This window comes from Methylomonas paludis, assembly GCF_018734325.1.
Lineage (GTDB): Bacteria > Pseudomonadota > Gammaproteobacteria > Methylococcales > Methylomonadaceae > Methylomonas > Methylomonas paludis.
In genome coordinates this window covers 2,420,858-2,478,528 of record NZ_CP073754.1, presented here as the reverse complement: position 1 = coordinate 2,478,528, position 57,671 = coordinate 2,420,858, and the positions used below count along the sequence as shown (strand labels likewise).

General features: G+C 49.6%; 49 protein-coding genes, 2 tRNA genes and 2 pseudogenes (1 of these 53 cut by a window edge). 35 read left to right on the top strand and 18 right to left on the bottom strand.

From position 1 onward, the window contains the following. The 7 genes from KEF85_RS11155 to KEF85_RS11130 all read left to right on the top strand — a co-directional run. On the top strand, positions 1-873 hold the 3' portion of the coding sequence (locus KEF85_RS11155; RefSeq protein WP_215580522.1) for an L-lactate MFS transporter. The gene continues 516 nt to the left of window position 1, outside the view; the window shows 873 of its 1,389 coding nt (coding positions 517-1,389); the start codon falls outside the window, past its left edge; the stop codon is at positions 871-873. 20 nt (positions 874-893) lie between these two features. Continuing rightward, positions 894-1,022, top strand: coding sequence for an MFS transporter small subunit (locus KEF85_RS16950; RefSeq protein ID WP_281413635.1), 129 nt, complete (start codon positions 894-896; stop codon positions 1,020-1,022). 129 nt (positions 1,023-1,151) lie between these two features. Continuing rightward, complete coding sequence (locus KEF85_RS11150; RefSeq protein WP_246534887.1) at positions 1,152-3,344, top strand: glycoside hydrolase family 3 N-terminal domain-containing protein; 2,193 nt, start codon at positions 1,152-1,154, stop codon at positions 3,342-3,344. An 8-nt stretch (positions 3,345-3,352) separates the two neighbouring features. Continuing rightward, positions 3,353-4,630, top strand: coding sequence for a sugar MFS transporter (locus tag KEF85_RS11145; protein ID WP_215580518.1), 1,278 nt, complete (start codon positions 3,353-3,355; stop codon positions 4,628-4,630). A gap of 217 nt (positions 4,631-4,847) precedes the next feature. Further along, the gene (locus KEF85_RS11140; protein WP_215580516.1) at positions 4,848-5,852 is read left to right on the top strand and encodes a cytochrome-c peroxidase; all 1,005 of its coding nucleotides are present in this window, start codon (positions 4,848-4,850) and stop codon (positions 5,850-5,852) included. Between the two features lie 270 nt (positions 5,853-6,122). Beyond that, positions 6,123-7,079, top strand: a complete 957-nt coding sequence (locus KEF85_RS11135) for a beta-ribofuranosylaminobenzene 5'-phosphate synthase family protein (protein ID WP_215580514.1) — start codon at positions 6,123-6,125, stop codon at positions 7,077-7,079. 335 nt (positions 7,080-7,414) lie between these two features. Beyond that, positions 7,415-11,563 (top strand): PAS domain S-box protein, encoded by a 4,149-nt coding sequence (locus KEF85_RS11130; RefSeq protein ID WP_215580512.1) that lies wholly within the window; start codon positions 7,415-7,417, stop codon positions 11,561-11,563. 662 nt (positions 11,564-12,225) lie between these two features. Here the strand turns inward: KEF85_RS11130 and soxZ are convergent. Both soxZ and KEF85_RS11120 read right to left on the bottom strand, forming a co-directional pair. Then, positions 12,226-12,540, bottom strand: a complete 315-nt coding sequence (gene soxZ / locus KEF85_RS11125; protein ID WP_215580510.1) for a thiosulfate oxidation carrier complex protein SoxZ — start codon at positions 12,538-12,540, stop codon at positions 12,226-12,228. A 1-nt stretch (position 12,541) separates the two neighbouring features. After that, positions 12,542-12,994, bottom strand: coding sequence for a thiosulfate oxidation carrier protein SoxY (locus KEF85_RS11120; protein ID WP_215580508.1), 453 nt, complete (start codon positions 12,992-12,994; stop codon positions 12,542-12,544). 116 nt (positions 12,995-13,110) lie between these two features. Between KEF85_RS11120 and KEF85_RS11115 the strand changes: the two genes are divergently transcribed. After that, the gene (locus KEF85_RS11115; RefSeq protein WP_215580506.1) at positions 13,111-13,308 is read left to right on the top strand and encodes a hypothetical protein; all 198 of its coding nucleotides are present in this window, start codon (positions 13,111-13,113) and stop codon (positions 13,306-13,308) included. 299 nt (positions 13,309-13,607) lie between these two features. Here KEF85_RS11115 and KEF85_RS11110 read toward each other — a convergent pair whose 3' ends face one another. From KEF85_RS11110 to nagZ, 3 genes are read right to left on the bottom strand one after another with little or no spacing between them, the layout of a single operon-like run. After that, positions 13,608-14,348, bottom strand: coding sequence for an S-methyl-5'-thioinosine phosphorylase (locus KEF85_RS11110; protein WP_215580504.1), 741 nt, complete (start codon positions 14,346-14,348; stop codon positions 13,608-13,610). Beyond that, complete coding sequence (locus tag KEF85_RS11105) at positions 14,345-14,890, bottom strand: hypoxanthine-guanine phosphoribosyltransferase (protein ID WP_215585148.1); 546 nt, start codon at positions 14,888-14,890, stop codon at positions 14,345-14,347. Before KEF85_RS11105 ends, KEF85_RS11110 begins: the two co-directional genes overlap by 4 nt. After that, positions 14,880-15,899 carry a beta-N-acetylhexosaminidase gene (nagZ, locus tag KEF85_RS11100; RefSeq protein WP_246534883.1) on the bottom strand — a complete coding sequence of 340 codons (1,020 nt, stop codon included), beginning with the start codon at positions 15,897-15,899 and terminating at the stop codon, positions 14,880-14,882. The genes KEF85_RS11105 and nagZ overlap by 11 nt, the downstream gene beginning before the upstream one ends. A 248-nt stretch (positions 15,900-16,147) precedes the next feature. Between nagZ and KEF85_RS11095 the strand changes: the two genes are divergently transcribed. The 12 genes and pseudogenes from KEF85_RS11095 (at position 16,148) to KEF85_RS11040 (ending at position 26,777) form a co-directional block, all read left to right on the top strand. Further along, positions 16,148-16,224 (top strand) — tRNA-Val (locus KEF85_RS11095). Between the two features lie 52 nt (positions 16,225-16,276). Continuing rightward, entirely contained in the window at positions 16,277-18,184 is a 1,908-nt protein-coding gene (gene thrS, locus KEF85_RS11090) for a threonine--tRNA ligase (protein ID WP_215580502.1), read from the top strand. A 22-nt stretch (positions 18,185-18,206) separates the two neighbouring features. Continuing rightward, positions 18,207-18,731, top strand: a complete 525-nt coding sequence (gene infC / locus KEF85_RS11085; RefSeq protein WP_215585144.1) for a translation initiation factor IF-3 — start codon at positions 18,207-18,209, stop codon at positions 18,729-18,731. Between the two features lie 192 nt (positions 18,732-18,923). Continuing rightward, positions 18,924-19,217, top strand: a complete 294-nt coding sequence (gene rpmI / locus KEF85_RS11080; protein WP_425515601.1) for a 50S ribosomal protein L35 — start codon at positions 18,924-18,926, stop codon at positions 19,215-19,217. Between the two features lie 29 nt (positions 19,218-19,246). After that, on the top strand, positions 19,247-19,609 hold the full coding sequence (rplT, locus tag KEF85_RS11075; protein WP_215580500.1) for a 50S ribosomal protein L20: 363 nt from the start codon (positions 19,247-19,249) through the stop codon (positions 19,607-19,609). 280 nt (positions 19,610-19,889) lie between these two features. Further along, entirely contained in the window at positions 19,890-20,909 is a 1,020-nt protein-coding gene (gene pheS, locus KEF85_RS11070; protein WP_215580498.1) for a phenylalanine--tRNA ligase subunit alpha, read from the top strand. Between the two features lie 14 nt (positions 20,910-20,923). Continuing rightward, positions 20,924-23,299, top strand: coding sequence for a phenylalanine--tRNA ligase subunit beta (gene pheT / locus KEF85_RS11065; protein WP_215580497.1), 2,376 nt, complete (start codon positions 20,924-20,926; stop codon positions 23,297-23,299). A 2-nt stretch (positions 23,300-23,301) separates the two neighbouring features. Continuing rightward, on the top strand, positions 23,302-23,607 hold the full coding sequence (gene ihfA, locus KEF85_RS11060; RefSeq protein ID WP_425515561.1) for an integration host factor subunit alpha: 306 nt from the start codon (positions 23,302-23,304) through the stop codon (positions 23,605-23,607). Then, complete coding sequence (locus KEF85_RS11055; protein WP_215580495.1) at positions 23,582-23,935, top strand: MerR family transcriptional regulator; 354 nt, start codon at positions 23,582-23,584, stop codon at positions 23,933-23,935. The genes ihfA and KEF85_RS11055 overlap by 26 nt, the downstream gene beginning before the upstream one ends. 206 nt (positions 23,936-24,141) lie before the next feature. Continuing rightward, positions 24,142-24,218 (top strand) — tRNA-Pro (locus KEF85_RS11050). A 122-nt stretch (positions 24,219-24,340) separates the two neighbouring features. Continuing rightward, a pseudogene (locus KEF85_RS11045) lies at positions 24,341-24,574 on the top strand (integrase core domain-containing protein); the annotation flags it as partial. 229 nt (positions 24,575-24,803) lie between these two features. Further along, positions 24,804-26,777, top strand: coding sequence for a hypothetical protein (locus KEF85_RS11040; RefSeq protein ID WP_215580493.1), 1,974 nt, complete (start codon positions 24,804-24,806; stop codon positions 26,775-26,777). A gap of 58 nt (positions 26,778-26,835) precedes the next feature. Here KEF85_RS11040 and KEF85_RS16835 read toward each other — a convergent pair. Further along, positions 26,836-26,958: pseudogene (locus KEF85_RS16835) on the bottom strand (ISAs1 family transposase); the annotation flags it as partial. A gap of 201 nt (positions 26,959-27,159) precedes the next feature. Further along, a complete protein-coding gene (gene ilvD / locus KEF85_RS11035; RefSeq protein ID WP_215580491.1) occupies positions 27,160-29,013 on the bottom strand; it encodes a dihydroxy-acid dehydratase in 1,854 nt (617 codons plus the stop codon). Positions 29,014-29,296: 283 nt separating this feature from the next. On the opposite strand from ilvD, the gene KEF85_RS11030 reads away from it, so the two are divergent. Further along, positions 29,297-30,280 (top strand): L,D-transpeptidase family protein, encoded by a 984-nt coding sequence (locus KEF85_RS11030; RefSeq protein WP_215580489.1) that lies wholly within the window; start codon positions 29,297-29,299, stop codon positions 30,278-30,280. A 24-nt stretch (positions 30,281-30,304) separates the two neighbouring features. On the opposite strand, the gene KEF85_RS11025 is transcribed toward KEF85_RS11030, so the two are convergent. From KEF85_RS11025 to KEF85_RS11015, 3 genes are all read right to left on the bottom strand, one after another. Further along, positions 30,305-30,961 carry a ribonuclease T2 family protein gene (locus KEF85_RS11025; RefSeq protein WP_215580487.1) on the bottom strand — a complete coding sequence of 219 codons (657 nt, stop codon included), beginning with the start codon at positions 30,959-30,961 and terminating at the stop codon, positions 30,305-30,307. A gap of 300 nt (positions 30,962-31,261) precedes the next feature. Further along, complete coding sequence (murI, locus tag KEF85_RS11020) at positions 31,262-32,080, bottom strand: glutamate racemase (protein WP_215580485.1); 819 nt, start codon at positions 32,078-32,080, stop codon at positions 31,262-31,264. 352 nt (positions 32,081-32,432) lie between these two features. Further along, positions 32,433-33,284, bottom strand: a complete 852-nt coding sequence (locus KEF85_RS11015; RefSeq protein ID WP_215580483.1) for an SDR family oxidoreductase — start codon at positions 33,282-33,284, stop codon at positions 32,433-32,435. 88 nt (positions 33,285-33,372) lie between these two features. Here KEF85_RS11015 and KEF85_RS11010 point away from each other — a divergent pair, with 88 nt between their 5' ends. Beyond that, a complete protein-coding gene (locus KEF85_RS11010) occupies positions 33,373-33,780 on the top strand; it encodes a winged helix-turn-helix transcriptional regulator (protein ID WP_215580482.1) in 408 nt (135 codons plus the stop codon). A gap of 112 nt (positions 33,781-33,892) precedes the next feature. Next, positions 33,893-34,225 carry a hypothetical protein gene (locus tag KEF85_RS11005; protein ID WP_215580480.1) on the top strand — a complete coding sequence of 111 codons (333 nt, stop codon included), beginning with the start codon at positions 33,893-33,895 and terminating at the stop codon, positions 34,223-34,225. A gap of 24 nt (positions 34,226-34,249) precedes the next feature. Here KEF85_RS11005 and KEF85_RS11000 read toward each other — a convergent pair whose 3' ends face one another. Further along, on the bottom strand, positions 34,250-36,058 hold the full coding sequence (locus KEF85_RS11000) for a monovalent cation:proton antiporter-2 (CPA2) family protein (protein ID WP_215580478.1): 1,809 nt from the start codon (positions 36,056-36,058) through the stop codon (positions 34,250-34,252). A gap of 389 nt (positions 36,059-36,447) precedes the next feature. On the opposite strand from KEF85_RS11000, the gene KEF85_RS10995 reads away from it, so the two are divergent. The 3 genes from KEF85_RS10995 (at position 36,448) to KEF85_RS10985 (ending at position 39,747) form a co-directional block, all read left to right on the top strand. Continuing rightward, positions 36,448-36,957: a hypothetical protein gene (locus tag KEF85_RS10995; RefSeq protein ID WP_215580475.1), complete on the top strand. Its 510-nt coding sequence runs from the start codon at positions 36,448-36,450 to the stop codon at positions 36,955-36,957. A gap of 527 nt (positions 36,958-37,484) precedes the next feature. Continuing rightward, positions 37,485-38,822 carry an IS701 family transposase gene (locus KEF85_RS10990; RefSeq protein ID WP_215580473.1) on the top strand — a complete coding sequence of 446 codons (1,338 nt, stop codon included), beginning with the start codon at positions 37,485-37,487 and terminating at the stop codon, positions 38,820-38,822. 82 nt (positions 38,823-38,904) lie between these two features. After that, positions 38,905-39,747, top strand: a complete 843-nt coding sequence (locus KEF85_RS10985; protein WP_215580471.1) for a sugar phosphate isomerase/epimerase family protein — start codon at positions 38,905-38,907, stop codon at positions 39,745-39,747. A gap of 30 nt (positions 39,748-39,777) precedes the next feature. Here the strand turns inward: KEF85_RS10985 and KEF85_RS10980 are convergent, their stop codons facing one another. After that, entirely contained in the window at positions 39,778-40,737 is a 960-nt protein-coding gene (locus KEF85_RS10980) for a DUF4124 domain-containing protein (protein WP_215580469.1), read from the bottom strand. A gap of 347 nt (positions 40,738-41,084) precedes the next feature. On the opposite strand from KEF85_RS10980, the gene KEF85_RS10975 reads away from it, so the two are divergent. From KEF85_RS10975 to KEF85_RS10955, 5 genes are all read left to right on the top strand, one after another. Then, on the top strand, positions 41,085-42,620 hold the full coding sequence (locus tag KEF85_RS10975) for an NCS2 family permease (protein ID WP_215580467.1): 1,536 nt from the start codon (positions 41,085-41,087) through the stop codon (positions 42,618-42,620). A gap of 177 nt (positions 42,621-42,797) precedes the next feature. Continuing rightward, the gene (locus KEF85_RS10970; RefSeq protein WP_215580465.1) at positions 42,798-43,463 is read left to right on the top strand and encodes a TetR/AcrR family transcriptional regulator; all 666 of its coding nucleotides are present in this window, start codon (positions 42,798-42,800) and stop codon (positions 43,461-43,463) included. After that, positions 43,460-44,491 (top strand): HlyD family secretion protein, encoded by a 1,032-nt coding sequence (locus KEF85_RS10965; RefSeq protein ID WP_215580463.1) that lies wholly within the window; start codon positions 43,460-43,462, stop codon positions 44,489-44,491. The genes KEF85_RS10970 and KEF85_RS10965 overlap by 4 nt, the downstream gene beginning before the upstream one ends. Position 44,492: 1 nt before the next feature. Then, the gene (locus KEF85_RS10960; RefSeq protein WP_215580461.1) at positions 44,493-46,046 is read left to right on the top strand and encodes a DHA2 family efflux MFS transporter permease subunit; all 1,554 of its coding nucleotides are present in this window, start codon (positions 44,493-44,495) and stop codon (positions 46,044-46,046) included. Between the two features lie 9 nt (positions 46,047-46,055). Beyond that, positions 46,056-47,477 (top strand): efflux transporter outer membrane subunit, encoded by a 1,422-nt coding sequence (locus tag KEF85_RS10955; protein WP_215580459.1) that lies wholly within the window; start codon positions 46,056-46,058, stop codon positions 47,475-47,477. 52 nt (positions 47,478-47,529) lie between these two features. Here KEF85_RS10955 and KEF85_RS10950 read toward each other — a convergent pair whose 3' ends face one another. From KEF85_RS10950 to KEF85_RS10935, 4 genes are read right to left on the bottom strand one after another with little or no spacing between them, the layout of a single operon-like run. Then, on the bottom strand, positions 47,530-47,994 hold the full coding sequence (locus tag KEF85_RS10950) for a hypothetical protein (RefSeq protein WP_215580456.1): 465 nt from the start codon (positions 47,992-47,994) through the stop codon (positions 47,530-47,532). A gap of 24 nt (positions 47,995-48,018) precedes the next feature. Continuing rightward, entirely contained in the window at positions 48,019-49,680 is a 1,662-nt protein-coding gene (locus tag KEF85_RS10945; RefSeq protein ID WP_215580454.1) for a ShlB/FhaC/HecB family hemolysin secretion/activation protein, read from the bottom strand. After that, positions 49,665-50,339: a FecR family protein gene (locus tag KEF85_RS10940; protein ID WP_215580452.1), complete on the bottom strand. Its 675-nt coding sequence runs from the start codon at positions 50,337-50,339 to the stop codon at positions 49,665-49,667. The genes KEF85_RS10945 and KEF85_RS10940 overlap by 16 nt, the downstream gene beginning before the upstream one ends. 37 nt (positions 50,340-50,376) lie before the next feature. Then, positions 50,377-51,288 carry a hypothetical protein gene (locus KEF85_RS10935; RefSeq protein ID WP_215580450.1) on the bottom strand — a complete coding sequence of 304 codons (912 nt, stop codon included), beginning with the start codon at positions 51,286-51,288 and terminating at the stop codon, positions 50,377-50,379. A gap of 443 nt (positions 51,289-51,731) precedes the next feature. Here KEF85_RS10935 and KEF85_RS10930 point away from each other — a divergent pair, with 443 nt between their 5' ends. Then, positions 51,732-51,968 (top strand): sulfurtransferase TusA family protein, encoded by a 237-nt coding sequence (locus tag KEF85_RS10930; protein WP_215580448.1) that lies wholly within the window; start codon positions 51,732-51,734, stop codon positions 51,966-51,968. Between the two features lie 102 nt (positions 51,969-52,070). Here KEF85_RS10930 and KEF85_RS10925 read toward each other — a convergent pair whose 3' ends face one another. Beyond that, positions 52,071-52,904, bottom strand: coding sequence for a DUF1566 domain-containing protein (locus KEF85_RS10925; RefSeq protein ID WP_215580446.1), 834 nt, complete (start codon positions 52,902-52,904; stop codon positions 52,071-52,073). Between the two features lie 687 nt (positions 52,905-53,591). Here KEF85_RS10925 and KEF85_RS10920 point away from each other — a divergent pair. The 3 genes from KEF85_RS10920 (at position 53,592) to KEF85_RS10910 (ending at position 56,795) form a co-directional block, all read left to right on the top strand. Beyond that, a complete protein-coding gene (locus KEF85_RS10920) occupies positions 53,592-54,884 on the top strand; it encodes a YadA family autotransporter adhesin (protein ID WP_215580444.1) in 1,293 nt (430 codons plus the stop codon). Positions 54,885-55,056: 172 nt separating this feature from the next. After that, a complete protein-coding gene (locus KEF85_RS10915) occupies positions 55,057-56,250 on the top strand; it encodes a tetratricopeptide repeat protein (RefSeq protein ID WP_215580442.1) in 1,194 nt (397 codons plus the stop codon). Continuing rightward, complete coding sequence (locus tag KEF85_RS10910; protein ID WP_215580440.1) at positions 56,247-56,795, top strand: hypothetical protein; 549 nt, start codon at positions 56,247-56,249, stop codon at positions 56,793-56,795. Before KEF85_RS10915 ends, KEF85_RS10910 begins: the two co-directional genes overlap by 4 nt. A 102-nt stretch (positions 56,796-56,897) precedes the next feature. Here KEF85_RS10910 and KEF85_RS10905 read toward each other — a convergent pair whose 3' ends face one another. Beyond that, a complete protein-coding gene (locus KEF85_RS10905) occupies positions 56,898-57,554 on the bottom strand; it encodes a histidinol-phosphatase (RefSeq protein ID WP_215580439.1) in 657 nt (218 codons plus the stop codon). Between the last annotated feature and the right edge of the window lie 117 nt (positions 57,555-57,671).

Genomic DNA, 57,671 nt, shown 5'->3' with positions numbered 1-57,671 from the left:
CTTTCGGTATTGTTAATGGATCATTTCAAGTCTGCCGAATCAGTTGGGGTTCAGGAAAGCTTTTTGGTGATGGGCAGCCTCTACATGGTTTCCATGCTGATTGGGGCATTTACCATCAGGATTCCCGAGCCGGACTGGCAGCCGGAGGGCTGGCAGGCACCGCAAATTCGCAACAAAATGATTTCCAGCCAGCATGTGCATATCGATCAGGCTCTGAAAACACCGCAGTTTTATCTGTTGTGGCTGGTCTTGTGCCTGAATGTAACGGCAGGAATAGGTGTGCTGGGGCAGGCTTCGGTGATGATACAGGAAATGTTCAAGGGCAGCGTGACACCGGCTGCGGCGGCGGGTTTTGTGGGGCTGTTGAGCCTTTTTAATATGGGCGGACGTTTCTTCTGGTCATCAAGCTCGGATTATTTGGGACGCAAGAATACTTATTTCGTGTTTTTTGTATTAGGTGCTTTGCTGTATGCCAGTGTGCCCACGCTAGGTATGCATGGTAATATGCCGCTGTTTGTGTTGTTCTATGCGCTGATCATGAGCATGTACGGCGGCGGTTTTGCTACCATACCGGCGTATTTGGCGGATATTTTCGGTACCCGTTTTGTCGGCGGCATCCATGGTCGTCTGCTCACTGCCTGGTCAACAGCAGGCGTATTTGGTCCGGTGTTGGTGAATTATATTCGCGAATATCAGTTGGCTCAGGGCGTAGCCAAAGCAGATGCTTATAATGTCACCATGTACATTATGGCCGGTTTGTTGGTGCTGGGTTTCATTGCCAATTTGCTGATCAGGCCGGTACATGAAAAACATCATATCCAACACCAGGAATTCGATGAACTGGATGGCAACTTTCCACGTAAAACTTCTTGAATAATCCCTTAAGCTGAATTATGCCAAATTCCAAACCTGTATATCCAGCCCAACTCATCAAGCTGGCGCTATTCTGGCTGTATGTGTCTATACCCTTAACTTGGGGCGTGTGGTCAACTGTAAAAAAAGCCCTGGCTTTATTTCAGTAACCGGCTGTTGTAATGCTTAAGGCCTGCCGCTGCCGTCTATACTCTAAATTTATCTTTTACCAAGCTTATCCTGTGAACTTAAGAATATACCTGCTTACATCTTTTTTGTTTGTCCTCATGGAGTCTGCCGTGGTAGCTCAACAAAATGACCAAATTATTGAACACAAAGTTCAGACTTTGCTGTCGCAAATGACGCTCGAAGAAAAAATTGGTCAAATGACCCAAATCGATTTTAGTGTGGTTGCCGCTGCCGATGGACAGACCCTGGATAATCCGGTCGATGTGGCCAAGCTGGAAAATGCCGTCTTAAAATACCATGTGGGTTCTATATTGAATACCACAAATACACCGGACTACAAACCGCCTTACATTGAAAAATGGCGCTTAATTACCCAGACTATCCGTAATACTGCGGCTAAAACCCGCTTAAAAATTCCGATTATCTATGGCATAGACGCCATACACGGTGCTAACTATACCTATAATGCCACCCTGTTTCCGCAAGCCATCAATATGGCTGCCAGTTTTAATCCCGAACTGTCCTTCAAGGAAGGTGAGATTACTGCCCGTGAAGTGAAAGCTTCCGGTCTGGACTGGAATTTCTATCCGGTAATGGATATAGGCCGTCAACCCTTATGGCCGCGATTATGGGAAACCTATGGTGAGGATGTTTATCTGACCAGTGTCATGGGTAGTGAATACATCAAAGGTCACCAGGGTGATGATTTTGGTCAGCCGACCAAAGCGCCGACCTGTTTAAAACATTATGTGGGTTACAGTTATCCGCTGAACGGTAAAGATCGTACCCCGGCCTGGATCGGGGAGCGGGCATTACGTGAATATTTCCTGCCCAGCTTTGCGGCAGGTGTTAAGGCCGGCGCCCCCACCGTCATGGTTAATTCCGGTGAAGTGGATGGTATTCCCGGCCATGCCAATTATCAGTATTTGACCACTATTCTGCGCGGCGAACTGGGTTTTAAAGGTTTTACCATTTCCGATTGGGAAGACATTATCCGCCTGTATACCCGCGATAAAGTGGCCGCATCGCCTAAGGAGGCAGTGAAAATTGCGGTGCTGGCCGGCGTCGATATGAGTATGGTGCCATTTGATTTTTCATTTTATCAGCTGTTGTTGGAGCTGGCACAAAGCGGCGAAGTGCCGTTGGCCAGAATTGATGAAGCGGTAGCGCGTATCCTTAAAGTCAAACTGCAATCCGGTTTGTTTGATCCACCGCCTGAGCCATTGGCAGTTGCCGGAAATTTTGCCACAGCAGACGCTCAGGCTGTCAGCCGTCAGGCGGCAGCCGAATCTGTGATTCTGGCCAAGAATGCCGGCGCAACCCTGCCCTTGGCCAAACACAGCAGTGTACTGGTGACCGGGCCGACTGCTAATTTATTAAGCGTGCTGAACGGTGGCTGGACGTTGACCTGGCAAGGCGATAATGAGCGGCTTTATCCGCAGGACAAACAAACATTGTTGGCGGCTATTCGCCAGAAAAGTAGCGGTAAAGTCAGTTTTGTCGGCGGTCAGGCTTTTAACGATGAGATTGATGTCGATGCTGCCGTAGCCGCTGCTGCTGAACACGATTATATTATTCTGGCTATCGGCGAAAAGCCTTACACAGAGACCTACGGCAATATTGACAGCCTGGAACTGGACAAAAATCAGCTAAAGTTGGGACAGGCTTTGCTGGCTACCGGCAAGCCGGTGATACTGGTGTACTTCGGCGGACGGCCACGGATTATTACTGAACTGGCTGAGCAGGCCTCTGCGGTAGTGCTGGGTTTCCTGCCGGGTATGGAAGCCGGCCCGGCTTTGGCGGATATTTTATATGGTGATGTCAACCCCAGCGGTAAATTACCCATTACCTATCCACGCCACACCAACGATATCGTTAATTATGACCATAAACCCATCGAAAAATTTGATGTCAATGATTACCGGCCTTTGTATCCATTTGGGCATGGTCTGAGTTATACCAGCTTTAAAACCAGTGGCTTGCACTTAAGCAAAGCCAGTTATGCCCAGGGTGAAACCATCGAATTGGCCGTGTATGTCAAAAATACCGGCACTCGCACCGGAAAAGAAGCAGTACTGGTTTATCTGAATGATGTGGCAGCCTCGGTTACCCGGCCCAATAAGCAACTCAAAGCCTTTAAAAAGCTGGAATTACAACCCGGTGAAGAGCAATTGTTAAACTTCAAACTGGAGCCGGAAGCCTTATCATTTATCGGTCTGGATATGAAACGAATTATTGAACCAGGTGATTTTAAAATCATGGTCGGTGATGAAGTAGCACAGTTTAATCTGCGCCAAAACTGAAGCCGGACATGAAGCAGCAAACTCCAGCCCAACCGGCATATACAGGCTCCCTGGTGATACTGACCTCCTTGTTTTTTATGTGGGGGTTTATCACTTGTTTGAACGACATTTTAATCCCGCATTTAAAAGCGGTATTTACCCTGTCTTACTCAGAAGCGATGCTGATTCAGTTCTGCTTTTTTACCGCTTATTTTTTGGTTTCCGTCCCCAGCGGTTATTTAGTAGAAAAAATTGGGTATAAAAACGGCATCATCCTCGGCTTATTAATAGCAGGCTGCGGATGTTTATTGTTTTATCCGGCCGCCGGCTACAGATGCTACGCTTTATTCTTAATGGCTTTTTTTATTCTGGCGGCAGGAATTACCTTATTACAGGTATCTGCCAATCCCTATGTCACGGCATTGGGTAAGGCTGATAGTGCGGCCAGCCGCTTAACCTTAACTCAGGCGTTTAATGCCTTGGGTACCACTATTGCACCTTATTTCGGTGCCTTGTTCATCCTGAGTGGTGCGGTAAAAACCGCCGATGATATCAATTTGTTGAATGCTGAAGAATTATTGGCCTATCAAACGGCTGAAGCGGCCACAGTGCAAATTCCGTATCTTGGCCTAATGGCCTTGCTGTTGCTCATGGCCGCAGTATTCGCCCGGCTGAAGTTGCCGGTGATAGCCAGTCAGGGACTCAAATCTGGATCAACGGCATCTGATAGCCAGCCGAGCGCCTGGCATTATCCGCATCTGGTGCTGGGGGCATTGGCCATCTTTGTTTATGTGGGCGGCGAAGTGGCAATCGGCAGCTTTTTGGTGAGCTTTCTTGGTGAGCCGAGCATAGCCGATCTGCCGCCCGCTCAAGCCGGTAAATATGTAACGTTTTATTGGGGTGGCGCCATGCTGGGCCGATTTGCCGGCGCGGCCATCATGCAGAAAGTTTCGGCGGTCAAAGTATTAAGATTTAATGCTATTGCCGCCGCAAGTCTGGTGATATTAAGTTTATGCAGCGAGGGGCCAATAGCCATGTGGAGTTTATTGGCGGTAGGTTTGTGTAATTCCATTATGTTTCCAGGCATTTTCTCCCTGGCAGTAAGCGGATTGGGTGTACATGCCGGGCAGGGTTCGGGCATACTGTGTTCAGCCATCGTTGGTGGCGCACTGATTCCATTATTGCAAGGCGTATTGGCGGATCAGATCGGCATCCATCAAGCTTTTTGGCTGCCGGTACTTTGCTACAGTTATATCGGCTATTATGCTTGGCGTTACCCTGCGCTATTGGCAGCGGGTAAGGCCTGAAAACCCGGCTGCATAATTAAATTTACCTGAAAGCTCACTATAACTTACAATTTACCAGCTACTTGGTGTTGACACTGGCTGCTGCTAATATTGCCGGAACTTGGCTTTGTTTATTACGCTGCAGCGGAGCTGAGCGTAGCCCGGCCCGATTTGGGATAGGGAAAATAGTTACCGATAGACAAGTAAAAAACCAACAAAAATAACTCAGGAGGATCGCATGTTTAAACTACGTTTACTGTTAACGGCCCTGGCATTAAGCAGTTCGCTTTCAGCTATGGCCCTGGAGCCTTTACCAACTACCGCACCTGCGCCGGCCGACAACCCGACTACACCGGAAAAAGTCGAATTGGGCAAATTGCTATATCACGATCCACGGCTGTCTTCCAGCGGAACGGTAGCCTGTGCTTCCTGCCACAACACTTCCTTGGGTGGCGAAGACAACCGGCCCAACTCAGTGGGTATCAATGGTCAAACTGGTGGCCGCAGTGCACCTACCGTGTGGAATGCCGCCTTCAATGCGGTACAGTTCTGGGATGGCCGAGCGGCGAGTCTGGAAGAACAGGCTGCCGGCCCGGTTACCAATCCGATCGAAATGGGTATGAAAAGCTGGGATGATGTCGTGGCACGCCTGAAAACCATTAAAGGCTATCAAGTGGCGTTTGCCAAAGCCTTTGGTGACGACAATGCCATCACCAAAGCTAATGCCACCAAAGCAATTGCTGCTTATGAGCGGACTTTGATTACCCCAAATAGTGCTTACGATAAATTTGTCGCCGGCAATAAAGCCGCGCTGACCGTGCAACAACAACATGGTCTGGAAAAAATTCAGGCTCTGGGTTGCACCGGTTGCCATAGTGGCCCCGCTTTTAATGGACCAGGCGGCTTCCAGAAATTTCCGGTATTCAGCAACGGCTATTTCGAAGCCCAATACCATATCAGCAAAGACCTGGGGCGTGCTGAGGTAACTAAAAACGACAATGACAAACACTTGTGGAAAGTACCGACTTTGCGCAACGTGGCGATTACCGCACCTTATTTCCATAATGGTTCAGTAAAAACCTTGGATGCAGCGGTTAAATTAATGGCAAAACTGCAATTAAATCAGGATCTTTCTGATGCTGATACCGCTGATATCGTGGCATTTCTGAATGCTTTGACCGGCGAGTTTCCACATCAAACTTTGCCAAGTTTGCCGGCAACACCGGGTAGCACTTTTAATTAAGCGCAGCATATCCACAGAAGGGGGCATTAGCCCCCTTTTTTGTGGCGTATCGCTTTAAAAAACATATAGTTATAGGATGTGCTAAACGCAGTGCTGCGCATCATTCGCAGCTAACTTACTGTTTAAAAAGATGATACAGAATTAACGCCCAATGATGACTATTTATATAACCAATTTAAGTACCTTTAAGGAAGCTAGGGTTTTCCTGCCGGGAAAGCCGACAACTTCCGGTATAATAAAGCTATTTTTATTTTCAGCGGAACCCAGCTTGTGAAAGCGCAGTACAAAAATGTTACGGTTTTAGCGCCGGCCCGGTTGCATATGGGCTTTATTGATCTCAGCCGAGCGCTGGGGCGTGACTTTGGCAGTATTGGTATTGGACTTAAGGAAATTAATACCCAGGTTTCAATTAGTCAGGCAGAAATTTTACAAGTAAGCGGGCCGGTTGCCGAACGGGCTAAACAGCTCACCCAGCAATTATGTCAAGTTATGCAGGTGTCTGATAATCTCCGGATTGAGCTGATATCGGCGATCCCCGAACATGTCGGCCTGGGATCTGGAACCCAGATGTGTCTGGCAATAGGGATGGGCCTCAGCGAGTTTTACGGCTTGGGCTTGACAGCTCGTGATGTTGCGCGTTTGACTGAGCGGGGCGCCCGCTCCGGGATAGGCATAGCCGTGTTTGAGAAAGGCGGTCTAGTGGTCGATGGTGGTCGGGGCCCGACTACACAGACCCCGCCATTATTGGCGCATCTGCCAGTTCCGGCAGATTGGCGCTTTATTTTGGTATTTGACCAGCGCGGTCAGGGTTTGCATGGCCAGCAGGAAATAAATGCGTTTAAACAATTGCCGGCTTTTTCGCGCAGCGATGCCGAAAAACTCAGCTATTTATTACTGATGCAGGCGCTTCCGGCGGTGGCTGAAAATGATTTGACCAGTTTTGGGGCAGTGATCAGCGCCTTGCAGGCTGCAGTGGGTGAGCATTTTGCCGCAGTCCAAGGTGGAATTTTTACCAGTCCGGAAGTGGCAGCGGCCATGCAGATGCTGGAACAACTTGGGGCGGTCGCGATTGGTCAAACCTCATGGGGGCCGACCGGATTCTGTGCCGTTAAAGCAGTAGCAGCGCAAGCAATGTTGCAGCAAGCCGAACAAGCATTTGCCGGCACCCATCTGGTCTTTATGTTGGTAACGGCCAGTAATCAGGGCGCAGAAATAACTCATAGCTGAACAGGGCAATCTCTGCAATAGCGCCTAAAATTTCTCCAGCAGCTAAGTTCGCCAAGCCGGTATGGTTGTCGCTGATAACGTGGCGCTATTGCCTGTCCTTGAAACGATTATTATCAATGCTCAGGTTTTTAGTTGACCGGTAATTTTATTTCGGTAAACTTTAACCTAAAAACAGAATAGTATTTCTAATATTGAAATGTCCGCCACTTTGTTCTATCTGTCTTATTGCGTTAATGTGCTTAACAGGTGTCAATAAATGGCATTACGCCATTAGCATTTAGTCGTAGTTATTTAGCCGTAACCCATGTACCAGCAGCACTCTGCATACCTATTTAATGTTTAAAATCTTGATCTTGCAGATTGTAATGGTATTAATGACCATGCAAACTGCAGCGGCGGTAGATGTTAAGCCGGAAAAAATTCGATTGCAACTGAAATGGTTTCATCAATTTCAGTTTGCCGGTTATTACATGGCGCTGGAAAAAGGCTTTTACCGGGACGCGGGTCTGGACGTGGAGATTCTGGAAGGCCGGCCCTACCTACAAAATTCTGCAGAAAATTCCCACGATCAAATTCTGGTAGACAATATGCTGGCCGGGCATGCTGATTATACTATAGTCAGCAGTGGCGTAATTCTGGAATACATCGCCGGCAAACCGGTAGTGGCTTTGGCCGCTGTGGTCCAGAACTCACCGGGAGTATTACTGGTGCGTGGTGACTCAGAGATACATACCCCCCTGGATTTTGCCGGCAAGCGCCTGATGTTACAAGGCAGTGCCGAGTCGCTGGCACTGTTGCACAAAGAGGGCATTGATTTAAGCAAAGTTAATATTCAGCCCGAACACAGCGGCATTAATATCGATGACTTGATCAATGGCCGCTCCGATGTTTATTTTGGCTATGTCAGCAATGAAGTCTATCAACTGCAAAAAGCCGGAGTGGATTATCGGCAAATCATTCCGCGTGATTATGGTGTTAATTTTTACAATGATGTTTTAATTACCAGTCAGTATAAATTGCACAAACATCCCGCACAGGTGGCAAGTTTTGTGCGCGCCAGTATGCTCGGCTGGGAATATGCCTTGACACATATCGATGAAACCTGCCAATTAATTCAGCAGCGCTATGCGCCGGGCAAAACCCTGGATGCGCTACGTTTCGAAGCCGCTAGCCTGCATAAATTAATCATGCCGGAACTGGTGCAGATAGGCCATATGAACCCGGAGCGCTGGTGGCGCATCGGGGAAACCTATGCCGAGCTGGGCATGATGCCGGCCCAATTTAATCTTGAAGGCTTGCTGTATCAGCCCAATCCGCCGGCCAAAAGTCTTTTTTGGCTGTATTTGGGGTTGGCGGGTGTTTTGGCGATAATTGTGGTGATCGGCACCGTCTGTGTTTATATCTTCACTATCAATCGCCGTCTGACCAAATCCCTATCTTTGCTGGAAGCAACCCTGGAATCCACTACCGATGCGATATTAGTGGTTGATTTGTCGGATAAGCTAGCCTTATATAACCAGCAGTTTTTGGTTTTGTGGCAAATAGATTTCCCTATCGCCATCAATATGTATGATAGTGAGATATTAGCCAGGGCTGTCGATCGGGTAGTGGATGCCGAACGTTTTTTAGCTAGAGTGGATGAAATTTATGCCGCTGCTGAGCTAAGTTCTTTTGACGTGATTCATTTTAAAGATGGCCGGATCATTGAACGTTATTCCATGCCGCAACGAATTGGTGATGATGTGGTCGGTCGGGTCTGGAGTTTTCGCGATATCAGCGCCCGCATAGCCAGTGAGCGCCTGCTGATCGAAAGTCAACGTCGTTTTGCCGATATTGTCGAATCGGCGATGGATGCCATTATTACCATTAATGTCGCACAAAAGATTGTACTGTTTAATCCGGGTGCTGAAAAAATGTTTGGCTGTCCTGCAGAAGCAGCCATCGGCGCTACTTTGGATCGTTTTATTCCAGAGCATTATCGGCATGCACACTCTGACTATATTCAGGGTTTCGGCATTAGTGAAATACCCAGCGCCAAAATGGCGGGGGTACGCATTGTCATTGGTTTACGCGCAAACGGCGAAGAGTTTCCGTTGGAAGTCACCATTTCCCAGAGCGGCAAAAATGCCGAAAAAATTTATACCGCCATCATTCGCGATATTTCGGAACGCATCAGAGTTCAGCAAACTCTGAAGGCAAGTCAACAGGAAAATCAATTACTGGCTGAGCTGATTTGTAATTCCACCCAACCTATTGGCGTTGGTGGGGCGGACGGAAGTGTCGCTCTGGTCAATAACGCATTTGAGACACTCACCGGCTATTCAGCAGCAGAATTGTATGCCATCAACTGGGCTACAGAGCTAACCCCGCCGGAATGGTTTGAATTCGAGCAAGCCAAGCTGGCAGAATTGCATAATAGTGGTCAGGCGGTGCGTTATGAAAAAGAATATATTTGCAAGAACGGCAACCGCGTGCCGGTCGAACTGTTAGTCAATTATAAGGCCGGTAGCGAGGATCAGCCGGAATTATATTATGCTTTTGTTACCGACATCAGTGAACGCAAGCGAGTTGAAGCAGCGACTCGGGAAAGCGAACAGCGTATGTTGTTGGCAACCGAAGCTACGGGCGTAGGCATCTGGGAATGGGAGCTGGAATCCAATCTGTTGCGTTGGGATGCACAAATGTTTCGGATTTATGGTATTACCCCCACCCCGGATGGTATTGTCCCCTATACCACCTGGAGTGAGGCGGTGCTGGCGGAAGATTTGCCAGATCAGGAAGCAATTATCCAGAACACGATTCGTCAGTTGGGCTTAAGCAGTCGGGAATTCCGCATATTGCGTGGTGATGACGGCCAGTGCCGTTATATTCGGGCCGTGGAAACGGTGCGGCGAAATAAAGCAGGTGAAGCGATCGCCGTGGTGGGCACCAATCTGGATGTTACCGAAGCTACGCTGGCGGCTACCGGTTTGCGGGAAAGTGAACAGCGTTGGCGCTTTTGTCTGGAAGTAGCGAGTATGGGAGCCTGGGAGCTTAATTGTGCAGATAAGTCCCATTGGCGTTCGCTAGGACATGCGCAGATTTTTGGTTACCAGGAACTGCCAACCGAATGGTCTTACGAAATCATTCTGCAGCATGTACTGGATGAAGATCGAGCCAGAGTGGATCAGTGTATTCGGCAAGCCAGAGCTGAATATCAGGGTTGGAGTATCGAATGCCGTATTCGTCGTGTCGATGGTGAAATACGCTGGCTTTGGGTTAGGGCTGAGTACCTGATTCAGCAAGATGATAGAGGCTATAGGGAGTTCGGCCTGATGAGCGATGTTACCGAACGCAAGAGAGCTGAGCAGGACTTGCTGGATGCCGACCAGCATAAAGATAATTTTCTGGCCATGCTGGCGCACGAATTGCGTAACCCGCTGGCGCCGATCAGCAACGCTTTGGAAATCCAGAAAATGGCGCCTGCCGATCCGGCTCGGGTGCTTTGGTCTGCAGATATCATCGATCGGCAGATCAAGCATCTGACCGTGCTGGTCGACGACTTGCTGGATGTCTCGCGCATTAACCGGGATTTGATTGAATTAAAGCAAGTCAGGCTGGAAATGCGCGAATTCATTAATACCGCAGTGGAAACCTGTCAGCCCTTGCTGGAGGCGCGTCAACAAAAATTTGTCTTGAACTTGCCGGCGGAGCCGGTGTGGCTGCAAGGGGATTCGGTACGGCTTGCCCAGGTGGTGGCCAATTTACTCAATAACGCGATTAAATTTACCCAGGAAGGCGGAAATATCGAGCTCAAGGTTGAAGCGAGTGCTGATGACATTTGTATCCGGGTTATCGACAATGGTTATGGCGTAGATGGCGCTGATCTGCCCAAGCTGTTTCAATTGTTTTATCAAGTGGATCGCAGCCTGCATCGTACCCAGGGTGGTTTAGGCATCGGTTTGTCTTTAGTCCAACGTCTGGTGGAAAAACATGGTGGTACCGTGCAGGCATTTAGTGCCGGTAGCGGGCAGGGCAGCGAATTTGTGGTACACCTACCCCGATTGATGGTTGCGGATGTACCGGCCATAGTGAGTCCGGTCAAAAAAGCACCGACTCACGACAAGTTGCGCATACTATTGGTGGATGACAATCGCGATGTCGCCGACAGTATGGCCATGCTGATGCGCCTGGACCGGCATCAGGTGACTATTGCCAATGATGGTCAAGTCGGGCTTGAAACAGCCCGCGCCGAGCGTCCTGATGTGATTGTGCTGGATATCGGTTTGCCGGTCATGGATGGCTATGCAGTGGCGCAGGCTATTCGTCAGGAGCCGGAACTGGCAAATGCATTACTGATTGCCCTGACCGGTTATGGTCGGGCCGAAGATCGGGAAAAAGCCAAAATTGCCGGCTTTGATGAATTTATGGTTAAACCGCCGGATATTAAACAATTGCGCAAATTGCTGACAGACCAACAAGAAAAACTCAGCCTGGCCCGCTAAATTAAGCGCCGATCACTCAGTCTCGCGTTTAGCCATGTAGGGTGGCTTCGCCGCCAGGCAAGCCACCAAGACTTCTAAAATACTATAGCCAGTGTCATCGCGACCCGTAGCCTCGATGCAACGTAGTGGAATCGAGGGCTTTCGCAGCGCAGCCTTAATCAAAGCAGGGTTAAAGCCCACCACTCAAAGCCCAAATCAACGATTAACGCACCCATAGCTTCTTTAAAAGCCATGTAGGGTGGCTTCGCCGCCAGGCAAGCCACCAAGACTTCTAAAATACCATAGCCAGTGTCATCGCGACCCGTAGCCTCGATGCAACGCAGTGGAATCGAGGGCTTTCGCAGCGCAGCCTTAATCAAAGCAGGGTTAGGGAAGCCCACCACTCAAAGCCCAAATCAACTATAAACGCACCCATAGCTTCTTTAAAAGCCATGTAGGGTGGCTTCACCGCCAGGCAAGCCACCAAGACTTCTAAAATAACTATAGCCAGTGTCATCGCGACCCGTAGCCTCGATGCAACGCAGTGGAATCGAGGGCTTTCGCAGCGCAGCCTTAATCAAAGCAGGATTAGGGAAGCCCACCACTCAAAGCCCAAATCAACCATAAACGCACCCATAGCTTCTTTAAAAGCATCCTTTGCTGCTGAGTACAAACATTAAAAATTAATATTCGAGCCTATATTCGCTACTGTCAGTTTGATTAAGATTGTCGCGCCAGCTGACTTGCAACATGTCACCCCGCTGTAAATCCTTTAGGCGCAAGGCAAAATAAGGGTTTTTGGCAATACTGCCGGCCATATTCACCGTCATCAGCGCTACGCCGTTAAGCTTTAATTGCAATTCCTCAATAAAATGGGCAGGAATCAGCCTGCCGCTCAGCGGGTCGCGGTTACGGCCATTTTGCATAGGGTGCGTAAGCAGAATTCTGATTTCGGTCATATTGCCGGCTTGCTGGCTGCGAATCTTGATGCTGGACATATTAACCGGTACCGCAGCCGCCTTGCATGACTTTCACCCATTGCTGATTCATCAGCAGCAGTGCAGGGGTTTTAACCACAACTACCACCGCACAGCTTTCCGCCATTTTAATTCTAGTCGTCATAAAAGCCAGAGCCGGGCTGGTCAAAACCAGCTCTGCAGCCAACGGCGTCGGGTTTTTTTCAACCAGTATCCAAATATGTTCAATATTGTCCAGATCACTACTGATAGTGATAGGCACCACGGCACCATCTTCAGCTATTGCCGGTAATTGCAGTTTGACTAGATCGCTGACAGCAACGGTTTGCTCACCAAATAAACTATACAGCGTAGCCTGATAAGAGCCGGTGCTAAAAGCCCCGGCAGACCGAGCAATTTGCCAGGGCCGGAATAATGCGCCGGCCAGGCCGGTGTAAAAGCTGAATTTCAGAAAAAATCGACGATTTATCAACATATTATAAAAACAGTGCTGTTTATTGATGTAGATCAAAAATATTTTAACCTGATTTGATATCTTAATAACCGTTGAAACCTTTTCAGCACCATCAATAACTATAAGGTAGGTACAAAATGAGTGAAGTCCAACAAGAAAAAGACAATTTCTGGCTCTACATCGGTATCGCAGTCATCGCTTTTGCCGGCGTGATTTATCTGGTGAAAAGCGCTGAACATGATAAATATGCTTCTGCATCTAAAGCAATTGCAGAAGATTCCAGCAACTCTGCATATCGCAACGATGTGCTGCATAGTTCTGGTAATACCAAATAAGTAAAAATTGGCTGCCAACCGGACATTCCCAGGCGGCTAATGTTTTGATTGATCGACAGCGCTGGTGCTGAACTTAATATCGTAAATGCAATATTTGCGGTATTAATCGGCAAATATTAACAATAAATTAAGTATGGCGTGCGGCATTCAAGCCAGTATCAAGCAATTGTGCTGGTTTTAAGCCCGATGATAGCTCTCTACTCCTAAGAGCAGCAGTGTGATGATGGATTCCGGCCGGCTAGTCCGGGATCCATTTTTTTGCCTTATTCCGCCTGGTCTCCTTAAGCTAAACCCTGGGTTTATGCACTCAACGAAATGGTTGCAGTAAGCAACTTGATAGCCTTATTCATACCGGTTTCCAGATTGCGCTCGATTTCCGCCATGGTAATTTCGCCGCTTACAATTCCTGCTCCCCAGTTAGCCACTACCGAAATATTGGCGTATGCCAATTCCAATTCTTTGGCTAAAGCCGCTTCCGGCATGCCCGTCATACCTACCAAATCACAACCATCCTGAGCCAGACGCTTAATTTCTGCGCTGGTTTCCAGTCTGGGGCCTTGGGTGCAGCCATAAGTGGCGTTGTGACTGATTTCGATGCCGGATTGCTCTGCGGCCAGAATGATGCGTTCTCGTAAATGCGTCGCATAGGGCAGGGTAAAGTCGATATGTGTAACATGCTCCAGATCATCAGCAAAGAAAGTATGGTCGCGGCCATAGCTGTAATCGATGATCTGATCGGGAATGGCGATATGGGCCGGACCCATCGCGGCGCTAATGCCACCGACCGCAGCAACCGCAATAATTTCACGAACCCCTAACTGCTTTAAGCCCCAAATATTAGCCCGATAATTTATCTTATGGGGTGGAATGCGATGTGGATTACCATGCCTGGCCAAAAATACAATGGTTTGACCGTTGAGTTCAGCAATTTGAAAAGGAGCGGACGGCGTACCATAAGGGGTATGCAGATTTTGCTGGTCTACGATATTCAAATCGTCGATTTTGGTAAGTCCGGTGCCGCCGATGATGGCCAATGTCATAAAATTTCCTTGCAGGCATAAATACCCGCTGCATTTCTCAGATAAGCTTTGTAATCCATACCATAGCCAAACAAATAAAGATTGGCAACTTCCAGGCCGATGAAGTCAGCCTGGATAGGTTTGCTGTGGCCGATGTTTTTATCCAGCAAAACCGCACTATAGACAGTGTTTGCACCTTGCTGGCGGCAGTATGCGGCGATAGCCTGTAAAGTGTGGCCTTCATCAAGAATGTCATCAATAATTAAAACATTGCGCCCGGTTAAAGGTGTGGTAGGTAGGTATAGCCACTGGATATCGGTGCCGGCGGTGCTGTTACAGTAGCGACTGGCGTAAATACTGTCCAGTGTCAGCGGAAATTTCAGGCGCGGTAATAATTTGCCGGTGGTGACGATGCCGCCGTTAATCACACACAGTACCAACGGGTTTTGGTCGTGCAGTTTACTGGTGATGACGGTAGCCAAATCATCCAGGGCAGCCTCCACTTCCTGCTCGGTATACAGGCAAATCGCGTTTTGTTCAATTTGTTTGATTTCATCCAGCATGGGCATGACTCAGTAATGTAATTTTTGCGGAAAGCTGTTGCCATTCAGTGGTCAGCATTAAGTCTTCACGGGACAACGCGGTACCGCCCCGCATGGTCAGCAGGCGCCGTTCCCGGGCCGGGTGCCGGCCAATCTTCAGGCTGTCCAGTACTCGTTCAGCCGCGGAGGAATTATTGCACACCAGCAGCATATCACAGCCGGCTTCCTGGGCCAGTTTGGCCCGATCGGGATAATCGCCGGCGATAGCGGCGCCGGCCATGCTCAGATCATCGCTGAAAATTACGCCCTCAAAGCCCAGTTCCCGGCGCAGAATATCTTGCAACCAGATTCCGGAAAATCCGGCCGGCCAGACATCTACCTGCGGATAAACCACATGGGCAGGCATAATCCCTTCCAGTCCAGCCTTGATCAGGCGTTGGAACGGCATTAAATCCTGTTGGCGAATCTGCTCAAGACTGCGCTCATCAACAGGTAACGTTAAATGCGAATCCAAAGCCACAGCGCCGTGACCGGGGAAATGTTTGCCGATAGCCGCCATACCGGCCTTATTCATACCCAGGCGAAACTTGGCAGCCAGCTGTGCGGCCAGTTCCGGATCGGCGGAAAATGAACGATTGCCGATAATTTCGCTAATCCCGCAATCCACATCCAGCACCGGGGCAAAGCTGAAATCCACCCCTACCGCCAGCAATTCAGCAGCCATCAACCATCCCGCATCCTCGGTCAAATCCGCTTGCTCGGCATACACAGCAGCGGCAGGCAGTGGCGTAAAGTCGTCCTGAAAACGCTGCACCCGGCCACCTTCCTGATCTACCGCGATTAATATCGGCGCCCGCCGCGCCTGGCGTATGGCTTCGATAAGTTCGGTGATTTGGGCCGGAGACTCGTAATTGCGACTAAACAAAATCAAGCCGCCGGTATTGGGGTGGGCAATTTTTTCTTTGTCGAGCGCAGTGAGGCTTTGGCCTTCGATATCTATCATTACCGGGCCGATAGCGGTGTGTGTCATGGATGTTGGTAGTATGGTGAAATGAAAAACAGTAATTTCGACATTATACCTTTAGCATGACCGGTTTAGGGATGATTGACAGCCGCTATTAGCGGCTGCGGCCAGTATGGTGCCGGTTTAGTGCAGCCCGATATGGGGTTGGGCTTAATTCATAAGGCTTTAAATTTGGGCGAATGGCTTTGGTATAGAGAAAAAGCTTGCACAGGAATTCGGATTCGCTATAATGCACGGCTCGAACGAGAGATTTTAGGCGCGTAGCTCAGTTGGTTAGAGCACCACCTTGACATGGTGGGGGTCGGTGGTTCGAGTCCACTCGTGCCTACCAAAACAAAAGTAAAGCACCGCCCGTCGGTGCTTTTTTTATTGCGGAATCTAAAATGCCTGTTATTACACTCCCAGACGGTTCTCAGCGTCAATTCGAGCATGCGGTTAGCGTAATGGATGTCGCTAAATCCATAGGTGCAGGCCTGGCAAAGGCCACCCTGGCCGGTAAGGTTGATGATAAGCTGGTGGATGCATCAACCCTTATCGAGACAGATGCCCGCTTACAGATTATTACCGCTAAAGATGCCGAGGGAGTCGAAGTCATTCGCCACTCCACCGCCCATTTATTGGCGCAGGCAGTCAAACAATTATTCCCAGCCGCACAAGTCACCATAGGGCCGATCATCGAAAACGGCTTTTATTACGATTTTGCCTATGAACGTTCTTTTACCCCGGAAGATTTGGCGGCTATCGAACAAAAAATGCAGGAACTGGCAACCGCGGATATTGCTATAAACCGCTCATTGTTATCGCGTGATGCGGCGGTCAATTTTTTCACTGGTCTGGGCGAGCATTATAAAGCCGAAATTATTGCCTCAATTCCGGCCAATGAAGATTTATCCTTGTATGAACAAGGTGGATTTACCGATTTGTGCCGGGGGCCGCATGTACCCAGTACCGGCAAACTAAAAGCGTTTAAATTAATGAAAATAGCCGGCGCCTATTGGCGCGGCGATGCCAAAAATGAAATGCTGCAGCGTATCTATGGTACAGCCTGGGCTGATGCCAAAGAATTGGCTGCCTATCTGCACCGCCTGGAAGAGGCCGAAAAACGCGATCATCGCAAAATAGGCAAGGCGCTGGATTTATTCCATTCCCAGGAAGAAGCGCCGGGTATGGTGTTTTGGCACGAGAAAGGTTGGGCCATTTATCAGCAGGTTGAGCAATATATTCGCCAAAAACTGCGCCTGAATGGTTATAGCGAAGTTAAAACGCCGCAGATAGTGGATCGCAGCCTGTGGGAAAAGTCCGGACATTGGGACAAGTTCGGCGATATGATTTTTACCACCCATTCGGAAAACCGCGATTACGCGATAAAGCCGATGAACTGCCCCTGCCATATCCAGATTTATAATCAGGGTATTAAAAGTTACCGGGATTTACCGGTGCGGCTGGCCGAGTTTGGTTCCTGTCATCGTAACGAACCATCAGGTACACTGCATGGCCTGATGCGGGTGAGAAATTTTGTTCAGGATGACGCGCATATATTTTGTACCGAAGACCAGATTCAGTCTGAAGTCTCGGCTTTTATTGATTTGCTGTTCGAAGTCTATAAAGATTTTGGATTTAGCGAAGTTATTATTAAACTTTCCACGCGTCCGCTCAACCGGGTCGGCGACGATGCAGTCTGGGATAAAGCCGAACAGGCTTTAGAGCTGGCTTTAAATACCAAAGGTCTGGCTTGGCAATTGCAACCAGGCGAAGGCGCGTTTTACGGGCCGAAAATCGAATTTTCCTTAAAAGACTGCATCGGCAGGGTGTGGCAATGCGGAACTATCCAGGTCGATTTTTCCATGCCGGATCGGCTGGGCGCAGTTTTTATCGGCGAAGACAGTGCCAGACATATACCTGTCATGCTGCACCGTGCTATCCTAGGATCTCTGGAGCGCTTTATCGGGATTTTGATCGAACAATATGCCGGAAATTTCCCTTTATGGCTGGCTCCGGTACAATTGGTAGTGTTAAATATTACCGATCGTCAGGCCGATTATGCTGTTCAGTTACATCATGAACTTGAAAAACAAGGTCTTAGAGTCAAAATTGACTTGAGAAATGAAAAGATAGGCTTTAAAATTCGCGAACATTCCATACAGCGAGTGCCGTATTTGGTCATTGTCGGCGACAAAGAAATGGATAATCATGCTGTCACGCTGCGCAGCCAGCAAGGTGTAGATCTTGGGAGTTTTTCAGTCATTGATTTGGTTGATCGCTTGAAAACAGAGATTGCGGACAGGAAATAAATATAACGTGGAGGATTAGGGTATCAGCTCTAAAAAAGATGCAACGCGCTTAAATACCGAGATTACCGCCAGGCGGGTAAGGGTAATAGGCGCTGAAGGTGAACAGGTTGGTGTTGTTTCCATAAATGAAGCTTTACAGCTTGCCTATGACGTGAGCCTGGATTTGGTCGAGATTTCGCCCAATGCCGATCCTCCCGTTTGTAAGATCATGGATTTTGGCAAATATCAGTTTGAGTTGAACAAAAAACTGCAAGCCGCCAAGAAAAAGCAGAAGCAAATCCAAATCAAGGAAATCAAGTTTAGGCCGGGCACTGAAGAAGGCGATTATCAGGTGAAATTACGCAGCCTGATCAAATTCTTGAATGAAGGCGACAAAACCAAAATTACCGTGCGTTTTAAAGGTCGCGAATTAACTCACCGTGAGTTGGGTATGGATTTGTTGAAACGTATTGAGACCGATCTGGAAGAAGTAGCCGGCGTTGAGCAGTTTCCCAAGCTGGAAGGCCGGCAAATGGTCATGGTCATGGGGCCGAAAAAGAAAAAATAGTTTGTAACTACTCAGCGTCCGGGGTATTTGTTTTAAAAACAGGTGGTTGTCGGATGTGCTAAACGCAGTGCAGCGCATCATTCGCAGCTAACCAGTTGTATAAAAACGGTACTTCAAGCTTTACGCTGAATAATTACCATAGGTTTAACCGTTTCTAAAACGGTTTGCCGATTCAGGAAGGAATCGGCATTGATGCCCCAAAAGCATCGAAAATCCAGTGGGGCCAAGCATTTTGCCTCACCGGGTTTAATCTCAGGGATTTTACTTATTAATATTTGGAGAAAACAAATGCCAAAACTGAAAAGCCATAGTGGCGCTGGTAAGCGCTTCAAGAGAACCGGCACTGGCGGTTTTAAATGCAAACAATCGCATAAACGCCATATTCTGACCAAAAAATCTACCAAACGGAAAAGACAGCTGCGTAAAACAGCCATCCTTCACCCTTCAGATACGCCTTTAGTAGCGCGTATGTTGCCTTATAGTTGATTAACATCATCATTTGAAGAGAGTAGAACATGGCTAGAGTTAAACGCGGTGTCACCGCACGTGCAAGACACAAAAAAATCTTAAAACTGGCAAAAGGCTATTATGGCGCGCGTAGTCGCGTCTATCGCGTTGCCAAACAGGCGGTAATTAAAGCCGGTCAATACGCATACCGTGACCGTAAACAGAAAAAACGTCAATTCCGGGCTTTATGGATAGTACGTATTAACGCCGCCGCGCGTTTGTACGGCATTTCCTACAGCCGTCTGATCAATGGTCTGAATAAAGCTAATGTGGCTATCGACCGTAAAGTGCTGGCCGATCTGGCTGTGCGCGATATTGATGCGTTTGGAGCCATTGCCAAAGTGGCTATTGCCCATCAAAGCAAACCTTAACAGATTGGTATTTACCTCTCTGACAAGCCGTTAGATCAGTTTATACAACTCTCCGCTGAATGTGGAGAGTTGTATTTCCAATTAGCTGATCGTGACAGTACCTTCCGATTATTTATAATTTTTTGTAACTATTCAGTGTCCATGTATCTATTTAAAAAACAAGCAGTTGTAGGATGTGCTAAACCCAGTGCAGCGCATCATTCGAAGCTAAATACTTGTTTAAAATTGTGTCATGAAAATTTTACCCTGAATAATTACAATTCTTTTAGAGAGCTAAGCCGTGTCGGTTAATAGCGAAGACATCATTAAACAGGCATTGCAGGCGTTGGCTGAAGCCACGGATCTCAATCAACTGGATCAGGTTAGAGTTAATTATCTTGGTAAAAAAGGCGTATTTACCCAGCAAATGAAAGCGCTGGGCAATCTGGAGCCGGATCAACGCCGTAGTGTCGGCCAAGTAATCAATACCATCAAGGACGCCTTTCAGGAAGCGCTTGATGCGCGTAAACAAGTGCTGGAGCAGGCAGAATTGCAGGCCCGGTTAAACGCAGAGCGGGTTGATGTAACCCTGCCGGGCAGAAGCCAGGGCAGTTCCGGATTACATCCGGTGACCACTACGCTGCGCCGCATAGCCAAAATTTTTGCCAGCGTCGGTTTTGATGTCGTGGAAGGCCCGGAAATTGAAGATGATTATCACAATTTTGGGGCGCTGAATATTCCCGAGCATCATCCGGCCCGGGCTATGCACGATACCTTTTATTTTGATGCCCACACCGTGTTGCGCACCCATACCTCGCCGGTGCAAATCAGAGTCATGGAGTCAGAAACACCGCCGCTGAAAGTTATCGCGCCGGGTCGGGTATACCGTTGTGATTCGGATTTGACCCATACCCCGATGTTTCATCAGGTAGAGGGCTTTCTGGTGGATCGCGATGTCAGCTTTGCCGATCTAAAAGGCGTTGTGTTTGAATTTCTCCGGGCCTTTTTTGAAAAAGATATACAGGTACGGTTTCGGCCTTCCTATTTTCCATTCACCGAGCCATCGGCAGAAGTGGATATAGAGTGCGTAATTTGTGATGGCCAGGGGTGCCGGGTTTGCAGTCAGACCGGTTGGCTGGAAGTGATGGGCTGCGGCATGATCCATCCCGAAGTCTTTACAGCGGTGAACATTGATCATCAACAGTTTTCCGGCTTTGCCTTTGGTATGGGTGTCGAACGTCTGGCCATGCTGCGTTATGGGATTAATGATTTGCGACTGTTTTTTGAAAACGATCTCAAGTTTTTGCAACAGTTTAATTAAGGTTGGTTTGAATCATGCAAGTAAGTGAAGCCTGGTTAAGGGAATTGGTCAACCCAACTATTGATACTGCCGCCCTGGTCGCGCAATTAACGATGGCCGGTCTGGAAGTGGATGCGCTGCAAGCCGTTGCTGCCGAATTTAGCGGCGTGGTAATTGCTGAAGTATTAAGCACAGTGCAACATCCTAATGCCGATAAATTGCGGGTATGTCAGGTCAATGTCGGTCAGGATCAGCCCTTGCAAATTGTCTGTGGTGCGGCTAATGTCCGGCCCGGTTTAAAAGTACCGGCCGCTTTGATAGGTGCAGTATTACCCGGCGATTTTAAAATCAAGGAATCCAAACTGCGCGGCGAATTGTCATATGGCATGTTATGCTCAGAAAAAGAACTGGGTTTGGCTTCAACTTCTGATGGCCTGATGGAATTGGCGGCTGATGCCCCGGTAGGTGTCAATATTCGTGAATATCTGCAGCTTGATGACAATGTCATCGAATTGGGCTTAACACCCAATCGTGCCGATTGCCTAAGTGTGGAAGGCGTTGCCAGAGAAGTGGCAGTGCTCAACCAACTGCCGTTTCAAGCACTGCCGGTAGAGTCTGCAGTTGTTGAGCATCAGGATACCCTGGCGATTCAAATTGAAGACACAGGCGCCTGTCCGGTTTATCTGGGCCGCTTGATCAAGGATATTAATCCGGCAGCGCAAACCCCGTTATGGATGCAGGAACGCCTGCGCCGCAGCGGCATACGCAGTTTGAGTCCGGTCGTGGATGTCACCAATTATGTATTACTGGAATTGGGTCAGCCCTTACATGCTTTTGATGCCGATAAACTGGCGGCACCGCTGGTGGTCAGACGCAGCCGAGCTGAAGAACCGTTGACTTTGCTCAATGATCAAACCATAGCCTTGGATGGTGCAGCATTAGTGATTGCCGATCAGCATCAGGCGCTGGCATTAGCCGGTGTCATGGGCGGCAAAAGCAGCGCGGTTTCCAGTGCAACCCAAAATATTTTTCTGGAATGCGCCTTTTTTACCCCATTGGCGATAGCCGGCAAGGCGCGTGGCTTTGGCTTGCATACCGATTCTTCGCACCGCTTTGAGCGTGGTGTGGATTTTACTTTGCAGCATCGGGCTATAGAACGGGCCACTCAATTGATCGTGGCTATCGTAGGGGGACGTATTGGCCCCGTAGTGTCAGCCGGTAACACCGCTGATTTACCGCAACGCCTGCCGGTCAGCTTACGCCGCAGCCAGATCGGTAAAGTACTGGGGATAAGCCCCAGCGATAGCTATGTTAATGCATTGTTCCAGGCTTTGGGTATGCAAGTGACGGATACCCAAGACGGCTGGCAGATTACCCCGCCGGGATTCCGCTTTGACATTAGTATAGAAGCAGATTTGCTGGAAGAAATCGGCAGAATCTATGGCTATAACAATTTGCCCAGCAGTAGCTTGTGGATGCGCTCGGCCTTGGCCAAAGCACCGGAGTCTGTGCTGGCCATAAGCCGCTTGCAGGACTGCCTGGTGGATAGAGCCTATCAGGAAGCAATTACCTACAGTTTTGTGGATGAACAGATACAAAAGCTGATTGCTCCCAATGATGAATTTATCCGTATCAGTAATCCTATTTCTTCAGAACTGGCGATTATGCGCACCACTCTGTGGTGTGGCTTACTGAATGCGGCCTTATACAATGTCAATCGCCAACAATTTCGAGTGCGCCTGTTTGAAACAGGTTTACGTTTTTATCGCGATGCAGAGGGTATCCAGCAGCGCAAAATGCTGGCTGGTTTGGCCCTAGGCAATGCAAATCCGGAGCAATGGGCGCAAGCCAGTCGGCCGGTAGATTTTTTTGATGTTAAAGCGGATGTTGAAGCTTTATTGGCATTAAGCGGGCAAACGGTGCGTTTTGAAGTGGGCCAACACCCGGCTTTACATCCTGGTCAAACCGCGCAGATAGTTAATGCCGAAGCTGAAGTGATAGGTTTAGTCGGCATGTTGCATCCCATTCTGGAAAAGCAGCTTGGCTTTGACACCCCGGTATTTTTATTTGAATTAAAGCAGGAAGCGGTATTGGATAGAGTTGTGCCGAAGTTTGCACCTTTATCCAGATTTCCGTCGGTGCGGCGCGATATAGCCTTACTGGTTGATGAAGCTGTACCGGCCAGTGCCATTGTTGAAGGCATCACTGCCTGTCAGGAAGCGGCTATCCGTGAAGTCCAAATTTTTGATGTCTATCGAGGTCAGGGTGTGCCGGAAGGTTTGAAAAGCATAGCCTTAAGTCTGGTATTGCAGGATTTTTCGCAAACCCTGACCGAGACGGAAATCGATACACTATTTCGCAGAGTGTTAGACACTCTGGCGGCAAAACATAATGCAAAATTGAGGGAGTGATTGTGGCACTAACAAAAGCAGATATTGCAGAAAAACTATTTGAAGAACTGGGTTTGAATAAACGCGAAGCCAAAGAAATTGTCGAATTGTTTTTTGAAGAAATCAAAACTTCATTGGAAACCGGCGAGCAAGTCAAAATTTCCGGTTTCGGCAAATTTGAATTGCGCGATAAAAACGGCAGACCAGGCAGAAACCCAAAAACCGGCGAAGAGATTCCCATTACCCCGCGTCGTGTGGTAACCTTTAGGACTGGTCAGAAACTAAAAGCGCGTGTAGAAGCCTATGCTGGAACCCAGTCAGAATCATGAGCTGCCGGTTATACCGGCCAAACGTTACTTCACCATAGGTGAAGTCAGTGAGTTGTGTGCGGTAAAACCTCATGTATTACGCTATTGGGAACAGGAGTTTACCGAACTAAGTCCGGTAAAACGCCGAGGCAATCGACGCTATTATCAGCGTCATGACGTATTACTAATCCGGCAGATACGCAGCCTGCTTTATGAGCAAGGTTATACCATCGGCGGAGCCAGGGCTCATCTGGTCAGCGATCTGGTCAAAGATGATGCCACACTCAGCAAGCAATTAGTGCATCAGATGGTCGGTGAACTGGAAGATATTTTGGATATTCTGAAATAATCCCGGTATTGCCTCAACTCTGTATAGACCAAATAGGGCATAGGATGTGCTGAACAAAGTGAAGCGCATCAATCGTGAACGCTGCGCCTGCTGATGTCTGCACACCCTCTAGCCCATCCGTGCAACAAAGATGATCAAATACTCGCTTAATTATGCTAAAATGCTCTGCTTTCCCGGTTGATAGAGCTGGGTTTTAATACATACTTCGGGGCGTAGCGCAGTCTGGTAGCGCACTATACTGGGGGTGTAGGGGTCGTGGGTTCGAGTCCCGCCGTCCCGACCAAGTGTGTGTTTATAAAAAGCCAAAAACTCAAAAACCCGCAAGCCTCCGGCTTGGCGGGTTTTTTTGTTGTTGTGTTAAGGGTTTTATAGGGGGCCTATGAAATCAGGAGGTATTATTAGCTAAAGACCAATGGTATTTGTGAGTGTTTCCACAAAACGATTTTGCAAGAATTCTACCAGATCACTTTTACAAAAAAAGTGTATGACAACCTCACTACCCTACCAAAAGACTTGGACGAATGGCTTGATTACTATAATAATCAGCGTCCCCATCAAGGAAAAATGTGCTGCGGTCGAACGCCAATGGCAACATTACGCGATGGCAAATCCGTCTGGAAAGAAAAATTTCTAGGCTAAATTTAACCGGACAGACACTTCTAAAAAATCAGTAACTGTCAGATTAGGTTTGAACTACTACCGCTCATTTGATGGCGTCAAGTGTGTTTTTTGATGTCTATGCCAGCTACTCCCGCCGCAAACTTAGTATTCACTCAGTTTCCTGTCATCAGCCTAAAAACATAGTTGATGGCCAAAAATTTTATGTTAAGCTTGAAAACAAAAAGGTAACAGCAAAATTATCGAAAAAATGACAAACTCTAGGTTGATTTTAAATGTTTTATTTGCGCTCTACGCTTTAATCAACTTCACAGTCCAAGCCGCCACCCAAAGCCTAGTATTTACCATCGGTGGTAGTATTACCGGTCTAACTGCGGCAACTAAAATCACCCTGTTGAATAATAGCTCGTCCTCTATATCGAGCGGCAATGGCAACTTTGTGTTTCATGCCGGTCTCGCCAATTCCGCTACTTATAACGTTACCATTAAATCCCAACCGGCCAATCAGAATTGCTGGATACAAAATGGCAGCGGCCAGATAACTGGTGCCAATGTCAGCGATATTCTAGTCAATTGCGTGCCCATTACCCCGGCCAGCAAAAAAATTCATCAGACCACCTATCATCAAGATGTGTTAAGAACCGGCTGGAATCAACACGAGTTAGTCTTGACCCCCAGCAGAGTTAAAGCCAATTTTAATTTGCTGCATACCGTACTGTTGGATGAGCAAATTGATGCTCAGCCGCTGTTAGTCAGTAACCAACTGATTGCTGCTGACAAAAAAAACCATGATATTGTCTATGTCGTTTCTGAAAATAATTCCGTTTATGCAATCGACGCCAATACCGGCGCGGTACTGATTTCCCAGTTGCAGCTTGGCAGTAGCGCCACTAATCTCAGTCCGGTACTTGGCCCACCAGTCAGTGAAGAAGTTTTGCCTGAGAATTGTGTCAATAACAGCGAGCAAGTGGGTATCAATTCAACTCCAGTGATAGATCATACTTCTGAAACGCTGTATGTCATTACCTATCATTACCAGAATAACGCGGCTAATTATTATTTACATGCTTTGGATTTGAAAACCCTGCAGGAAAAGCTGCCGGCTCAATTGGTATCTGGCAAAGCCAAGCTTACTGGGGGCAATTCGATCTCATTTAATGCCAATGTGCAACGCCAGCGTGCGGCCTTATTGCATGTAAATGGCAATATTTATGCAGGTTTTGCCAGTTTTTGCGACGAGGCAAATGATCAGTCCCGTGGCTGGTTGTTAGGCTGGAATGCCAAAACCCTAAAGCCTTTGCCGGTTAGTCTGTTAACCAATGCCCTGACCAGTAAATCCAGCCAATGTAGTTTTTACTTCCCTTGTTATTTATCATCGATCTGGATGTCCGGCTTTGGGCCGGCGGCCGATGCTCAAGGAAATGTTTATTTTATCACCGGCAATTCTGATCTAAATTCTTATGCCCCGCCCACCAATTTGCAGGAAAGTGTAGTTAAAGTGTCCGCCAATTTAACCAAGATTAAGGGCTGGTTTACCCCCCAAAACCAGGCTACGCTGGATGCGGATGATCTGGATTTTGGCTCGGGTGGTGTTATGTTGTTACCCGATCAAAAAGGTTCACATCCACGTTTGGCGGTGGCGGCAGGTAAAGACGGCAATATGTTTTTATTGAACCGTGATGCCCTGGGCGGTAAATCCAATACTGCCTATAGCAGTAATCTTGGCGCTGCCAATAGTATTGGGGAGTGCTGGTGTGGCCCCTCGTATTTTGTGGGGCATGATGGAATTAGCCGGATTGTCAGTAGTGGTGGCACAGCTCCCGAAGTCTGGGAATTACAGACTGCCTCTAAAGGCAAACCGGTTTTAACGTTGCAAAACACCACGTTTGCCAATGTGCAGAGCCCCAATTCTACTCATGACGGCGGTTTTTTTACGATGGTGAGTTCCAATGGCACCACTAAAGATTCCCATATAATCTGGGCAGTCGGCAGGCCGGGTCTTGATGATCCCAGCCAGCAATTGCTGGTGACATTAAGCGCTTTCGATGCCCTTAATGGTAATACTTTGGTTAATCAATTACCCGCTGGTTATTGGCCGTCCACCAACGCCAATCCTAATATCGTGCCCTTGATTGCCAACGGTCATGTGTTTGTGGCCAGTTATCGGCAGTTAGCCATTTTTGGTCTGGGCCAGCCCACTAATGCCCAGATATTAACCCCATAGCCCCTACGTTCTATTAAAGCTTACTCCAGGTGTAACTATTCGCTCAGGGCAATCGCGCTTAAATTACTCCGAGGATTTTCAGCAAGAAATCGTTATTCCATCCGGCCTTTAATCGCTTAATTTTGACGTCGACCTTAGGTGTTTTTTCCGACCTGATCAGATTTAGCGCAACATGCCTGATCTAAAATCTATTTTAAAGTGTTTTTAAGCGCGATTGCCCTGTAATATTACAGCATGATAGTAGGGCCTTCAGCGCTTTAGTGTCGTTTTGGTGGGACTTGCTTAAGGTAAAATGCTACTAAAATTAAGCACAGATGAAGAATATGACATGCGCCCAAACACCCGCAACTCGCGGATGTTTGGGCGATACACTGGATTGGTCTTACTTTCTTTCCACTTGTGATACGTCTCTGATCGCGCCTTTAGAGGCTGAAGTGGTCATGGCGGCATAAGCCCGCAAGGCAGCGGAAACAGTTCTGTCCCGATTGACCGGTTTCCAGGCCGATGCGCCTTTGGCTTCCATTGCTGCGCGGCGGCTTTGCAAAGTCTCAGCAGACACAGCCAAATGAATTGTCCGGTTAGGAATATCAATTTCAATGGTGTCGTTTTCTTCTACCAAACCAATCGCGCCGCCCTCAGCCGCTTCTGGAGAGGCATGGCCGATGGAAAGCCCCGACGTTCCGCCAGAAAAACGGCCATCAGTTAATAAAGCACACACCTTGCCTAAGCCTTTGGACTTAAGATAACTGGTCGGATACAGCATTTCCTGCATACCCGGCCCGCCTTTGGGGCCTTCATAACGAATCACCACAATATCGCCGGCCACGATTTTGTCACTCAAAATACCGGCAACAGCCGCATCCTGGCTTTCAAAAATGCGGGCGCGACCGGTAAACTTCAGCGCGCTGTCATCCACGCCGGCGGTTTTAACAATACAGCCTTCCAAGGCAATATTGCCGTACAACACTGCCAAACCGCCATCTTGCGAATAGGCATGGGCTTTGTTGCGGATACAACCCTCGGCACGGTCGTCATCCAGGCTTGGATAGCGCATGGCTTGCGAGAAAGCCACCGTAGTGGCAATGCCGCCCGGTGCCGCCCGGTAGAAAGTGGTTACCGTCTCATCCTCAGTGCGGACAATATCCCACTCATCAAGCGCGGCAGCCATGCTGTCGGCATACACAGTAGGCACATCGCGATTGATCAGGCCGGCGCGATCCAGTTCGCCCAAAATCCCCATCACACCACCGGCGCGATGCACGTCTTCCATGTGATATTTTTGGGTGGCCGGTGCCACTTTGGATAAACAGGGTACACGGCGGGAAATGGCATCAATATCAGCCATGCCGAAATTGACACCGGCTTCATAGGCGGCGGCCAAAAGATGCAATACCGTATTAGTAGAGCCGCCCATCGCCACATCCAGACTCATGGCGTTTTGAAACGCCTCAAATGAAGCAATGCTGCGCGGCAGTACCGAGGCATCATCCTGTTCATAATAGCGTTTGGCCAGTTCCACAATACGGCGACCGGCACGTAAAAACAACTGTTCCCGGTCGGCATGAGTGGCAACCAGCGAACCATTGCCGGGTAAGGACAAACCCAGCGCTTCGGTCAGACAGTTCATGGAATTGGCAGTAAACATGCCCGAACAGGAACCGCAGGTAGGGCAGGCGGAACGCTCAACAGCCGCCACCTGCTCATCGCTGATCTTGTCATCAGCGGCTTCCACCATGGCATCCACCAAATCCAGAGCGCGGGTTTTACCCTGCCAATTCACCTTACCGGCTTCCATCGGCCCGCCAGACACAAACACCACCGGAATATTCAGGCGTAAGGCTGCCATCAACATGCCCGGCGTGATTTTGTCGCAATTGGAAATACAGACCAAGGCATCGGCACAGTGGGCGTTAACCATATATTCCACACTGTCGGCAATCAGGTCTCGGCTGGGTAGCGAATACAGCATGCCGCTATGACCCATGGCAATGCCGTCATCGACAGCAATAGTATTAAATTCTTTAGCCACACCGCCGACTTTTTCAATTTCGCGCGCCACTAATTGACCCATGTCTTTTAAATGCACATGGCCGGGTACAAATTGCGTAAACGAGTTGGCTATCGCAATGATGGGTTTATCGAAATCCCCTTCTTTCATGCCAGTGGCACGCCAAAGGGCTCTTGCCCCAGCCATGTTACGGCCTTGGGTAGTGGTGCGGGAACGATATTGTGGCATGAGATACCTTAATGACAATAAAAGCGGAAAGCCTGTCATTTTACTCTAATCGCCCAGCTTGCTCCAGAGAGATGCGTCCCAGTCTATGCGGCGCGGTTTCGTCAGCCAGCTTCTATGTTAGAATCTGCTCAACTACTCAGCATCAATATTTCCCTTTAAAAAAACAGACAGTTGTAGGATGCTAAACGCAGAGCGGCGCATCATTTGCAGCTAAGTGCTTGTGAAGGTATGCGGTTACACTGAGTAAATACGAATTTGCCAACTCATACAAAGATACTTCCCGATGAAAGCCCGATTATTAGTGATATTGCTGCTGACAGCCAGTACAACCGTCTCTGCCTTGACGTTGGCGCCACCCAAGAATGCCGGCGACAGCCTGATCGGTAATCCGCCTGCTCAGGCCAAATACGTCACCGCCAAACAGGAAGACACCCTGATCGACATCGCGGTCAACCAGCTAATCGGCCAGGACGAAATTGTGCTGGCCAATCCTCAGGTTGACCGCTGGCTACCGGGTGAGGGCACCCAGGTCAGGATACCCAGCACCTTTTTGTTGCCCAATGCGCCCAGGCAAGGTGTCATTGTTAATCTGCCGGAAATGCGGATTTACTTTTACGCAGATGCCGGCAAAGTGATTATCCATTCTATCGGCATTGGCCGGGAAGACGACTGGAAAACCCCGTTAGGTAAAACCAGTATTACCGGTAAAACCAAAAACCCATCCTGGACACCGCCCAAATCCATTATTGCCGAGCATCTGGCCGATGGTGATGTGTTAAAACCCTACTATCCGCCAGGGCCAAATAACCCACTGGGCTTATTTGCCTTCCGCTTAGGCATCCCCGGCTATCTTATTCACAGCACCAATAAAACCAATGGGGTGGGCATGCGCGTCAGTCACGGCTGTATTCGCATGTACCCAAGCGATATCGAACAGTTTTTTCCGCTGATCAAAGCCGGTACCCCGGTAAACATCGTCAATCAGCCGATCAAAGTCGGCTGGCATCATGACACACTGTATATGGAAGTCTATCCGGCGCTGGAAGAAACCCCGGCCAGCTATGAGGAGCGGCTGCATTCTGCCTTGAAACTGCTTGAACAGGCCAACGCCGGTAAAATGCCGGTCATCAATAGTGCGCTGCTGCAAAACAGCTTGAAAAATCCCACTGGCATACCGGTTGCCCTCTACCAACGCCCTGCCTATGCCCAAAATAACGCCCAATCGGCAGAAAATGACCAAGCAGTACTAGACAGCCGGACAAATTAAGCCTGTCTTAGCGGAGGCAGCGGCTTATTGGCTAACAGGTAAAAATTGACCGCCGCTATCCTGATTGGTTGAACCCACACAGGTCTGGAAACTTAACGCCTTGCTAAAACAAATGTGGATTTCCGTTACATTGCCTTTGGCATCGGCATGTGCATCCAGCATCTCGGCAGCCAGTCCAGGGTTCACGGCTGCAAAGCTATCCACAATAGCGCTAAAATCCATGGTCACCGGCAAGCCAGGCTGTTGCAGCTCAGGCGGAATTTTCACCTGGGCCGCCGCTGCCCTGATGGTGCTGAAATACGCTTGCTGATCCAGACCACTGCAAGTGCCATGCTTAGTCCATTCATGGCTTAACAAAGCCGGATCACCCGGCGGCATCGGCAGCTCGGTATTCAACACCAGCGCCGCCAGCTCAGCCGGCACCTCCTTGCGGCCTTTCAGTTTGCAGTCGTGCGGCCATTTCCCGTTATTAAATTGCGGCCAAAGACCGTGCACCACAAAACCCAAAGCTTTATGGCATTGCTCAGCTTTGCCGGCTTGCTGACCTGCGGCGCCGGTACAAAACGCCGGCGACCAGGACAAGGCCAGCACATAGTAATCAAAATCCGCTGCGGCTCTGCCGCCATGATGCGCTGTTTTCGCCCCGGCTATACCCAGCAGCCCTAAAAATACAGCCAGCATGGCTCCATTCGCTGAAAATCTTGGAAGCGGAACGTAAGTGGAGCGAAGATTTTTAGTCCCCGATAGGCGTAGCGCCGGGCGGGTTTTCGAAGCGAAGCGGAGAAAACCTGCAAGGCATCGCGAAACGCCGTCAAGTCACTTGGAGCCGAAGTTCCGATCCCCTTGTTGGGTCGGAACGAGGTGAGGAGGACGAATCGGGGCCGCCGGAGGCATTAGCGGTCGCGTAATTTTTGCCGCTTGTTGGGGCTGGGATGCCCCTAAACAAGCTTTCGCAAAAATAGCGACTCACTGAAAATCGTTTCATAACGCCACGACACTATCGGCCGGCAGCTCATAAACAGGTTGTGCCGCTTCACCAATCGAAGCCAGAAAAGCGTGTAGATCCACCGCTGATCCAGACGTGTAATAAGTGGTAGCCGCAGCCGGCTGCCGTGGTTTTGATGGGTGCGGCAGCACCCTGGCAAGCTGGCGGGCGATGGCGTCCGAAGGCTCCAGCACAGTGACAGCCGCACCGGCAATCGAAGCAATTTCCTGGGCAAGAAAAGCATAATGCGTACAGCCCAACACAATCGTATCTGCGCCGACGGCGATGCCCGGCTGGATAAATTCTGTCAATAAGCGTCTGGTCAAATCCGTCTGGAACTGGCCGCGTTCCACCTGATCCGCCAATCCTGGGCACGGTTGCAGAATCACTTTTACATCCTTGGCGTAAGCCCGGCAAAGCCGAGCCACCGATTGACTTTGTATGGTGTTGGTAGTGGCCATTACCAGTACCACCTTGGACTGGGTGATTTGAGTAGCCGGTTTGATCGCCGGTTCCATCGCCACGATAGGCAGTACATGCAGCCGGCGCAAATGATGTGCGGCAACCACACTGGCGGTATTGCAGGCCAGTACCAGCGCTTTCGCGCCGTGCTCAACCAAAAAATGGCTGATTTGTTCTGCACGGGATTCAATAAAAGCAGGTGATTTGTCCCCATAGGGGGCATAGGCATTATCCGCCACATAAATAAAAGACTCACCAGGCAACTTCTCACGCAGCGCCCGCAACACCGACAGCCCGCCAATGCCAGAATCGTAGACGCCAATTGGCGCGGAAACAGTTTCGATATCAAACATGTTGTGGCCTGCAAGAGCCAACAAACGGTTCAGTTGATAATTTGCGCTGCGCTGCTCAGCTAATCTAAGCTTAAGCCTTAGGTATTTAATCAAGGGCGTTTGAAAGATTGTCTGCGGGTTTAGAGATGGATTGACGCGCTAAAAAACCCATTAAATCCTGCTTAATGGATAAATTGTGACGATGAGATATCATAAATTTTTTTGAACCGGAGTCAACTATTGGTTTAGCCGAAGATTTATCAGGCTTGGTTTCCCCCGTTCAATTCAGATAGCCCCCATTCTGGTCAATATTCAACCCACAGGCACCGAAGTGCCTGTGGGTTGAATGTCATATCTGGAGAACATCCTATCACTATTGGAGCACAGTCTTTATCTGCACCGCAATCGGTAGCGTCGGGCGGCCAATCAATTGGCTTAATTGGCGGCTGTTATCAAATAACCCACCTTTGGATGCCCCCACATCCGATTCGGCAAGTAGTGTGGCTAAGCTTTCTGGCAAACCTGCACCAATCAGTGCCGCCCGAAATTCAGGTTCCGGGAGATTTTGATAGACAACCGTTTTACCGGACTGCTGAGAAATCGCTTGCGCGAATTCGCTTAAATCATAGGACTCATCGCCGGCCAGTTCGTAGATCCGTCCCGCCTGATCAGTTCCGGTCAACACCGCCGCGGCTACCGCCGCATAATCTGCGCAAGCCGCCGACGCGATACGACCATCCCCCGCACTTCCCAGTAATACGCCATATTGTAAGGCTGCCGGAATACTGGCCAGATAATTTTCAGAATACCAGCCATTGCGCAGCAAAACAGCGGGAATCCCGGAAGCCAGAATCAGGCTCTCGGTTGCCTGATGCTCTACTGCCAACGGTAGCGGAGAATGATCGGCATGGAGGATACTGGTATAAGCCAGCAGGCCGATGTTGACTTGTTTTGCGGCCTCAATCACCGCACGATGCTGCGGCACACGTTGTCCGACGGCGTTGGAGGAAATCAACAGCAGCTTATTAGCGCCTTGAAATGCCTTGACCAATGTTTCAGGCTGATCATAATCAGCCTGTCGAACTTGCACGCCAAGGGCGGCCAAATCATCCACTTTCCGTGGATTGCGCACAGCGGCGATAATCTCATGTGCAGGGACAGACTTAAGTAATATATTAATAACTAAACGGCCAAGTTGGCCGGAAGCGCCGGTGATGACTATCATGTTAAATGTCCTGGTTTGGTGAATAGGGGCCGGCAGCATACAATATGTGCTTACTAATAGTAAGTACGCACTACAAGGTAAGTGTTAAATGGCTAAAAAAATCAAAGATCAAGCGGCACCAGCCCTCTCGATAGCAGAACTATTGCAACGTGGGGACTTGTTTGCAGAACAATGCCCGTCTCGGCTGATATTGAATCATGTCACCAGTCGTTGGGGCGTGCTGTTACTCGTCGCACTGATCAGCGGCACCCACCGGTTTAGTGAGCTTAGGCGCAAGGTGAATGGCATTAGTGAGAAAATGTTGGCTCAGACCCTGCAATGGTTGGAAAGCGACGGCTTTGTGGAGCGTATTGCCTATCCGGTTATTCCGCCTCATGTGGAATATCGCCTGACGCCCATGGGCCAAGAAATAGCCAAGAAAGTAGAAGCCCTAGCTGACTGGATTGAAACTCATCTTCCGGAAATCCTGGCGGCCCAGCAGGAAAAACAGCCGTAGCGCTAAAGACTTATTCGTACAGTGTAGAAATCGTTCAGAAGCAAGTAAACTACAAGTCGAACAAGTGGTATCAAGCTTGATCCAAAGTAAATAAAACAGGGAATTTACCAACATGAAATTAAAAGAAAAACAGGTAGAAGCAGGCTATTTGTATTTAACCACCGTCAATCAATATCGCGCGGTGCTAGCCGTCAAAGGTGATTTTTTGCTTTATGCGCCCAGTTCGGAAGGCACGGCACCCTTAAGTCAGAACCCTACAGTATTACCGTTTGAGCATCAACCGGTTAAGAAATGCCAAATTGTCACCTTTGCCAAAAAGGATTATCAAGAATTTGACTTCAATGGTACTACCGCCATCAAACACAAATTGACCGAATTACAATTGGCCGAAGCAATCGCCCAATGTAATGCCAAATCAGCTATTACGGCGCTGTTGGCAGAATAAGCCGGGTAGCAAAAATACGCTGTATCAGCTATCACCATCCCCGGATATATCGTTTTGCAGAATCCGTTCCAGCTCCGCCCGCTGGGTGCGGGTAAAACTCACCAGTGCCGGTTCATCATCAAAAAACTCAAAAGAGGCTTTCAGCGTAGCCTCATCATGCGCCTTAAACTTTATGGCTTTTGCCTGGGTGTCGGACTCGCTTTTACCCAAAGAAACCAGGATTTTCTGGGCCATTTCCAATGATGAATTAAATATCTCGCGTTGATAATAATCCACGCCGGCTTTAGTCAGCTCATAAGCATGGCGGCGGTTGTGGGCGCGGGCGAAAATTTGCAGATGCGGAAATTCGGCTTTTGCCAGCCTGACGATCTCGAGACAGGTTTCCGGATCATCCACCGCCACAATCAGCAGCCTGGCTTGATGGGCACCGGCGCTACGCAGCAAATCCAAACGCGAGGCATCGCCGAAATAGCCTTTAAAACCAAACTTTCTCAGCAACTCAACCTGATCGGGATTTTTTTCCAATACCGTGGTTTTCACCCCCTGAACATTCAGAAAACGCCCAATCACCTGACCAAAACGACCGAATCCGGCCAGAATGATCGGGTTTTCTTCCTCAATCCGATCAAAAGTATGTTCAGGCAAAACGCTTAAAAATTTCGGTACGATCAACTGATTGTACAAAGCCATCAGCAAAGGGGTGACGGCAATCGAAGTAGCAACGACCAGGGTTAAACATTTCTCCTGGGTCTGGGGCAGAATATGCAAAGTACCGGCAAACTGGAATAATACAAATGCAAATTCACCACCCTGGGCCAGGGCAAAGGCAAAACCGGAACTATGGCGCATATCCAGGCCAAAAAACTTACCCAGGGTAAACAATATCAAACCCTTGACCGTGATCAGTGCAGCAACCATCAGCAGTAAAGGCAGCGGCGATTCGGCAAACAAATGAAAATCCATGCCCATGCCTACCGAAATAAAAAACAGGCCCAACAGTAAACCTTTAAACGGCTCGATATCAGTTTGTAGGGTGTGGCGATATTCGGAATTGGCCAGCACCACACCGGCGATAAACGCACCCATGGCCGGCGATACCCCCACCAGTTGCATCAATAAAGTAATGCCCACCACCACTGCCAGCGAAAGTGCGGTAAACACCTCCCGCAGCTTGGTTCTGGCCACCGCCCGAAACAGGTAATACGATAGGTAACGACCGGCGACTATCACCGCAGCGATGACGCAGGTGACGATCAATGCCTGCGCCCAACCCGGTAAGGCCGCAATCAAACTGGCATGAATTTCCGGGCCTTGACCAACCTGCGTCGCCAGCAAAGGGATGATGATCAGAATCGGGATCACGGCAATATCCTGAAACAGCAATACCGAAAACGAAGTTTCCCCCATAGGGGTGTTCATCAGGCTGGTTTCCTGTAACATCTGTAAAACCAGCGCCGTGGAAGACAGCGACAAAGCCATGCCGGTGGCCAGACTCATCTGCCAGGAATAGCCCAGCGCCACACCGATCAGCGTGAATGCCAGACTGGTCAGCACCACCTGTAAACCACCTAAACCAACGATAGACTTACGCAAGTGCCAAAGTAAAGCCGGCTCCAACTCCAGGCCGATCAGAAACAGCATCATCACTACGCCGAATTCGGCAAAATGCATAATCTCCTCAGCATCACCAGTCAGCCCCAGACCAAAGGGGCCAATCACAATGCCGGCCGCCAGATAGCCCAGTACCGAACCTAATTTAAAACGGCTGGCCAGCGGCACCACCAAACAGGCCGCGGCCAAAAACACAAACACATTGAAAAGACCGTTCTCCACACGTCACTCCGGCAATGGCATAAATTCAAATTCCATTAAACCATGTTCAGACCGTTAAGAATAGATTTGCCGGTAGTGTGCTGGGAACTCGCCAATTCTGCCAGCTATCTCAATCTGGAAGTCTTTGAAAATAAAATAATATTTAGCTAAAGGCCAGGGAAATCAGGGCAGGATCAGCGTTCAAATTTTTAAATCAGCCGCAGCCTCAGAAAAACCTTTACACGACTAGGTTTTTCTCATAGTCTAGCCTCGAAGGTAAATTGTTTTGTTACGAATCTTTCACTTAGCGCGCGATATGACGCCGGTTTATGCAGATAAAAATCCATTGGCTGCTGCTGCCGGCCTAACGGCAGATATAAATATATGTTCATTAACACGAGGAAAGAAACATGAAAAAACTCACCAAACCATCATTACTGGCTGTTATCGGTCTGGCGGCATCCCTCTGGGCCGGCAGTGCAGCGGCGAAAAATTACGAGTTCATTCTCGATTCCAGTCTGGCCGGCACCCAGTGGAACGACATTCATCTCAATATCAGCGGTGGCACCGGCTTTGACGGCAGCGATCCAGTGGTATCGATAGTGCATGGCGGCAATCCGGTCGATTCTTCTACCACCACCGCCAATCCCTTGACCGGGATTATTAATATTGACACCACCACTTTGCAACCCTACGATCAACTGGGTGTATTCGTCATTGTCAGTTTTAATTCCGGCAGCAAGCCTACCAGCTTCGACTACTGGTTCACCAAAGATCACAACAAGGTAGGCGAGTCGTTTCACGACCATTTCCACACCGATCACAACAACCCAATTCCTTTACCGGAAGCCGAGGAATACGTATTGCTGATGGGTGGTCTGGGTACCATAGCCTGGCGTTTACGCCGTAAGGCCGCCTAAAAATGGGCTCAGGGTTAATTTATTAACATTAACCCTGACCAAATAGCATTTTTAAGAGTATGGCTATTTAAAAATAATAGCCTAGTCGTCGACCAATCTTATTTTGACGGATACGGCGTAGGATGCGCTGAACGCAGTGATGCGCATCAATCGCGAACCATGTGCCTGCAGAGTCGGCACATCCTCTGGTGCTTGCGTCAAAGTAATGTTGGGCAACCACTAGTATGAGCTTATGCCAATGCCAGTCGCCGCCACTGTCGCGTTTAATGCGTGCATAAACAATTTTTTAACATATTGTTTTATTAATATAACTGAAGTTTCCCAAAAATTTGTAGATTGTTAGAAGGCTTTGCGAGTGTTTATAAAGAATTGCTTTTGATGTTAGGCGCTTGTCGACTAATCATATACGTTAGACATTAATTGTTTATTTTCCTTAAAAAACAATACTTTGATAGTGAATGAGTCAAGTTTTACTGTATAATGAAAGTTCCTAACGCTTTGATTAGACAAATAAAAAGACCTCATTCATGTTCATTTTACGCGATATAACACAACCCTTACAAGCCCAATTTAGCCACTCTGAACTAGGCAAAGAGCGGTCCTCATTATTCATCTATACGCTGCTTTCCATTATCATCCCATTCACCTCGTCGATTACCTCAAACTGCTATCGCTGTCTTACCACCTTATTTGGCATTGACCTTAACCAAAAGCGTTTTTATACGTTTATGGCATCCAGCACTTTGCCGTGGCAGCGTGTTTGGCAAACTATTTGGGGATTAATTCCATCACCCGAAACAGATGGACGATTATTATTGGCTTTGGATGACACCATTAACCCTAAATCAGGAACCCATATCTTTGCTTGCGATACAGTATTTGATCATGCTGCCAAAACAAACCAAAGCCAATATCCTTGGGCTCAAAATATTGTTGCCGTTGGTTTACTTAAACGCATCAAAGGCCGCTGGGGTTGCTTATTCATGGATTTTCGATTTTACATTGCGCAAAAAACCCTAACGGCAAACTCGAAAAATGCCAGAATCAAAGATCAGCCTGTGCCTTTTCAATCAAAACTTGAACAGGCCTGCCATATGTTGATCGGCATAAGCCAACACTTTCCAAACACCCCTGTGCTGGCTGTCATGGATAGTTGGTTCGGTAACTATAGTGTATGGCAACCCGTACGAAAATGTTTAGGGTTACGCTTCCATATTCTATCTCGATTACGGAGCAACAACGTGTTGTATAATCAACTCGTCGAATCGAAAGAAAACAAGCGTGGTCGTCCTGCCAAGTACGGCAAGCGTATCGGTTCTACGGCTGAGATAGCCAAACAATTTGTCTCTTTAGCAAAGAACTATACCGTTGAACTCTACGGTAAAACGCGTCAGGTGTCTGCCTATGATCAAGTGGTGGTGCTAAAAACACTTAAATGTTCTGTTCGCGTTGTTTGGGTGTATCGTAAAACCCAATGGATAGCCTTGTTTACCACAGATCTGACGTTGTCGGTGAATCAAATCATTGAATTTTATGGCGCACGTTGGAAAATAGAATCTGGCTTTAAAGAACTGAAGCAAGACATAGGCAGCCAATCGGCGCAATGCCGCAAAGCGGCGGCTGTCATCAATCACTTGAACTTTTGCTTAATGGCTTCTACCCTGGCTTGGATTTATGCTGATAAATTAAAAGCAGACCCAGAGCGTCGGCATAAAGTTAAAGGTCGAACCAGTTTTGCCTTTTCTGATGTTCGACACATTATTGCTGAAGCCGCACTTAATGAGGATTTTGTTAGGCTTTGCCCTAAACCCAGCAACTCCCCAATAAATTCTATCGTAGCCGTGTTATTACGCATGGTGGCTTGATGAATTTCGCGGAAACTTCAGTTAATATAATATTTCTTAAGTCAGTGCCATTCGGCTCTGGCCGCCATTTTTTTGAATAAATATGCACCACAGCCATATCGCTTTTCACCGCACCTTAACCGGCGGGCCGCAACTCGGCTGGCCGGAAACCCTGGTGACAGCCGCCCAGGCCGGTTTTGACAGGATTGATATCGATCTGCTGCAAATCCCCAAGGCCGATTACCCACGGGCCAAAGACAGCCTGGCCCAACTGGGCATCCAGGCCGGTGTGGCGCTGCTGCCCGCAGAGTTTAGAGGCACAGAAGACAGGTTTAGCGCCGATATGCAAATCTTAGCTGCACAGGCCGCCTTAGCCAAATCCTTAGGCATACGCACCATGGTCCGCTCGCTGCCGCCTTGCGCAGATCTGCCCAAGCCGGAATACGCCAAAATCCTCAAACGCCGTCTGCGCATCATAGCCAACACCATACAGCAATATGATATCCGTCTGGCGCTGGAGTTTATCGGCCCCATACACTTACGCACACTACGGCCTTACCCCTTCATTTGGCGCATGGATGAAACATTGGAATTTGCCGCCGCAGTGGGAGCTGGCACCGGGTTATTGATAGACGCCTGGCATTGGCATCATATCGGCGCCACCAAACAGGACATCTTATCCGCCGGCGATATGATACTCAATGTCCAGATAGCGGATGCCGCAGCGCTGCCGCCCGAAGATATCAGAGATGAGCAACGGCTCCTGCCCGGACAAGGCTGCATCAACTTTGCGGAATTCTTTCAGGCCCTGCATACCATAGGCTATCAGGGCTTTATCACCCCGGAAGTTTTTGGCTATCACCCGGAGTTTGCCGATCCTGTGCTGGCGGCCAATCAGGCCCTGACAGCCAGCAAAGACCTGCTGGCCAAGACCTGGCCAACCTAGCCTGTGCCGGGGCCAGCGTACCCTAATCTGTTATTTGCCGTAATTTTGCGGCAGAAACTGCAATTTATCCCAAGGAAAGTTTTGTAATATCGCCCAGTTTTGTTTACCGTCAAGCAGGGCAGGATATGGATTTGCCAGACCTTGAGTCGTATAAGACAGCACGCCCTGGCCTCGCAAGGTCAAGGCCCCGCTTTTGTCCCAAACCACAAAGCCATAAGTTTGCGCCGCCTTGGCAATAATTTTGCCTACCGGCGTCAATTTCAAAGCATCAACATTCAGCGTAGGATCAAGCCTGATCCGAGTGCCTTCCGGTATCTGATTAGGCAGGCCATGCGGATTTCTGCCGTCAGAGCGATTGGCCGGCCAGGAAAAAATGCTCTTATCAGCAGCATCAACCAAAGATAGCCCGATAACATGATTGATTTGACCCTTTTGCAGTTCTTCAGCCGTAATTTGCCCGGCCATTAAAGGCAAACCGGTGGCAGTGGCACCAAAAGGCCACGGGAACACACCTTCAGATTTGGAATAGTTTTTCAGCTGCCCCCCCCAGCAAGCCTGCCAATTACCGTTAACATTTTGCATTTTCCAGAATTCCCATAAGGTATCGCTGGTCGGATCGTAAATAGTCAACTCACCATCACTATCTGGCGAACTGGCCGCATTAGCCGGAATCGGCACATTGGCAAATTGGGCTTGCAATTCCGGGCTGGGTCTACTGTTGGCCTGACATAACCATTGCTTCACCGTCGTCGTGGGAGTACCGGGTTTAACGATATAAACCGGCGCATTAAAAGTGTCCAGCGTAATCGAAACCGTCCCATAATAGGCATGCAACTGGCGGATAAACTCATTGGTGTAATTACTGGAATTAGCATCCAGCGGCGCATCGGCAGGAATGGGCGTATGCCAGAAACCCGTACCGGAATGAGGCGTTATTTCAGCGCAAGCAACACAAAACAACAGCACGACAGTAATAAAAAACTTTTTCATAAAATGGGGTCGGGTTACATTAATTAAAATTCTAACGACTCAGCGATCAAGTATTTGTTTAAAAATAGTCAGTTGTAGCATATCCCAAACACAGAGCAGCGCAATATGCGCAGTTAAGTACTTGTTTAAAAATGATCATGCAGAGTTACGCTAAGTAATTTAAATTAATGTAACCTGACCGCATTTATTGCACCTATTATAGAGTTGACAACGCAAACTCGACATAGTTTTATAAGCTGCATAAATTGTCCTGACCGTTGGCGGGTATAGTTCGGCTGTGCCGCTGGCCGGCAGCCGCAGCAACCGACATGTTCAGCAATGCAAAATCAAGCAGCCGGGGAGGGCAAATGCAGTTTTATTGGTGGCGTAACGGAGATCTGGACGGCTTTTTCGGTCTGTTTGTGGATAATTTGATCCAGCTGATTTTGATCGTGGTATTGTGCGGCACCCTACTCAATATGCCGGCTGAAATGGTATTTGGCCGGATACTGCCCGGCGTGGCGGTAAGCTTGCTGGTCGGCAATCTGTTCTATGGCTTTCAAGCCCGAACGCTAGCGGTGGTCAGCGGCCAGGCCCATGTCACTGCACTGCCTTACGGGGTAAACACAGTATCGCTGTTTGCCTTTATTTTATTTGTCATGAAACCAGTGCTGGATCAGAGCCATGATGTGGAGCTGGCCTGGCGAGTGGGTCTGGCCGCCTGTCTGGGATCCGGATTGATAGAACTGGCAGGTGCTTTTGTCGCCGGCTGGGTCAAACGCATCACCCCGCGCGCCGCATTGCTGGCAACCCTGGCCGGCATTGCCATCACCTTTATTGCCATGGATTTTTGCTTTCGCATCTTTGCCGATCCTCTGGTAGGCTTTGTGCCGCTGGCTTTGATTCTGGTGCAATACATTGGCCGCCTGCAATTGCCGGCCAATATTCCGGCTGGTCTGGTCGCCGTGGTATTCGGCAGCCTGTTAGCCTGGGGATTGGGCCGTATGGATAGCGCCGCTCTCAGCAACGCACTGCATATACAGCTGCACATCCCGCATTTATATCTGGCAGATGTGTTGGATGCGACATTTTCGACCTATATGATCAGTTTTCTCCCGGTTATCGTACCGATGGGGCTGTTCAACTTGTTGGGCTCCCTGCAAAACCTGGAAAGTGCCGAAGCAGCCGGTGATGTATATCCGGTGCGAAGCTCATTGGCCATGAACGGCCTGGGCACCGTGGCAGCAGCCTGTTTTGGCAGCGTCTTCCCCACCACCATTTATATCGGCCATCCCGGCTGGAAAAAAATGGGCGCCGGTGCCGGTTACTCAATCGCCAATGGCGTCGCTATCACCTTGCTGTGCCTGCTGGGCCTGGTCGGTTTTGTGGCGGCACTGATACCGGTCGAGGCCGGTGCGGCCATCTTGTTATGGATAGGCATCACCATTGCCGCCCAAGCCTTTGAAGTCACCCCCAGAGCCCATGCCCCGGCAGTCGTGGTCGGCTTCTTCCCGGCTTTGGCCGCCTGGGGCTTATTAATGCTGGAAAGCGGCTTACGTGCAGCCGGCACCAATGTCGAAGCGGTTGGCATCGCCGCGCTCAGCCGGCAATTACCCATTGCCGGGCTGATTGCCCTGGAGCGCGGCTTTATTTTTACCTCAATGATACTGGCGGCGATGACCGTCAGCCTGATAGACCGGCATTACCGATCCGCAGCCCTATGGGCGCTGGTGGCGGCGCTGATCAGCAGCAGCGGACTGATGCATGGCTATACCATAGCCGACGGCGCCATCATCAACGCCTACGGCCCCGCCACAACCTGGCCGTTTGTCTGCGGCTATACCGGCATAGCCCTGATCTTCTTCAGCCTGGACCACCTCAAAAATGGGGTCAGGTTACATTAATTTGACTAAACAAGCACCGGCGTAAGCTGGCGGTTATTTAGTTCCTTTCCTATAGTTCTGCGCATCCGCTAATTGCCAAGTTTTAAACTGAACGATTGGCGCCGAATAAAATTTTTTTCTCCATTTATAAAACCGTTTGGTACACTAATGCAAATAGTAAACCATACGGTATAGTATATGAATAGCAATTCAGGTATTCAGCATAAAATCCGGCCATGTCCAGGCCGGCCCAAGGATGTGCAGAAGCGCAGGGGGATAGTGGCGGCAGCGCGCAATCTGTTTTTGCAGCAGGGTTATGAATTAACCAGCATGGAGGCGGTAGCGAAACTGGCGGATGTATCCAAACTGACTATTTACCGTCATTTTGATAATAAGGCCGATCTGTTCCGCGAGGTGATACGCGAAGGCTGTGAACGGCAGGTGGCGGCGGATAATTTTTCGAATTATGCCGGGCAGCCGCCGGAACAGGCTTTGCTGCAGTTAGGCGTCAGTCTGGTGAAATTGATTTTTAACCCGGAATCGCTGCGGCTGCTGCGGATAATTCAAGCCGAAGCCTTGCATCATCCACAAATCGTTCAGGTGTTTTATCAGGCCGGCCCGCAACGAGTGAAAAGCGCTTTCGCCGAATTGCTGCAGGTGTGGGTGGCGCAGGGCCGGTTGGCTGTGGCAGATATCCCCAGAGCCTGTGAACAATTTTTCAGTCTGTTGAAAGGCGAAGCGCATCTTAAGGCCCTGCTGCATCAGGATGCCGGTTTAAACGATGCGGAAATGGCCGAGCATGTACGCGCTTGTGTGCGGTTGTTTCTGGCTGGATATGGGCTTAACCCGACGGAGGCAGGATGAGCGGCAAACACTTGAAATTTTATCTGGGCGCGGCGCTGCTGGTGGTGGTGAGCGGGGTTTATTTATACTTGCATCGTGGCGAGGAATCCACTGATGACGCCACTATCGGCGGTCGAGTGGTCGCGCTTAGCCCTAAAGTGTCCGGTTACGTCAAAACCTTGAATATCGACGATAACCAATTGGTGCAGGCCGGCGAGGTATTGCTGGAAATCGATCCCAGCGATTATCTATTTCGGCGCGACAGGGCCTTGGCCACTTATCAGGCGGCTAAGGCAGCGCTGGCAGCTTCCCAGCAAAACCTGGAAACCACCAATGTTTCCGCGCCCTCCAACCAGGATGCGGTGCAGGCGCAGCTGGAGGCCGCCCAAGCCAATTGGCGCAAGGCCGAACAGGATTTGTCGCGGATGCAGGCCTTGAGCAGTCAGGCCCGCAGCCAGGGCCAGCTTGATCAGGCCGTTGCCGCTGAGAAAACCGCAAAGTCGGCTGTTTACGAGGCGCAGGCCCGGTTGCGCAGCGCCGCCACTGCGCCCAAGGCCATCGCTGCGGCGCGGGCTCAGCATCAGCAACTGTCGGCGCAGTTGTTGCAAGCGCAGGCCGATCTGTCACAGGCGGAAAACGATTTGAGCAATACTCGCATCGTTGCAGCTATGGCTGGCCGCATCACCAATCGCAGCGTGGAGCGCGGCGATTATATTCAGCCCGGCCAGTCGTTGGGTTCGCTGGTCAGTCTCGACACCTGGGTGGTGGCCAATTTCAAGGAAACCCAGTTGCAGCATATACGACCGGGCCAGCCGGTGGCGATCAGCATCGACGCTTATCCGGATTTGAATTTATCCGGACAGGTGGACAGCATTCAGGCCGGTTCGGGGGCGTTTTTCTCAGCATTTCCGCCGCAGAATGCCACCGGGAATTTTGTAAAAATCGTCCAGCGGGTACCTGTGAAAATAGTTTTTGAAAAACTGCCGGCGGATATGCCGGTGCTGGGGCCGGGCATGTCGGTTACGCCTACCGTGTTTACGGCTGATTGATATGAATGCTGCCGCTCCCGCCGTAAATCCTTATCTGATCGCTGTGGTGGTAAGTCTGGCTGCCTTTATGGAAGTGCTGGACACCACTATCGTCAATGTGGCGCTGGCGCATATCGGCGGCAGTCTGGCGGCCAGTCCGGATGAAAGCACCTGGGTGCTGACTTCCTATCTGGTGGCTAACGGCATTGTGCTGCCGCTGTCCGGCTGGTTGGCCGGGGTGATGGGCCGGAAAAATTATTTTTTACTAAGCATCGTCGGCTTTACCCTGACTTCATTCGCCTGTGGCCTGGCAACCTCCCTACCGATGCTGATCGTGTTCCGCTTATTGCAGGGCTTGGCCGGGGGCGGATTGCAACCCATGCAAATGGCGATAGTGATGGACGCGTTTCCGCTGGAAAAACGCGGCACGGCGTTCGGTATCACTGGTTTGACCATGATAGTCGCGCCGATTCTGGGGCCGACACTGGGCGGGTTTATTACCGACAGTTTTAATTGGCGGTGGATATTTTTTATGAATGTGCCGATAGGTTTGCTGGCCTTAATACTGGTCAAGCGGCTGGTGCAAGATCCAGTGCATGCCCAGGCCAAAGGGCTGCTATCCATCGATTACATCGGTCTGGGCTTAGTGGTGCTGGGTTTGGGGGCGCTGCAGGTGGTGCTGGACAAAGGCCAGGAAGACGACTGGTTTTCCAGTCATTTCATTATCTTTTTTAGTATTGTTTGCGTGGTTTCGCTGCTGGCCGCCGTTGTTTGGCTATTACGCCAGCCCGATCCGGTGATAGATTTGCGGCTGATGCAGAACCGTAGCTTCGGCATGGCCAGCCTGATGATATTTTTTGTTGGCATCGCCTTGTACAGCTCCAGCACCTTGCTGCCGTTGTTGGTACAGACCGAATTCGGCTACGACGCCACTACCGCCGGGCTGGTGCTGTCGCCGGGCGGTTTGGCGCTGGTGATTTTAATGCCGGTGGTCGGCAAGTTGGTCAACCGCTTTCAGGCCAGTTATCTGATCGCGCTGGGCATGCTGCTGGTCAGCGGCGGCATGTGGCTGACCAGTTTCATTACCCCGCAAAGTGATTATGAGCACTTTGTGCTAATGCGAGTGTTTCAGGTACTGGGTTTGCCATTTTTGTTCATACCATCCAGTACGCTGGCTTTTTCCGGCATCCCACCGGAAAAAAGCAGCAAGGCATCGGCACTGTTTTCCTTGATCCGCAATCTTGGCGGCAGCATCGGCATATCACTGGTGCTGAGTTATGTGGCCCGCCACCAGCAACTGCATCAAACCGTACTGGTCGAACACCTTAATGCCGCCAATCCGGGGTATGTGGAGTTGTTGGCGCAATATACCCGGCATGCCGCCGGTTCCGGGGTGGAGGCGGGCAGGCAGGCGCTGAACCGGATTTATCAGCAATTGCTCAGTCAGTCCAGCATTCTGGCGTATTGCGACGCCTTCCGGCTATTGGCGGTGATTACTCTGGGTCTGGCCGGCATCGCCTTGCTGATGCCTAAACACCGATCCGGACCAACCGCGTCCCCAATCGCGGGGCATTAGGAGATGACCATGTCCAAGCGTAAGCGTTACCTGATCGGTGCACTGCTGTTGAATTTGGGCGGTTGTATGCTCGGCCCGGATTATCAGCCGCCGGCCAGCCAATTGCCGGAAAACTGGCGTTCAGCGCCGCTGAGCGCCGGCGAAAATCCGGCCAACGCCATAGAACGGAACTGGTGGCAGCATTTTAACGACCCGCTGCTGAATCAGTTGATTGAAAAAGTCGGCGCGCGCAATCTGGATATTAAACTGGCCGAAAACCGCATCGTCACAGCCCGAGCGGCACGGGCCGCCAGCAGCGCGGTACTGCTACCGTCCGGCGACATGATGGCCAGCGCCAACCGCCAGCAAAACCAGCTGGGTTTTCCCAGCAGCGGCCCGTCCAATCTGGCTGGTTTGGTCAAACAGCCGTTCAATATTTTCAAATCCGGCTTTGATGCCAGTTGGGAGCTGGATTTATTCGGCGGCCACCGCCGCGACGTGGAATCGGCGCAGGCCGAACTGGAAGCCGCGGCGCTGTCGCAGGCGGACATTCTGGTCAGCTCCCGGGCGGAAACCGCGAAAACCTATTTTGATATCCGTTTGTATCAGGCCCAATGGCAATTGGCGCAGCAGGTGCTGGCCAGTGACCGGCAATCTCTGGCAATTTTTCAGGAACGCTATCAGCAAGGCGATGCCAGTGCCGACGACGCAGCACGGGCCGAAGCCAAGCTTCAGCATGATCAGGCCCAGATCGCCTATTACGCCAATCTGCAGGCTCAGGCTGAGTACAGCCTGGATTTGCTGCTCGGCGCAGCGCCGGGTACAGCCCATCAACTCACTGCCGCCAGCGCCGCCGTGCCGGTCAGCCCAGTACAACTGGTGCTGGCCGCGCCTGCCGCCGTGATCGCCCAGCGTCCGGACATTCGTTATGCTGAACGCAAGCTGGCTGCGGCCACCGCCCAGCAAGGCGCGGCGGTGGCCAAGTTTTTTCCGGACATTTCCTTAAGTGGATTTGTCGGCTTGTTTAACACCAATGCCGGTAACTTTTTCAGCTTGAGCAGCAAAGCCTTTGGCATGGGCGCAAATATGATCTGGCCGATACTCAGTTTCGGCACGCTGTCCGCCAATCTGGACGCGGCGGACGCCCGTCAGCAGGAAGCCATGACGCAGTATCAGCACAGCATCCTCGCCGCGCTGACCGATGTGGAGCGTGCCTTCAGTGCTTTCAGCGCCCAGGAACAATCCCGGCAGGCACTGGCTAAAGAAGCGCAAGCCAACCGGCAATTACTGGCGATAGCCGAAGAACGCTACCAACAAGGCCAAACCGCTTACCCGGAAGTGCTGGACGCGCAACGCATTTGCTACGCCAGCGAAAATAATCTCAGCCAAGCAACCGCCCAAACCGGGCAGGATTTGATTGCAGTGTATAAGCGTTTGGGGGGAGGATGGTAAAAATGGGGTCAGGTTACTTTAATTTTTATTAAAGTAACCTGACCCCATTTTTTTAATTCTTTACTTCGGCGGCATAACGGGCCAGCAACTGCGGCTGGTTAGGCTGCCAAATGTCGGTGATAAACGTGCTCAGCGGTTTTTTATAACGGCCTAGGGATTTATCCAGCACAAAGCTGACCACGGCAATATTGTCCATATTACGTACCGTCAGATTGCGGATATGATAAGTGCCGGTTTGCTGGCGCTGCAGGGACAGCCAGGCGCTTTTGCTGAGTGGATCAGGGCTCTCGGTGGATTGATAGCTAAAATTGTCTGCGACCACCAGCGCCTGCGGGTCTTGCGAATACACGGCATTGATAAGCCGGTATTCCAGCGCAGTGTAGCGGCTGATCTCGGTGCCGGCCGCGGGCAGGGTAGGGGCGGGCTGCACCGGATCGGTCGCCCAACAGTGGTCCGGCACCAGCAGCGCGGTCCAAATCAGACCCAGCCATAAGGTTTTGGAAAAATGATGGGGCATTTTCGGTATCAACTAAAGATGGTCTTAAAATGAATAAGGCAGATATACTGAGAGATGACCCCGCACATCACCATCGGGATGCGAAGCGGCACCACTCAGCACATAAGAACCGTCGAACTTTAATTGCAGAGATTGATTAAAGCCCAGGCGGATACCAAAGCCGACACTGTTTAAATCCAGAGCTTGCTTTCTTTCTCCATTCAAGGCGTTATTCTGCCCCGCCCCATAATCATAAAACACCAGGCCGCGTAAATGGTCGCCCAACTTGGTCAGCTCAGCCAGATCAGGGCCGTAAATTTCATTATTCAGCACAAAACCGGTATCTCTGGTCACTTCGCGCTCCCAAAACCCGCGCACCATGGTGCTGCCTGCCAGGGAAAACTGTTCGGCATACACCAAAGCATCAGGGCTGAACTGACCGTTACCGGCCAGGCGCAATTGCCAGTCTTCAACCAACAAGGCATTGAAGTTAAACCCGCTGCGGAACACATTATACTCGGCAGGCGCACCACCGCCACCGTTGAGAGCGGGACGCAGCTGAGTAAAATCGTTTTGACTGCCGTGCGCCATACCGGGCAGATTATGAGCGCCCAGCAGATAAAAACTCAGGGTTTGAGCTTGCCAGCTGAATTGGCCGCTGTAATTAACACTCAGCGGCATTAAGCTGATTTCATGTCCGGATGGCCCGCAAGCCTGGCTGCCAAATACGCCTATCGTACAATGGTTATTGAATTGCCGGTAATTATAACCGGCTACCAAACGATGGCTGTACTCACCCCAGCGCGGCAGCAGCAAATTGTAATTAAGTGCATAAATTTCACCGCTGCCGGCAAACTGTAGCGGCCCGGCCACGGTATCGGTGGAAGAATTGCCGACATCGGATTTGGCCGCACTAATGTCCAGCGAATCACCCCAGCCGTATAAAGGAATCCGGTAACTGCCGCTAAATAAATTAACATGGGTCGGCGATTCAATTGGGGTGATATAGTTAAAAGTGCCGACATGATCCCGGCCCCATAAATTGGCATGTTGTAAGCCAAACCCCATCCGATATTCACCGGTCAGCGCCGTACCGGTATTATCGATTGTGGTATAGGCCTTGCGCGGCGGCAGACCGCTGACTTTCACTGTCGCGTCCAACTGGGTTTTGTCGGCGCCGGGGCTGAGTACCACTGCCATTTTGCGGGCCGGATTTTCATTGGCCAATTGAATATTTTGCGAGATATCCACGCTGCGCAATAACAGCCCGGATTGCAGAGCCGGCAGATTGGCGCGTATTTTCGACTCTGGATAAAATGCCCGTAACGACTCCGGCTGGTATTCAACATGAATGTCCGCCAATATAGGCTCAATCACGCTAAAGCGGATGATGCCGGCATTTAACTCCTGGGCCGGCACACTCACCACAGCTTCACCATAGCCTTGATCCCGGTAAAATTGCTGTAAAGTTTCCAGCGCCTTCTGAATGTCAGCAAACCTGCGGCCCGGTCCCAGAAAGGGTAGCAGTTGGGCTTGCAACTGGGCATCCGTCAAAACATGATTACCTTCAATGACAAAACCCTGAATAGCAATATCCACCGACTTGGCGGCAGCCAGTGCCGGGTTTGGATTCAGACAGTTTAATAAGCATAGAGTCAGGTAAAATAACTTGCGCTGCTTATAGGCGGCGGTTAAGGAATCGTACATTGTCCATTGTGGTGATTCGGATCCGGACGATTACCATGACCGCTATCAGGTATGATATGTGGCGGTATGGTAATTTGAATACCTTGCTGACTGCTGACCTGAGCCGGTTCATGTTCCGGGTCAGCCACAAAGGCAAACTCACCGGCAGCCACTCTAAGTTCGCCGCCGCTGTTTTGCAGCGCAATAGCCCCTTCCAGCACATCCACATGCAAACCATTAGCTAAAGGCTTACCGCTGACGGTAGGGATTTCGCTGCAATCGTCCTGACAAAACAGCAGACCGTAATGAGTGCCGCGTATGCCTATGGTGGCCACCGGCGTGATTAGCTGATCTTGGTCCGGTACCTTGTGACCGATTTCTCCGGTAATTTTCCGCAAACTGCCCTTGATTAGCCGTAATAGTATACTGCCCAGTTCGGCCTGTTGATTAGGGTATTTGAAACTTTCGATGGTAAGGCTGGAATTGGGGCGCAGCACCACTTCGCTTTGGTCAATAAATTTAAGTCGGGCGTAACTATTGGCCTCGGTGCTGAGCACATCATTTTCAAACACTGCCGAGCTTTCTGCCAACAGGGCTGCGTTACCGTCAGCATGTTGCGCCGACAGCGTGCCCTGCAAATCACTGATAGTGGCTACCACATCATTGGCAACTGCTGGCATCTGGCAGGCCAACAGCACAAAAAAGACAAAGGCTGCCTTAACGGCAATGGGGGAGTTTATGCTCATCGGCCGGAATATTATGATGGGCTGTGCCGCCATGTATGCCGGCAGATAGGGATTTTTCGGCCTTATTTGCCAGACCGACTCGTTGTGGTGAGGATAGTAAATTAGTTGTGCCGGAGGCCGACCAATAATTGGCATCGGCACCACTACTCAAATGTTGTTCCTGTAATTCGGCTTGTTGAGTGTCGCTATCATTATCACCCAGATAACCCAGCGAGGTTTTGGCATAGTTGTTAGCCAAATTGGTGCCGGTCACCACAGTCTGTTCCAGTAATTTGGTGGGAGAGTCATCATTACCGTGTTTTAAATGCTCTAAATATTCCAAGTTACCATCTTCAATTTCATGTGTATTGGTGCCGGCTGTCACGGCAGGGCTTGAACTTAAAGTTAGGCTGGTTTGAGCGCTGGTCGCTGCCAAGCTAGTTGCAGCAGAGGCTGTAGCGGTGGTCAAGCTGCTTGCAGTTGCTGGGCTGGCCGTCAAAAATACTTTGCCGTTGTCATCGCTGCTCAGTTGCTCAGCATTAGCCGGTGCGCTGTGTTTAATAACCGCACCAACCAGGCCATAGGTCTGAGTGTCGTTCAATAATTGACCAAGGTGCGCGGATTGATCGGCTAAGCCAGCCACATGTGCAGAGATGCCAGGCAGCGCTGGATCATGGATGTCAGTGGCCGATTGTTGGGTATGCTCGGATAAAAAGTCCGGGCTGCCGGTCTGCTGGCTTGCCGCCATCTTATGCGCGGCAGCGCTTAAATCAGTGTGATGGTTGAAGCTGAGATCAGTTTCAACCATTGGATCAACATAGGGAAAGGCCCATGCGGCGCCGGACAAAGGCAGTAGCCCACAACCGGCTGTGCTGATCAGCAAACTAAAGCTTAAACGTTTCATTTCTATCATCATCAGCGAAGGGTAGTTGCTTAGCATAAAAAACTTATGTTACCGTTATATGAAATAGGCTGACGATAATCCGCTCTGGGTAAAATCTGCCCTAATTCCCTTGTTATCAAGGTGGACTCCAGAACCTGCCAATATTCAATGACAGGACAGGCTAAAAACTTTACGGTAGATAACGTTTAATTTGCCGGTAGCATAATGATATCAAAGTCAGTTAATTCAAAGTATAGTCTATTTACAGATAATAATCAGGGTTATTTATATTAGCCAAACCGGCCAATATACCCATGCGCCACTTTAAAAAAACCGCAATTATTCGGCATGATTAAGCCGGTTTAGCGATTTAGAATAAAAGGGTGGTCAGCGCTAGTCTAAGGTTTTTCCAGAACAGGTGTTAATGATATTATAAGCACCATTAATCGGCATAAGTAATAACCATGACTACCATAGAATACGATTTTGAAGTTGATGCCAGCGGTTTACAGTGTCCCTTGCCGCTGCTCAGGCTAAAAAAAGCCATTATGGAAATTGATAGCGGCAAAATAGTTAAAGTAATCGCTACCGATCCGGCTGCACATCTGGATTTTGGCGTTTATTTGGATCAGGCAGGGCATATCGCCCTTAAGATACATAAAGAATCGGAAAAACAGATTTTTTATATCAAGAAAAAATAATTGCCCAAGCTAAAGCTGAAAAACTCATTGCCTTCAGGTTAGCCATCAATCACAGGGTAGCCAAGGCTACCCTGTAAGATATTTCTGAGCAAATAAAAACAGTTAAATGGCTTTGCTGCGCAGACTGCGGTGTTTGAAACCCAGCATGGTCAATAAGGCTAAGCTTAACATCCAGGTCGTTGAGGTTTCCGGTACAGCAGTCGCACCAAACCAAGCATAAAACAGGGTGGTCTTGTTTTCGTTAAACTGCAGGCCTTGGGAGGTATCAAATGCCCAGGCATCGTGAAGATAGTTGCTGTATTCTGTGCCGGTCCAATAGAAGCCGCTGGCTAAATTGGTGAAAGCGTCAGGCTGACCATTTGCGGCATTGGTAAAGTTAGGGTCGGCTGTCCCGGTCCAGCTTGAATTATGGGCAGGAGTAGATTGGTTCAGGTAGAGGTTGGGATTGGCCAGTTCGGCATTATAAAGATAGGCCAGATAGGATGAAGTGCTGCTGGTATTGTAACCAAAATCGGTACTGCCGTTATAGCTGAGACCACCGATATTCAGTGGGGTTACGCTAGGCAATGTCCAGGTGGTATGACCAAGATAATCAATATTATTCAGATAACCAATAAAAGCTTGGGCCGCCCACCAGTCTAACTGGCCTGTGGTGGTATCAAATTCAGTAGGGTTCAGGGTATGGGTGCCGGTACCGCCGTCACTAACTTGGCCGCCATTCGCGCTGATCACGGTATTAACAAAACTACTGGCATTACCTGATTTAGTCGCCAAGGTCAGAAACAGATTGGCGTCTTTTGCCCAGGCGAAGGACAGCGCACTGTCTATTACCAAGCCGTATCCGTAATCGGTCAGCGTTGCCTGTGCCGGGACACTGCATGTCGCCAGCACAATCGCCGTGCCTAGCAGGCACTTTTTGTATTTAGGTTGTCTCATGGCAATCTTCTCCATCTTCACAGGTTAAGTTTTAGTTTCAAGTTATTTGATGAGTTAAATAAATTTATAACCATAGCGATTAGCAAGCGGAAAGTCGGTGTATATCGACATTACCGTGCTTCCTGCACACAAGCCAGTCTAGGGTCAAAAGTTATTCTTGCCTCAATTAATCTGTCATTGATTTTGAGAATTCGCCCTGATTCTTTATTTAAGGTAGTCCGCATATGCGCCGACTAAATTTTCTCTTAGTGCGATGTTAATCAATCCGGTAGTGCCTTGTCAAGCAAAAAACTTAATCAGCCGGGTTTTTTTTTAAAGGTTCATATATGCCGCTGGTGATGGGGTTTCGGTGCGGTTTAGAGTTGTCAGGAGCCTTAGAATATAAGGTGTTATATAGGGTGGTACCCGACGCGCCTGCTTCTAAACTAAGTTGGCTGGCCTAAATATTTGGATAATATTAAACCATATTACTTTTTTTAAAGATTAAAATAATTATCTGGTTTTTTTTTGCAAAAATGTCGGCAAAATTACTTGCAGCTTATGTCGTGATTAATGTATATTCCAAGCTAGGATTAAGTTGCCAATTATTGGATTTGCCTGCTTTGGCTCGGCAAGCAGCTAAATACAAAACGATATATTGTAAGCCATATTAAAGTTTTTTTTCAAACTTATCAGGGGATCTATCTTATGTGTAGTACTAAATTCAAGCGCAAGTCAATTGCCGCCGCTATCGCAATGCTGTCTATGTCTTTTGCACAGAATGCATCTGCATTAACAGACACCTCGCTAACAATTACCAATAACGGCAGTAGCGCCACTAATAGTATCCAGGCTCAGGGGCAAAATGCCGTCAACAATATTTCGGCTTTGGGTGTGGGTAGTTCAAATGTCATTCAGTCCGATGCGGTTTCTGGTACCAATGATATCGAAGGTCACACAACTCAGATCGGTTACACTACTACAGGTTCAGTTACCACCATAGGTAATCCGGATTTAAGCTCCATCAATACCGTACAGGGCAGCACCAATGCCATCACTGCCGGTGGTGCCAATAGCATTACCGCAGGTAGTACCAATACCATCACTGCCGCTACGGGTAACACCATCACCACCACCAGCGGTGATAACAGCATTACCGCCAGTGCCGGTGCCAATACCATTACCGCTGCCACCACCAACACCATTACCGCCGCAAGCAATGTTATTTCGGCTACCACCAACACCATTACCGGCACCACCAATATTAACGCCAGCAGCAATAACGCCACTAATATCAATACCGGCACCAGCACTGGTGCAGTGGCGATAGGCAATGCTGCCAATACCACCAGCCTGGCCGGCGGCACCAATACTGTCGGTGACAGCAGCAGCTATGCCACCACCAATAACATCGGCACTGGCGCTGCCAACGGCAGTACCAACAATATCGGTAACAGCAATACCGCCACCACGGTTAATGTGGCTGCCGGCAATAGCTCTATATCCTTGGCCAACGGTTCGGCATCTTTAGCGCTGCACAGCAACGGCAAAACCGCCGGTGTAGTGGTCAGCGATGCTCAGACCGTAATTTCCGGTGGCCTGAATTCACCGACCAGCTTGACACTTAACGGCAGTGGCGCAACATTTGCCGGCAGTTCTGGTCAACCGGTGCAATTACATAATATTGCCGCCGGTACCCAAGGCACCGATGCGGTTAACGTCAACCAGTTGAATCAGGTTTCCACGGCGCTGACTCAGAACTCCAATAGAGCCTACAGCGGTATCGCTCAAGTAGCTGCCATGCAGGCTGTACCAAGTCCAGTGGGCGGCAAAAAATACTCTCTGGGTATGGGCGGCGGCTTTTATTACGGCCAACAAGCGATTGCCTTTGGCGGTAAAGCCATTGTCGGTGATCATCTGACTGTTGGTGCCAGCGTAGCCACCGGTTTTGGCAGCAATGGCGATATGGCCACCTCTTTAGGTGCCGGCTATAGCTGGTAATTGTTGATATCGCCTTCCCAGTTGCCCGGCAACTGGGATAAGCCAGTCAAAACCACCTCTTCGCTACTCGAAAAGGTGGTTTTTTTTGCGCTTAACACTGGCTGTATTGTCTGATTGAACACTGAGCCGGTACAATGCCAGACCAACAATCCATACCCAATATGAGTAAATTATGTTAATTCGCTTGGTATCCTTAATTACTTTATCCGCCTTACTGGCGGCTTGTAATCAGAAAGCCGCCACTGAGCTGAGCCCGCAATCAGTGTTGGCGTCCTGCCAAAAAGCCTTGGCGGCCAAGGATAATAATACCGCAGCCAACGATTGTTTATTTGCCCAACTCTGGCTGGCCCACGTCCAGCCCGAATCCAGCAGTCACGCCGAATCACTGACTGCGCTGGGCGATTATCTACTCAATAGCAATGTTAAAGCGGCCGGCGAAAATTATCAAAAAGCCCTGGTCATCCAGGAAAAATTGGTGCAGGATCCGGCCCAGCTTACCCAGCTGGAACTTAAACTGGCCAAGACCTACTCTCTGAGCGGGCAATGGCCGGCGGCGGAGCTGGCTTTAAAAAAAGTATTACGTCAGCTTGATGCCGGCAAAGACAAAGATACCCTGGAAATCGCCGATGTGTTAAACCGCCTGGGGGTGGTGGAATTACAGCAAAAGCTGCTGGCAGATGCCGAACAAGCGCTGCGCCGCTCTTTGACCATCCGCGAAGCCCATATGAATGCCAGCGACGCCGGATTGGGTGAAACTTATAATAATCTCGGTTATATGTATGAGGCCATGGGCAGAACCGTCGACGCAGACGGTTTTTACCGTAAGGCTATCGCCAATCAGGAGTCTGCTGCTGAACCCAGATATCAAGCCCTTTACGATGCTTTGACCAATCTGGCGGCATTATTGCAAAAACAGGGCAAGCTGCAGGAGTCCGAACCGGTTTGGAAAAAATTATTAACAGTCGCCGAAACCGGGTTCGGTAAAGACAGTGTCCAGTATGCCACTGCTCTCAATAATCTGGGCTTGCTGGGCTTGGCGGCGCGTAATTATCCGGCGGCGGAAAAATTTCTGCAGGAAGCCTCAACCATCTGTGAAAAAAAATTGGGTATCAATAATTTATTAACGGCCGAAGTGGCCAATAATCTGGCGGTAGCCCTGGCAAATCAGGATAAACACAGCCAGGCTGAAGCACCGATGCGGCAGTCTGCCGCCACCACCCAGGCCTTACTGGGTGCAAACAGCAGCTTGGCCCAACAGCGTTGGTCCAGCCTGATTAATCTGGAAAACAGCCTGGGAGTCCGGTCAGTTGCCGCAGGACAAAAACAGCCGGTGCCGGCAAGCAACAGCAAAGGTGGCAGAAAATGATTTCCACATCCCCATATAGCCTTAAACCAGTGGCCCAGGTGCTGATGGTATTATACCTGGCAGCGACCAGCCTAAAACTCAGTGCCGAGCCAGACCAGAAAGCCGCGCCGGAACCCAATGTGTTAACCAAAGCCATGACTCAGGCCGGTGTCGTGTATTGCCGGGATCATGTGCAAAAAGTTTCCGATTTCCTGACCAAAGGCAGTGAAAGCGGCGTCAGCCTGCAATTACCAGTGGATCATGTCAATGATCATCTGGTCTCAGCCTCACTGGAAGTGCTGGATAATTCGGCCGTGTTTTATGCCAATATGGATTTTTCGCCGCTGGTGGCTTACGGCTGCGACGCCAGTTTCGAGATCGTCATGTACTGGCCGGACAAATGCGATACCGTGGCCAAAACCCAATTCAGCGAAGCCAAAAACAGCGGAAAATTGCGCAAGCACATCAGCTTGTTGACCTACGGTGATAATTTACAGATCTTCCTGATGCCGGCCGGCCCAGGCTGCGTTTCCATCAAAAAACAAACCTTATTCGATAAATTCTAAAAAATGGGGTCAGGTTACATTAATTTAACGCAGTCGGGGTAGGGCGTTTTCACAGCGTGCTCTGGCGAGTCTGGACAGCAAAACGCCAGACACCCTCACAGCTTAATTGCGTAAACTAATCACCGGCCAATTAGCGCTTTGGGCGGCTTGTAATAAAATCTCGTCAGGATCGACCGCAACCGGATGATCAACCAGTTTCAACAAAGGCAGATCGTTATGCGAGTCGCTGTAAAACCAGCTGTCCTGCAAAGTCTCAGTCGAGCTATCCAGCCAATTGCGTAAATGCACGACTTTGCCTTCCTGAAAACACGGCACATCAATATATTTGCCGGTGTAGCGGCCTTTGCTGAATTCCGGCGTAGTGGCCAGCAGATTATCAATACCGTACAACTTGACGATGGGCTCGGTGACAAAACGGTTAGTGGCGGTAATTACCAGCAGCGTATCACCCTGGGCGCGGTGCCGCTCCACCAGAGCTTGGGCTTCCGGCAGCAGTATTGGTTTAATGATGGTATCAACAAATTCATCACGCCAGCGGTAGAGCTGGGCAGGGTCGTGCAAGGCCAATGGTGCCAGCGAAAACCGCAAAAACTCCACAATATCCAGCGTGCCGTGCTTGTAATCGGCGTAAAATTTTTTATTGGCGGTCTCATAATAGGCCTGATCAACTATACCGTGATCAACCAGAAATTGGCCCCATAAATAATCGCTATCATTAGCAATCAGCGTATTATCCAAATCAAAAATAGCTAAACTCACTGTAAAAACCCGTTGTTGTAAATAAAAGAAAGCAGATGATGGCTTTAACCGCATATTTGTGGAACAATTGCACCATAATTTTAATTGTCGGCTGGTTTTAATTCTAACATTAGCAGT

What these genes read in the sequence shown, in the direction of transcription:
- KEF85_RS16950 (WP_281413635.1), top strand. Translation starts at nt 894, where the DNA reads ATGCCAAATTCCAAACCTGTATATCCAGCCCAACTCATCAAGCTGGCG.
- KEF85_RS11145 (WP_215580518.1), top strand. Translation starts at nt 3,353, where the DNA reads ATGAAGCAGCAAACTCCAGCCCAACCGGCATATACAGGCTCCCTGGTG.
- KEF85_RS11140 (WP_215580516.1), top strand. Translation starts at nt 4,848, where the DNA reads ATGTTTAAACTACGTTTACTGTTAACGGCCCTGGCATTAAGCAGTTCG.
- KEF85_RS11130 (WP_215580512.1), top strand. Translation starts at nt 7,415, where the DNA reads ATGTTTAAAATCTTGATCTTGCAGATTGTAATGGTATTAATGACCATG.
- soxZ (WP_215580510.1), bottom strand. Translation starts at nt 12,540, where the DNA reads ATGTCCAGCATCAAGATTCGCAGCCAGCAAGCCGGCAATATGACCGAA.
- KEF85_RS11120 (WP_215580508.1), bottom strand. Translation starts at nt 12,994, where the DNA reads ATGTTGATAAATCGTCGATTTTTTCTGAAATTCAGCTTTTACACCGGC.
- KEF85_RS11115 (WP_215580506.1), top strand. Translation starts at nt 13,111, where the DNA reads ATGAGTGAAGTCCAACAAGAAAAAGACAATTTCTGGCTCTACATCGGT.
- KEF85_RS11110 (WP_215580504.1), bottom strand. Translation starts at nt 14,348, where the DNA reads ATGACATTGGCCATCATCGGCGGCACCGGACTTACCAAAATCGACGAT.
- KEF85_RS11105 (WP_215585148.1), bottom strand. Translation starts at nt 14,890, where the DNA reads ATGCTGGATGAAATCAAACAAATTGAACAAAACGCGATTTGCCTGTAT.
- nagZ (WP_246534883.1), bottom strand. Translation starts at nt 15,899, where the DNA reads ATGACACACACCGCTATCGGCCCGGTAATGATAGATATCGAAGGCCAA.
- thrS (WP_215580502.1), top strand. Translation starts at nt 16,277, where the DNA reads ATGCCTGTTATTACACTCCCAGACGGTTCTCAGCGTCAATTCGAGCAT.
- rpmI (WP_425515601.1), top strand. Translation starts at nt 18,924, where the DNA reads ATGCCCCAAAAGCATCGAAAATCCAGTGGGGCCAAGCATTTTGCCTCA.
- rplT (WP_215580500.1), top strand. Translation starts at nt 19,247, where the DNA reads ATGGCTAGAGTTAAACGCGGTGTCACCGCACGTGCAAGACACAAAAAA.
- pheT (WP_215580497.1), top strand. Translation starts at nt 20,924, where the DNA reads ATGCAAGTAAGTGAAGCCTGGTTAAGGGAATTGGTCAACCCAACTATT.
- KEF85_RS11055 (WP_215580495.1), top strand. Translation starts at nt 23,582, where the DNA reads ATGCTGGAACCCAGTCAGAATCATGAGCTGCCGGTTATACCGGCCAAA.
- KEF85_RS11040 (WP_215580493.1), top strand. Translation starts at nt 24,804, where the DNA reads ATGACAAACTCTAGGTTGATTTTAAATGTTTTATTTGCGCTCTACGCT.
- ilvD (WP_215580491.1), bottom strand. Translation starts at nt 29,013, where the DNA reads ATGCCACAATATCGTTCCCGCACCACTACCCAAGGCCGTAACATGGCT.
- KEF85_RS11030 (WP_215580489.1), top strand. Translation starts at nt 29,297, where the DNA reads ATGAAAGCCCGATTATTAGTGATATTGCTGCTGACAGCCAGTACAACC.
- KEF85_RS11025 (WP_215580487.1), bottom strand. Translation starts at nt 30,961, where the DNA reads ATGCTGGCTGTATTTTTAGGGCTGCTGGGTATAGCCGGGGCGAAAACA.
- murI (WP_215580485.1), bottom strand. Translation starts at nt 32,080, where the DNA reads ATGTTTGATATCGAAACTGTTTCCGCGCCAATTGGCGTCTACGATTCT.
- KEF85_RS11015 (WP_215580483.1), bottom strand. Translation starts at nt 33,284, where the DNA reads ATGATAGTCATCACCGGCGCTTCCGGCCAACTTGGCCGTTTAGTTATT.
- KEF85_RS11010 (WP_215580482.1), top strand. Translation starts at nt 33,373, where the DNA reads ATGGCTAAAAAAATCAAAGATCAAGCGGCACCAGCCCTCTCGATAGCA.
- KEF85_RS11005 (WP_215580480.1), top strand. Translation starts at nt 33,893, where the DNA reads ATGAAATTAAAAGAAAAACAGGTAGAAGCAGGCTATTTGTATTTAACC.
- KEF85_RS10995 (WP_215580475.1), top strand. Translation starts at nt 36,448, where the DNA reads ATGAAAAAACTCACCAAACCATCATTACTGGCTGTTATCGGTCTGGCG.
- KEF85_RS10990 (WP_215580473.1), top strand. Translation starts at nt 37,485, where the DNA reads ATGTTCATTTTACGCGATATAACACAACCCTTACAAGCCCAATTTAGC.
- KEF85_RS10985 (WP_215580471.1), top strand. Translation starts at nt 38,905, where the DNA reads ATGCACCACAGCCATATCGCTTTTCACCGCACCTTAACCGGCGGGCCG.
- KEF85_RS10980 (WP_215580469.1), bottom strand. Translation starts at nt 40,737, where the DNA reads ATGAAAAAGTTTTTTATTACTGTCGTGCTGTTGTTTTGTGTTGCTTGC.
- KEF85_RS10975 (WP_215580467.1), top strand. Translation starts at nt 41,085, where the DNA reads ATGCAGTTTTATTGGTGGCGTAACGGAGATCTGGACGGCTTTTTCGGT.
- KEF85_RS10970 (WP_215580465.1), top strand. Translation starts at nt 42,798, where the DNA reads ATGAATAGCAATTCAGGTATTCAGCATAAAATCCGGCCATGTCCAGGC.
- KEF85_RS10965 (WP_215580463.1), top strand. Translation starts at nt 43,460, where the DNA reads ATGAGCGGCAAACACTTGAAATTTTATCTGGGCGCGGCGCTGCTGGTG.
- KEF85_RS10960 (WP_215580461.1), top strand. Translation starts at nt 44,493, where the DNA reads ATGAATGCTGCCGCTCCCGCCGTAAATCCTTATCTGATCGCTGTGGTG.
- KEF85_RS10955 (WP_215580459.1), top strand. Translation starts at nt 46,056, where the DNA reads ATGTCCAAGCGTAAGCGTTACCTGATCGGTGCACTGCTGTTGAATTTG.
- KEF85_RS10950 (WP_215580456.1), bottom strand. Translation starts at nt 47,994, where the DNA reads ATGCCCCATCATTTTTCCAAAACCTTATGGCTGGGTCTGATTTGGACC.
- KEF85_RS10945 (WP_215580454.1), bottom strand. Translation starts at nt 49,680, where the DNA reads ATGTACGATTCCTTAACCGCCGCCTATAAGCAGCGCAAGTTATTTTAC.
- KEF85_RS10940 (WP_215580452.1), bottom strand. Translation starts at nt 50,339, where the DNA reads ATGCCAGCAGTTGCCAATGATGTGGTAGCCACTATCAGTGATTTGCAG.
- KEF85_RS10935 (WP_215580450.1), bottom strand. Translation starts at nt 51,288, where the DNA reads ATGAAACGTTTAAGCTTTAGTTTGCTGATCAGCACAGCCGGTTGTGGG.
- KEF85_RS10930 (WP_215580448.1), top strand. Translation starts at nt 51,732, where the DNA reads ATGACTACCATAGAATACGATTTTGAAGTTGATGCCAGCGGTTTACAG.
- KEF85_RS10925 (WP_215580446.1), bottom strand. Translation starts at nt 52,904, where the DNA reads ATGAGACAACCTAAATACAAAAAGTGCCTGCTAGGCACGGCGATTGTG.
- KEF85_RS10920 (WP_215580444.1), top strand. Translation starts at nt 53,592, where the DNA reads ATGTGTAGTACTAAATTCAAGCGCAAGTCAATTGCCGCCGCTATCGCA.
- KEF85_RS10915 (WP_215580442.1), top strand. Translation starts at nt 55,057, where the DNA reads ATGTTAATTCGCTTGGTATCCTTAATTACTTTATCCGCCTTACTGGCG.
- KEF85_RS10910 (WP_215580440.1), top strand. Translation starts at nt 56,247, where the DNA reads ATGATTTCCACATCCCCATATAGCCTTAAACCAGTGGCCCAGGTGCTG.